Source organism: Aeromonas sp. S16(2024), assembly GCF_041403065.1.
Lineage (GTDB): Bacteria > Pseudomonadota > Gammaproteobacteria > Enterobacterales > Aeromonadaceae > Aeromonas.
The window spans coordinates 1-55,293 of sequence record NZ_JBGLQX010000013.1 but is presented as its reverse complement, the minus strand read 5'-3'; the positions used below and the strand labels follow the sequence as shown (position 1 = coordinate 55,293).

Annotated in this window: 55 protein-coding genes (1 of these 55 only partly in view); 22 read left to right on the top strand and 33 right to left on the bottom strand. The window is 64.0% G+C overall.

The annotated features are described in order from the left end of the window. The 3 genes in view from ACB030_RS11550 to ACB030_RS11540 are tightly spaced (each overlapping or abutting the next) and all read right to left on the bottom strand, a layout consistent with a single transcriptional unit that may run on beyond the window. Positions 1–325: the 5' portion of a DUF4865 family protein gene (locus tag ACB030_RS11550; protein ID WP_371159886.1), read on the bottom strand. 203 nt of this gene lie to the left of the window's left edge; 325 of the gene's 528 nt are visible here — the first part of the coding sequence; it begins with the start codon at positions 323–325; its stop codon lies off the left edge, out of view. After that, a complete protein-coding gene (locus ACB030_RS11545) occupies positions 322–714 on the bottom strand; it encodes a tautomerase family protein (RefSeq protein ID WP_025328303.1) in 393 nt (130 codons plus the stop codon). Before ACB030_RS11545 ends, ACB030_RS11550 begins: the two co-directional genes overlap by 4 nt. After that, positions 705–1,031 carry a carboxymuconolactone decarboxylase family protein gene (locus ACB030_RS11540; RefSeq protein WP_371159883.1) on the bottom strand — a complete coding sequence of 109 codons (327 nt, stop codon included), beginning with the start codon at positions 1,029–1,031 and terminating at the stop codon, positions 705–707. Before ACB030_RS11540 ends, ACB030_RS11545 begins: the two co-directional genes overlap by 10 nt. A gap of 96 nt (positions 1,032–1,127) precedes the next feature. On the opposite strand from ACB030_RS11540, the gene ACB030_RS11535 reads away from it, so the two are divergent. Both ACB030_RS11535 and ACB030_RS11530 read left to right on the top strand, forming a co-directional pair. Further along, entirely contained in the window at positions 1,128–1,823 is a 696-nt protein-coding gene (locus ACB030_RS11535; RefSeq protein ID WP_371159881.1) for a LysR substrate-binding domain-containing protein, read from the top strand. 18 nt (positions 1,824–1,841) lie between these two features. Beyond that, positions 1,842–2,018 (top strand): hypothetical protein, encoded by a 177-nt coding sequence (locus ACB030_RS11530; RefSeq protein ID WP_371159879.1) that lies wholly within the window; start codon positions 1,842–1,844, stop codon positions 2,016–2,018. A 116-nt stretch (positions 2,019–2,134) separates the two neighbouring features. Here ACB030_RS11530 and argH read toward each other — a convergent pair whose 3' ends face one another. The 5 genes from argH to argC all read right to left on the bottom strand — a co-directional run bounded on the left by argH (position 2,135) and on the right by argC (position 8,367). Next, positions 2,135–3,520 carry an argininosuccinate lyase gene (argH, locus tag ACB030_RS11525; RefSeq protein WP_371159878.1) on the bottom strand — a complete coding sequence of 462 codons (1,386 nt, stop codon included), beginning with the start codon at positions 3,518–3,520 and terminating at the stop codon, positions 2,135–2,137. 809 nt (positions 3,521–4,329) lie between these two features. Beyond that, complete coding sequence (locus ACB030_RS11520) at positions 4,330–5,565, bottom strand: argininosuccinate synthase (RefSeq protein WP_371159876.1); 1,236 nt, start codon at positions 5,563–5,565, stop codon at positions 4,330–4,332. A 54-nt stretch (positions 5,566–5,619) separates the two neighbouring features. Continuing rightward, positions 5,620–6,531: an ornithine carbamoyltransferase gene (locus ACB030_RS11515; protein WP_371159874.1), complete on the bottom strand. Its 912-nt coding sequence runs from the start codon at positions 6,529–6,531 to the stop codon at positions 5,620–5,622. A 25-nt stretch (positions 6,532–6,556) separates the two neighbouring features. Next, the gene (gene argB, locus ACB030_RS11510; RefSeq protein ID WP_005324857.1) at positions 6,557–7,336 is read right to left on the bottom strand and encodes an acetylglutamate kinase; all 780 of its coding nucleotides are present in this window, start codon (positions 7,334–7,336) and stop codon (positions 6,557–6,559) included. A gap of 23 nt (positions 7,337–7,359) precedes the next feature. Then, on the bottom strand, positions 7,360–8,367 hold the full coding sequence (argC, locus tag ACB030_RS11505; protein ID WP_371159871.1) for an N-acetyl-gamma-glutamyl-phosphate reductase: 1,008 nt from the start codon (positions 8,365–8,367) through the stop codon (positions 7,360–7,362). 278 nt (positions 8,368–8,645) lie between these two features. Between argC and argE the strand changes: the two genes are divergently transcribed. Together argE and ppc are read left to right on the top strand one after the other, a co-directional pair. Further along, positions 8,646–9,791, top strand: coding sequence for an acetylornithine deacetylase (argE, locus tag ACB030_RS11500; protein ID WP_371159869.1), 1,146 nt, complete (start codon positions 8,646–8,648; stop codon positions 9,789–9,791). Positions 9,792–10,006: 215 nt separating this feature from the next. Continuing rightward, positions 10,007–12,640 carry a phosphoenolpyruvate carboxylase gene (ppc, locus tag ACB030_RS11495; RefSeq protein WP_205642484.1) on the top strand — a complete coding sequence of 878 codons (2,634 nt, stop codon included), beginning with the start codon at positions 10,007–10,009 and terminating at the stop codon, positions 12,638–12,640. 71 nt (positions 12,641–12,711) lie between these two features. Here ppc and ACB030_RS11490 read toward each other — a convergent pair whose 3' ends face one another. Then, positions 12,712–14,193, bottom strand: a complete 1,482-nt coding sequence (locus ACB030_RS11490; protein ID WP_371159867.1) for a diguanylate cyclase — start codon at positions 14,191–14,193, stop codon at positions 12,712–12,714. Positions 14,194–14,391: 198 nt separating this feature from the next. On the opposite strand from ACB030_RS11490, the gene ybaK reads away from it, so the two are divergent. Next, positions 14,392–14,856, top strand: a complete 465-nt coding sequence (gene ybaK, locus ACB030_RS11485) for a Cys-tRNA(Pro) deacylase (RefSeq protein WP_371159865.1) — start codon at positions 14,392–14,394, stop codon at positions 14,854–14,856. Between the two features lie 105 nt (positions 14,857–14,961). On the opposite strand, the gene ACB030_RS11480 is transcribed toward ybaK, so the two are convergent. From ACB030_RS11480 to ACB030_RS11470, 3 genes are read right to left on the bottom strand one after another with little or no spacing between them, the layout of a single operon-like run. After that, a complete protein-coding gene (locus ACB030_RS11480) occupies positions 14,962–15,687 on the bottom strand; it encodes a GNAT family N-acetyltransferase (RefSeq protein ID WP_371159863.1) in 726 nt (241 codons plus the stop codon). Further along, positions 15,677–16,126 (bottom strand): rhodanese-like domain-containing protein, encoded by a 450-nt coding sequence (locus ACB030_RS11475; RefSeq protein WP_371159861.1) that lies wholly within the window; start codon positions 16,124–16,126, stop codon positions 15,677–15,679. The genes ACB030_RS11480 and ACB030_RS11475 overlap by 11 nt, the downstream gene beginning before the upstream one ends. 17 nt (positions 16,127–16,143) lie before the next feature. Continuing rightward, a complete protein-coding gene (locus ACB030_RS11470; protein ID WP_371159859.1) occupies positions 16,144–16,611 on the bottom strand; it encodes an OsmC family protein in 468 nt (155 codons plus the stop codon). 142 nt (positions 16,612–16,753) lie between these two features. On the opposite strand from ACB030_RS11470, the gene ACB030_RS11465 reads away from it, so the two are divergent. Further along, positions 16,754–18,181: a PLP-dependent aminotransferase family protein gene (locus ACB030_RS11465; RefSeq protein ID WP_371159857.1), complete on the top strand. Its 1,428-nt coding sequence runs from the start codon at positions 16,754–16,756 to the stop codon at positions 18,179–18,181. A gap of 176 nt (positions 18,182–18,357) precedes the next feature. Then, positions 18,358–19,269, top strand: coding sequence for a hypothetical protein (locus ACB030_RS11460; protein ID WP_371159855.1), 912 nt, complete (start codon positions 18,358–18,360; stop codon positions 19,267–19,269). A gap of 57 nt (positions 19,270–19,326) precedes the next feature. Here ACB030_RS11460 and ACB030_RS11455 read toward each other — a convergent pair whose 3' ends face one another. Then, positions 19,327–20,211 carry a LysR substrate-binding domain-containing protein gene (locus ACB030_RS11455; RefSeq protein ID WP_371159853.1) on the bottom strand — a complete coding sequence of 295 codons (885 nt, stop codon included), beginning with the start codon at positions 20,209–20,211 and terminating at the stop codon, positions 19,327–19,329. 125 nt (positions 20,212–20,336) lie between these two features. On the opposite strand from ACB030_RS11455, the gene ACB030_RS11450 reads away from it, so the two are divergent. Together ACB030_RS11450 and ACB030_RS11445 are read left to right on the top strand one after the other, a co-directional pair. Continuing rightward, complete coding sequence (locus tag ACB030_RS11450; protein ID WP_042648380.1) at positions 20,337–20,738, top strand: CidA/LrgA family protein; 402 nt, start codon at positions 20,337–20,339, stop codon at positions 20,736–20,738. Next, positions 20,731–21,420: an LrgB family protein gene (locus ACB030_RS11445; protein WP_139433957.1), complete on the top strand. Its 690-nt coding sequence runs from the start codon at positions 20,731–20,733 to the stop codon at positions 21,418–21,420. Before ACB030_RS11450 ends, ACB030_RS11445 begins: the two co-directional genes overlap by 8 nt. A gap of 67 nt (positions 21,421–21,487) precedes the next feature. Here the strand turns inward: ACB030_RS11445 and ACB030_RS11440 are convergent, their stop codons facing one another. Together ACB030_RS11440 and metB are read right to left on the bottom strand one after the other, a co-directional pair. Beyond that, on the bottom strand, positions 21,488–23,956 hold the full coding sequence (locus ACB030_RS11440; protein ID WP_371159850.1) for a bifunctional aspartate kinase/homoserine dehydrogenase II: 2,469 nt from the start codon (positions 23,954–23,956) through the stop codon (positions 21,488–21,490). Continuing rightward, positions 23,956–25,134 (bottom strand): cystathionine gamma-synthase, encoded by a 1,179-nt coding sequence (gene metB / locus ACB030_RS11435; RefSeq protein ID WP_371159848.1) that lies wholly within the window; start codon positions 25,132–25,134, stop codon positions 23,956–23,958. The genes ACB030_RS11440 and metB overlap by 1 nt, the downstream gene beginning before the upstream one ends. A 308-nt stretch (positions 25,135–25,442) precedes the next feature. Here metB and metJ point away from each other — a divergent pair, with 308 nt between their 5' ends. The 3 genes from metJ (at position 25,443) to ACB030_RS11420 (ending at position 26,971) form a co-directional block, all read left to right on the top strand. Next, positions 25,443–25,766: a met regulon transcriptional regulator MetJ gene (gene metJ, locus ACB030_RS11430; protein WP_005315809.1), complete on the top strand. Its 324-nt coding sequence runs from the start codon at positions 25,443–25,445 to the stop codon at positions 25,764–25,766. A 35-nt stretch (positions 25,767–25,801) separates the two neighbouring features. After that, the gene (locus tag ACB030_RS11425) at positions 25,802–26,548 is read left to right on the top strand and encodes a helix-turn-helix domain-containing protein (protein WP_371159980.1); all 747 of its coding nucleotides are present in this window, start codon (positions 25,802–25,804) and stop codon (positions 26,546–26,548) included. Between the two features lie 84 nt (positions 26,549–26,632). After that, positions 26,633–26,971 (top strand): tRNA-binding protein, encoded by a 339-nt coding sequence (locus ACB030_RS11420; protein ID WP_371159846.1) that lies wholly within the window; start codon positions 26,633–26,635, stop codon positions 26,969–26,971. 72 nt (positions 26,972–27,043) lie between these two features. Here the strand turns inward: ACB030_RS11420 and ACB030_RS11415 are convergent, their stop codons facing one another. The 3 genes from ACB030_RS11415 to nudE all read right to left on the bottom strand — a co-directional run bounded on the left by ACB030_RS11415 (position 27,044) and on the right by nudE (position 30,187). Then, a complete protein-coding gene (locus ACB030_RS11415; RefSeq protein WP_371159844.1) occupies positions 27,044–28,312 on the bottom strand; it encodes an aromatic amino acid transport family protein in 1,269 nt (422 codons plus the stop codon). A 412-nt stretch (positions 28,313–28,724) separates the two neighbouring features. Then, a complete protein-coding gene (cysQ, locus tag ACB030_RS11410) occupies positions 28,725–29,537 on the bottom strand; it encodes a 3'(2'),5'-bisphosphate nucleotidase CysQ (RefSeq protein ID WP_371159842.1) in 813 nt (270 codons plus the stop codon). Positions 29,538–29,578: 41 nt separating this feature from the next. Beyond that, entirely contained in the window at positions 29,579–30,187 is a 609-nt protein-coding gene (gene nudE / locus ACB030_RS11405; RefSeq protein WP_371159840.1) for an ADP compounds hydrolase NudE, read from the bottom strand. Positions 30,188–30,333: 146 nt separating this feature from the next. On the opposite strand from nudE, the gene yrfG reads away from it, so the two are divergent. Beyond that, on the top strand, positions 30,334–31,002 hold the full coding sequence (gene yrfG, locus ACB030_RS11400) for a GMP/IMP nucleotidase (protein ID WP_371159838.1): 669 nt from the start codon (positions 30,334–30,336) through the stop codon (positions 31,000–31,002). A gap of 38 nt (positions 31,003–31,040) precedes the next feature. Here yrfG and ACB030_RS11395 read toward each other — a convergent pair whose 3' ends face one another. Together ACB030_RS11395 and ACB030_RS11390 are read right to left on the bottom strand one after the other, a co-directional pair. Then, complete coding sequence (locus tag ACB030_RS11395; RefSeq protein ID WP_371159836.1) at positions 31,041–31,652, bottom strand: LysE family translocator; 612 nt, start codon at positions 31,650–31,652, stop codon at positions 31,041–31,043. Beyond that, positions 31,649–32,767: an NADH:flavin oxidoreductase gene (locus tag ACB030_RS11390; protein ID WP_371159834.1), complete on the bottom strand. Its 1,119-nt coding sequence runs from the start codon at positions 32,765–32,767 to the stop codon at positions 31,649–31,651. Before ACB030_RS11390 ends, ACB030_RS11395 begins: the two co-directional genes overlap by 4 nt. 116 nt (positions 32,768–32,883) lie before the next feature. Between ACB030_RS11390 and ACB030_RS11385 the strand changes: the two genes are divergently transcribed. Next, the gene (locus tag ACB030_RS11385) at positions 32,884–33,822 is read left to right on the top strand and encodes a LysR family transcriptional regulator (RefSeq protein ID WP_371159832.1); all 939 of its coding nucleotides are present in this window, start codon (positions 32,884–32,886) and stop codon (positions 33,820–33,822) included. A 16-nt stretch (positions 33,823–33,838) separates the two neighbouring features. Here the strand turns inward: ACB030_RS11385 and tyrS are convergent, their stop codons facing one another. Next, entirely contained in the window at positions 33,839–35,104 is a 1,266-nt protein-coding gene (gene tyrS, locus ACB030_RS11380) for a tyrosine--tRNA ligase (protein WP_371159830.1), read from the bottom strand. Between the two features lie 145 nt (positions 35,105–35,249). Between tyrS and ACB030_RS11375 the strand changes: the two genes are divergently transcribed. Next, positions 35,250–36,080, top strand: coding sequence for a LuxR C-terminal-related transcriptional regulator (locus ACB030_RS11375; protein WP_371159828.1), 831 nt, complete (start codon positions 35,250–35,252; stop codon positions 36,078–36,080). 48 nt (positions 36,081–36,128) lie between these two features. On the opposite strand, the gene exeN is transcribed toward ACB030_RS11375, so the two are convergent. The 12 genes from exeN to exeC all read right to left on the bottom strand — a co-directional run bounded on the left by exeN (position 36,129) and on the right by exeC (position 47,797). After that, positions 36,129–36,887, bottom strand: a complete 759-nt coding sequence (gene exeN, locus ACB030_RS11370; RefSeq protein WP_371159826.1) for a GspN family type II secretion system protein ExeN — start codon at positions 36,885–36,887, stop codon at positions 36,129–36,131. 97 nt (positions 36,888–36,984) lie between these two features. Beyond that, complete coding sequence (gene exeM, locus ACB030_RS11365; RefSeq protein WP_371159824.1) at positions 36,985–37,476, bottom strand: GspM family type II secretion system protein ExeM; 492 nt, start codon at positions 37,474–37,476, stop codon at positions 36,985–36,987. Continuing rightward, the gene (gene exeL / locus ACB030_RS11360) at positions 37,473–38,657 is read right to left on the bottom strand and encodes a GspL family type II secretion system protein ExeL (protein WP_371159822.1); all 1,185 of its coding nucleotides are present in this window, start codon (positions 38,655–38,657) and stop codon (positions 37,473–37,475) included. Before exeL ends, exeM begins: the two co-directional genes overlap by 4 nt. 116 nt (positions 38,658–38,773) lie before the next feature. Further along, positions 38,774–39,799 (bottom strand): GspK family T2SS minor pseudopilin variant ExeK, encoded by a 1,026-nt coding sequence (exeK, locus tag ACB030_RS11355; RefSeq protein ID WP_371159820.1) that lies wholly within the window; start codon positions 39,797–39,799, stop codon positions 38,774–38,776. Between the two features lie 89 nt (positions 39,800–39,888). Then, entirely contained in the window at positions 39,889–40,518 is a 630-nt protein-coding gene (exeJ, locus tag ACB030_RS11350; RefSeq protein ID WP_371159818.1) for a GspJ family T2SS minor pseudopilin variant ExeJ, read from the bottom strand. A 20-nt stretch (positions 40,519–40,538) separates the two neighbouring features. Continuing rightward, entirely contained in the window at positions 40,539–40,958 is a 420-nt protein-coding gene (gene gspI, locus ACB030_RS11345; protein WP_371159816.1) for a type II secretion system minor pseudopilin GspI, read from the bottom strand. Next, complete coding sequence (gene exeH / locus ACB030_RS11340) at positions 40,955–41,518, bottom strand: GspH family T2SS minor pseudopilin variant ExeH (protein WP_371159814.1); 564 nt, start codon at positions 41,516–41,518, stop codon at positions 40,955–40,957. The genes gspI and exeH overlap by 4 nt, the downstream gene beginning before the upstream one ends. Before the next feature lie 44 nt (positions 41,519–41,562). After that, positions 41,563–41,994 (bottom strand): GspG family T2SS major pseudopilin variant ExeG, encoded by a 432-nt coding sequence (gene exeG / locus ACB030_RS11335; RefSeq protein ID WP_106885747.1) that lies wholly within the window; start codon positions 41,992–41,994, stop codon positions 41,563–41,565. A gap of 133 nt (positions 41,995–42,127) precedes the next feature. Continuing rightward, positions 42,128–43,348 (bottom strand): GspF family T2SS innner membrane protein variant ExeF, encoded by a 1,221-nt coding sequence (exeF, locus tag ACB030_RS11330; protein ID WP_371159813.1) that lies wholly within the window; start codon positions 43,346–43,348, stop codon positions 42,128–42,130. Position 43,349: 1 nt separating this feature from the next. Continuing rightward, positions 43,350–44,855: a GspE family T2SS ATPase variant ExeE gene (gene exeE / locus ACB030_RS11325; protein ID WP_371159811.1), complete on the bottom strand. Its 1,506-nt coding sequence runs from the start codon at positions 44,853–44,855 to the stop codon at positions 43,350–43,352. Beyond that, positions 44,855–46,924 (bottom strand): GspD family T2SS secretin variant ExeD, encoded by a 2,070-nt coding sequence (gene exeD, locus ACB030_RS11320; RefSeq protein ID WP_371159809.1) that lies wholly within the window; start codon positions 46,922–46,924, stop codon positions 44,855–44,857. Before exeD ends, exeE begins: the two co-directional genes overlap by 1 nt. A 21-nt stretch (positions 46,925–46,945) precedes the next feature. Further along, positions 46,946–47,797, bottom strand: coding sequence for a GspC family type II secretion system variant ExeC (gene exeC / locus ACB030_RS11315; protein WP_371159807.1), 852 nt, complete (start codon positions 47,795–47,797; stop codon positions 46,946–46,948). 217 nt (positions 47,798–48,014) lie between these two features. On the opposite strand from exeC, the gene hslR reads away from it, so the two are divergent. The 7 genes from hslR (at position 48,015) to ACB030_RS11280 (ending at position 55,135) form a co-directional block, all read left to right on the top strand. Further along, positions 48,015–48,413 carry a ribosome-associated heat shock protein Hsp15 gene (gene hslR, locus ACB030_RS11310; RefSeq protein WP_371159805.1) on the top strand — a complete coding sequence of 133 codons (399 nt, stop codon included), beginning with the start codon at positions 48,015–48,017 and terminating at the stop codon, positions 48,411–48,413. 105 nt (positions 48,414–48,518) lie between these two features. Then, positions 48,519–49,403 (top strand): Hsp33 family molecular chaperone HslO, encoded by an 885-nt coding sequence (hslO, locus tag ACB030_RS11305; protein ID WP_371159803.1) that lies wholly within the window; start codon positions 48,519–48,521, stop codon positions 49,401–49,403. Positions 49,404–49,552: 149 nt separating this feature from the next. Further along, a complete protein-coding gene (pckA, locus tag ACB030_RS11300) occupies positions 49,553–51,178 on the top strand; it encodes a phosphoenolpyruvate carboxykinase (ATP) (RefSeq protein WP_205642508.1) in 1,626 nt (541 codons plus the stop codon). A gap of 193 nt (positions 51,179–51,371) precedes the next feature. Next, positions 51,372–52,037 (top strand): GntR family transcriptional regulator, encoded by a 666-nt coding sequence (locus ACB030_RS11295; protein ID WP_205642509.1) that lies wholly within the window; start codon positions 51,372–51,374, stop codon positions 52,035–52,037. Positions 52,038–52,070: 33 nt separating this feature from the next. After that, positions 52,071–53,873: an aminopeptidase P family protein gene (locus ACB030_RS11290; RefSeq protein ID WP_371159800.1), complete on the top strand. Its 1,803-nt coding sequence runs from the start codon at positions 52,071–52,073 to the stop codon at positions 53,871–53,873. Positions 53,874–54,080: 207 nt separating this feature from the next. Continuing rightward, positions 54,081–54,533 carry a GNAT family N-acetyltransferase gene (locus tag ACB030_RS11285; RefSeq protein ID WP_371159797.1) on the top strand — a complete coding sequence of 151 codons (453 nt, stop codon included), beginning with the start codon at positions 54,081–54,083 and terminating at the stop codon, positions 54,531–54,533. 131 nt (positions 54,534–54,664) lie between these two features. Next, positions 54,665–55,135, top strand: a complete 471-nt coding sequence (locus tag ACB030_RS11280) for a glycine zipper 2TM domain-containing protein (RefSeq protein ID WP_139433935.1) — start codon at positions 54,665–54,667, stop codon at positions 55,133–55,135. The last annotated feature ends 158 nt before the right edge of the window (positions 55,136–55,293 follow it).

Below are 55,293 nucleotides of genomic sequence, written 5' to 3'. Positions count from 1 at the left end.
TGGCCTGCTCGAGATCCTCCATCTGCGGGGCTGACAGCAGCAGCCAGGTCTCGATATGGGGCCAGCCGAAATGCCTGGTGAGCGCCGCGAAGCCCTCGCTGACAATGAAGCTGCGCATCGCCTCGGCGCTTTGCCACACATAGAAGGGGGCATAGCGATTCTCCCGGCATGGCAGCGCGGCCTCGTCATGGCGGCCATAGAGATAGGCCTTGAACAGCAAGCCGGGGAAGCCGTCGAGTCTGGCGCCATTGCTGGCGATCCGCTGCTCGATCAGCGCCATGTCGTAGTCCGCCGGCAGGGTGAATCTGTAGTGCATGGCGATCATAAGCTCACCTCCGGCCGAAACATCAGACCCCGTCCGAAGCTCCACTCCTCGCTGCCGTTTTGCTGGATCACCACCATAAGGTTGTCGGGATGGATGCCCAAATCCGCATGCAGGCGCTCGGCGAGCCGCTCATAGAGCCGCTGCTTGACCACTGTGCTGCGCGGCTTTCCCGCCAGGATCTGGAACAGGATGAAGTCGCCGTCCCGGCGGCCGGTCTGGTAGTGGGGGTGATAGACGAGGGCCCTGGCCGGCAAGGCCTCCAGGATCTGGAACTTGTCCTCCGGCGGCACATCAAACACCTCCACCAGGGTCTGGTGATAGAGCGCGGAGAGCTGTTGCAGGCGCGCGTCACTCATCCCCTCGCGCACTGTGATACGGGTCAGCGGCATGGGTTGGCCTCCTCGCGGGCGGGCAGCAGGCTCACTGCGGTGACAGCGGCGGGCAAGCCGGCGTAGAAGGCGAGATGGGTGAACAGCTCCTCCAGCTGATCCCGTGTCAGGCCGTTTTGCTGGGCGAACGTTATGTGCCACGGCAGTTGTTGCACCCGGCCCAGCGACGCCAGTATCGCCAGGGTGATCAGGCTGCGCTCGCGGGCTGACAGGGCGGGCCGCTGCCAGATATCGCCAAACAGCGTCTCTTCCGCCAGTTGGGACAGTCTCGGCGCCACCAGCGCCAGGTCGTCACGATCAAGAACAGGATGGGTCATGGCAATCTCCTTGGTTGGTGAAGCCACTCTCTCCCACTGCTACAATTTAGAAAATCGAAACATCAAAGACCAACAATCCCGATTATCAGGACAATTATGCAACCCCTTCCCCTGAACCTGGATCTCGATGCCCTGCGCAGCTATGTCGTCGGCATGGAGTGCGGCAACTTTGCACTGGCGGCGCAGCGGCTGTGTCGCTCCACCTCGGCGGTCAGCGCCCAGCTGAAAAAACTCGAGCAGCAATGCGGCACGGCGCTGGTCGCTCGCAGTGGGCGCCACCTGATCCCGACCCCCCAGGGCGAGCTGCTGCTGGGCTATGGGAAACGGCTGCTGGATCTCAATGACGAGACCGTGCGCGCCCTCAAGGGGGAGCTGCTGCAAGGGGAGATCCGGCTGGGGGTACAGGAGGACTTTGGCGAATCTTTGCTCCCCACAGTGCTGGGGCCCTTCTGTCGCCTGCATCCCGGGCTTCGCATGACGACCCGCATCGATCGCAATGGGCCGCTGACAAAGGGGATCAGGGAGGGCAGCCTCGACATGGCCCTGACCTGGCAGCCACAGGATGAAGGGATGGATGCCCGGCTCATCGACCTGGTGCCACTGCAATGGATAGCGCACCCGGACTGGGAGCTCACCCCTCTGCTGGCACGGGGGGAGCCTCTGCCCCTGGTGGTCTTCGATGCCCCCTGCCTGATGCGATCAAGGGCCACCCGGGCCCTCGACGAGGCCGGGATCCCCTGGCGCATCGCCTTCACCAGTCAGAGTCTAGGGGGGATCTGGGCGGCCTTGTAGGCAGGGCTCGGGCTCACGGTGCGCTCCACCATCGGCATGCCGGCCAGTCTGGTGACTCTCGGCGGCGTGCTGCCGTCAGTGGGCACATTGGGGGTCGCCCTGCTCAGCGCCAACCACCAATCCAGCGAGGCCGAGCGCCAGTTGCAGAGCCTGCTTACCGGCGCCGTGCATCAGGCCAGTGCCAGCAAGGGCTGAGGACTCTCGACCCTTGCTGACATAGGCGCAGGCCAGGTTGCACAATGGGGCACATAAAAAAACGGCAACCCCGAGGTTGCCGTTTTTCTTGTGATGGCGCTGGCGCGCCGCGCGGATCAGCCAGCCCGCTTGGCCAGCCAGGCTTCGGCGGCGGTGAGGGCCGCTTCTATCTGCTCCCGGGCGACACCGCCCTTGGCGACCCGCTTGGCCAGGGTCGCTTCCAGCTCCAGGTTCGGATAGACATCCTCCCCCACCACCGGGCTGAAACGCTGGAACTCAGGCAAAGAGAGATCTTCCAGCGGCTTCTTCACGCCGATGGCATAGACCACAGTCTCGCCGACGATATGGTGCGCCTCGCGGAACGGAATGCCCTTGGCCACCAGGTAATCCGCCAGTTCGGTGGCGTTGGCGTAACCGCCCTGGGCTGCCGCCTTGGTGCGCTCGCCATTCACCTTCAGATCGATCAGCACCAGGGCCGCCATGTCGAGGCAGTCGTGCCAGGTATCGAGGGCGTCGAACAGCCCTTCCTTGTCTTCCTGCATGTCCTTGTTGTAGGCCAGCGGCAGCGCCTTGAGGCTCATCAGCATGCCCATCTGGGCGCCGACGACCCGGCCGGTCTTGCCACGAATGAGCTCAAGGGCGTCCGGGTTTTTCTTCTGCGGCATCAGCGACGACCCTGAGGTGACCGCATCGGAGAGCTCGACGAAGCCCGCCTCACCGGTGTTGTAGAAGATAAGATCCTCCGCGAAGCGCGACAGGTGCGCCATGGAGAGGGACGCCACGTGCATCAGCTCCACCACGTGATCCCGATCCGACACCGAATCCAGGCTGTTGCGGGTGGCACCGCTAAAGCCCATGTCGAGCGCCAAGGCTTCGCGGTCGATGGCGTAGGCCGTACCCGCCAGCGCGCCGCAGCCGAGCGGACTGGTGTCGATGCGCTTGAGCGCATCCTGCAGACGGGAATAGTCCCGCTCCAGCATCTCCACATAGGCCAAGGCCCAGTGGGCGAAGGTGACCGGCTGGGCCCGCTGCAGGTGGGTGTAACCGGGCAGCACCGCGGCCTGATTGGCACGGGCGGAGGCGACCAGCCCGGCTTGCAGGGCACTGATGGATCCGAGCAGCAGCTCGCCCTGGGCCTTGCACCAGAGTTTGAGGTCGGTGGCGACCTGATCGTTGCGCGAGCGGCCGGTGTGCAGCTTCTTGCCCAGGGTGCCGACGGCATCGATGAGCTTGCCCTCGACCCAGGAGTGGATGTCTTCGGCATCTGAACTCAGGATCTGCTCGGGGTCCTGCTGCACCGAAGCGAGCAGCACCTCCATCGCCTGTTGCAGTTTGCCCTGCTCATCGGCGGTCAATACGCCCACCTTCACCAGCGCACGGGCCCAGGCCATGGAGCCCTGGATATCCTGCTCCGCCAGGCGGTAATCGAACCGCAGCGAATCGTTGAACTGCTTGAACCTGCTATCGGCTCCCTGACTGAAGCGTCCACCCCAAAGTGCCATACTGCTCTCCTTGAATGCGTTGTCGGCGGCGCCTTGCGCCGTCGAACTTGAAATCGTGCCCTGTTTTTCTGCATAACAGTGCGGTGGTGATCGATGCGGTTACAGTTACCGCCCCCTCATCCCCAACCCTTCTCCCGCGAGGGGCGAAGGGAGCAAAACAGTGATCTTAAATCGTGGTTAATCTGCCAACAAAAAATGAGCTGCCACCACACCTGACCTCGATCGGTTCCCTCTCCCTTTGGGAGCGGGCTAGGGTGAGGGCAATTCCCCCTCATCCCCAACCCTTCTCCCGCGAGGGGCGAAGGGAGCAAAACGGTGATCTTAAGTCGTGGTTAATCTGCCAACAAAAAATGAGCTGCCACCACACCTGACCTCGATCGGTTCCCTCTCCCTTTGGGAGAGGGCTAGGGTGAAGGCAATTCCCCCCTCATCCCCAACCCTTCTCCCGCGAGGGGTGAAGGGAGCAAAACGGTGATCTACGGGTAAATCGTGGTTAATCTGCCAACAAAAAATGAGCTGCCACCACACCTGACCTCGATCGGTTCCCTCTCCCTTTGGGAGAGGGCCAGGGTGAGGGCAATTCCCCCCTCATCCCCAACCCTTCTCCCGCAAGGGGAGAAGGGGGCAAAGCACACCCCTCATTGAAAGCCGTCCCTGTTATCTCACAGAAGCAGCCGAGGCGCTGCCGCTCTTGTCACAGCTCATCGGTTATCCTTCCCCCCGCTTACAGACGAGGAAATCAGGTCGCCGCTTATAAGTGAGGGGGCCAAGCCCCCTCACCGGTTTTCTGCGGCTTGAAACCTCGAGGGTTAGCCGTGGGTGTGGTCACCGCCGATGGCCTGATGCTGCTCCTTCATGGCGCGGATCCGGCTGGCCAGGGTGTAGAGACGGATGAAGCCTTCCGCGTGGCTCTGGTCATACACTTCGTCGGCGCCGAAGGTGGCGAAGTCTTCGGAGTAGAGGCTGTTCGGCGACTTCTTCTGCACTGCCGTGACCTGACCCTTGTACATCTTCAGCACCACTTCACCATCGAGATCCTCGGCGATGGCGTTGGCGGAGGCGACAATGGCCTTGCACAGCGGGGTGAACCAGCGACCGTCATAGACCAGGTGGGAGAACTCGGCACCCAGCTTCTCGCGCCAGGCGCGGGTCGGGCGATCCAGTACCAGTTCTTCCACGGCGCGCAGCGCGGCGACCATGACGGTGCCACCCGGGGTCTCGTAGCAGCCACGGGACTTCATGCCCACCATGCGGTTTTCGGTGATGTCGATACGACCCACGCCGTGCTTGCCGGCACGCTCGTTCAGGGTCATCAGGATCTGGAGCGGAGTCAGCGGTTGATCGTCAACGGCCACCACTTCGCCCTGAGCCACGGTCAGCTTGACGTATTCCGGCTCGTTCGGTGCCTGCTCGGCGGACACAGTCCACTGCCAGACCGCTTCGGACGGCTCGTTCCAGGTGCTTTCCAACTCGCCACCCTCGGTGGAGATATGCCAGGCGTTCGCATCGCGGCTGTAGATCTTCTTCAGGGTCGCCTTGCAGGGGATGTTGCGGGCTTCCAGATAGGCCAGCAGATCTTCCCGGGAGCGCATGTCCCACAGACGCCAGGGAGCGATGACCTTCAACTGGGGAGCCAGGGCGGCCACGGCGCCTTCGAAACGCACCTGGTCGTTGCCCTTGCCGGTACAGCCGTGGGAGATGGCGTCGGCCCCTTCCGCCAGGGCCGCTTCCACCATCGCCTTGGCGATGATGGGACGGGCCATGGAGGTGCCCAGCAGGTAGGTGCCTTCGTAGACGGCGCCTGTCTTCAGAGTCGGATAGACGTACTCTTTGACGAACTCTTCCCGCAGATCCTTGACGATGCACTTGGTGGCGCCGGAGGCGAGGGCTTTTTGCTCGATCCCTTCCAGATCGTCACGCTCCTGACCGACGTCGGCGACGAAGGCGATGATCTCTGCATCGTAGTTCTCTTTCAGCCAGGGAATGATGGCCGAGGTATCCAGTCCGCCCGAGTAAGCCAGTACGATCTTGTTGATTCCGCTCATTTACTTCTCTCCGTGATGATTCGATAAGGTTGTGATTCAGGGTCGGTCGCCGGCTTATTTATGACCCAACAGCGTCAGCAGCACGGCATTCTGGATATGCATCCGGTTTTCTGCCTCATCCATGATGAGGGAGGCTGGTCCGTCCATGACCTCCGAGGTGATCTCCAGCTCCCGATGCGCCGGCTGACAATGCAGCACGTGGGCGATGCCGGTGCGATCGAGCAGGGCCTGGTTGATCTGATAAGGCATGAAGATATCTTTTACCTGCTCCATTGGTGTGTTGTCACCCATGGAAACCCAGGTGTCGGTATAAACCACGTCAAAGCCTTCGATGGCGCCCACGTCATCGCTGATGTTGATGTGCGCACCAGATTGCGCAGCCAGCGCCTGGGCCTGCAGGAAGATCTGGGTATCCGGGCCATGGCCCTTGGGGCAGACCAGGGTCACATCGGTGCCCAGCGTCGCCCCCAAGAGCAGCAGGGAGTGGCTGACGTTGTTGCCATCGCCGAGGTAGGCCAGCTTCACCTTGGAGAGGTCGCTGTAATGCTCGGCAATGGTCATGAAGTCCGCCAGCCCCTGGCAGGGGTGGTAGAGGTTGCACAGGCTGTTCACCACCGGCACAGAGCCATGCTCCGCCAGCTCGACCAGGGTCTGGTGATCGAACACCCGGGCGACAATGGCGTCACACCAGCGCGACAGGTTGGCGGCGAAATCCTTCACCGACTCCCGCTTGCCGAGCGCGCCGTTCTGCTGATCCAGGTAGACGCTGTGACCGCCGAGCCGGGCGATGCCGATGTCGAAGGTGACCCGGGTGCGCAGGGAGGGCTTCTCGAACAAGGTGACCACGCTCTTGCCTGCCAGCGCCTGGCCGTACTTCTTGGGGTCCGCCTTGACCGCTTTGCCGAGGGCTATCAGCGCCTCGATCTGTGCCTTGCTCAAGTCGCTGTCTTTCAGAAGATGTTGCATCGGATGTTCCTTTTTCCGGCCAGGATTAGAGGGTGACTTGGGTGCCGACGGCGCCGCCCGCCAACAGCTTGAGCAGTTGGTCCGGGTAGCGCCAGCTGGCGACACAGACCGGTTTGCCCAGGGTCTCGGCGGCGTGCAGCGCTGCCTTCACCTTGACCGCCATGCCATCGCGAATAACCCCCTTCTCCATCAGGTCCAGCGCGCTCTGCTTGTCCAGTTGCGGCACCAGCTTGCCCTTGCCATCCAGAATGCCACTCACGTCGGAAAGCATCACCAGATCGGCGCCCAGCGCCTCGGCAATGGCGGTGGCCGCCTGATCCGCGTTGACGTTCATCAGCTGACCATCGGCGGTGATGCCGATGGAGCTCACTACCGGCAGGAAGCCCTGCCCCAGGATGCCGGCCACCAGCGCCGGGTTGCCCGGCTGGCAGTCACCCACGGCGCCGAGATCCGGGTCGAGCTGGGTCACCTGACAGAGGCCGCCGTCGGCGAGGCAGAGCCCCACGGCAGGGATGCCGGTGGCGATGGCCTTGGCCATCATCATCTTGTTCGCCGTACCCGCCAGGGCCCCGGCGATGAAGGGGATCTGCTCGAACGGGGTGACCCGCAGGCCGTTCTTCTTGGTGGAGGTCATCCCCAGCCCCTTGAGCAGGTCATCCACCAGGCAGCCACCACCGTGCACCAGCACCAGGGGACGGTGCTGATCGTCCAGGAAGGTTTTCAGGGTAGCGAACAGGGCGGTCAGGGCCTCGTCGTTCTCGATCAGGGCACCGCCCAACTTGATTACCAGCGTCTGCTTGTCCATCTTCTCGATCCTTCCTTAAAGCGTTAAATCAGGCCGGTGGCCGGTTCAAAACCAAACTTGATATTTATGCACTGCATCGCCTGGGAGGCGGCGCCCTTGAGCAGGTTGTCGATGGCGGACACCACCACCAGCATGTTGCCTTGCTGCTGCCAGGCGAGGTCGCAGTAAGGGGTGTTGGCCACGCCACGGATGGAGGGCATCTGGCCGGTGAGGCGCACCAAGGGCTTGCCTTCATAGGCCTTGAGATAGGCTTGATCCACCTGGGTCTGCGTCACCCCATCCGCCAGTTGCACATAGATGGTGGCCAGTATGCCGCGCACATAGTTGCCAAGGTGGGGCTGGAACAGCACCCCCTTGCCGAGGTGGTGGCTGATCTCCGGCTGATGCCTGTGGTTGAAGGTGCCGTAGGGGCTCAGGCTCACTTCGCAAAAACTGGTATTGATGGCCGCCTTGCGACCGGCCCCGGAGACGCCGGACACAGCGTTGATGATGGGCTGCCATCCCTCGGCAATCAGACCGGCCTGCTGCAGCGGCTTGAGGGCGCAGAGGGAGGCGGTCGGGTAGCAGCCGGGCACCGCAATCAGCTGGGCGGCGGCAATGGCTTCGGCATTCCACTCCGCCAGACCGTAGACGGCCTGTTCCAGCCACTGCTCACTCTCGTGGCTGAAGCCGTAGAAGGAGGCGTAGAACCCCTGATCCTTGACCCGGAAGGCACCGGAGAGATCGAACACCGGCAGCCCCTTGGCCAGGAACTTGGGGGCAAGCTCGGCGCTCACCTCGTGGGCGGTGGCCAGCAGCACCAGATCGGCCTGGGTCAGGATCCGGGTCATGCCGTCCTCGTCCAGCGGCAGCAGCGGCTGATCCAGCTCACCGACCCACTGGGGATGCAGGGAAGAGAAGCGCTTGTGGGCGTCCTGGCTGCCGGCGGAGACATAGAGGCCGAACAGCTTGAGCTCTGGATGGTTCTGGACCAGTGCGGCCAGTTCGGCCCCCGCGTAGCCACTGGCACCGACGATAACGGTGTTAAGCATTTTTGAGTATTCCAAGTCAGAGTTCGAAATTCACAGCATGGCGCTGCAGACAGTGCAAGGGGTGAGGAACCGCCCCTTCAATGCAACGAGTGCGGAGGGGCAATTCAGGCGGGGTTGTGTCGTCGGTTATAGATCAGGTGACAGAACATTAACTTTCCCTTACAACTAGAAGCCTTGTTGATGAGCCACGAATTCAGGCAAACTCACAGAATATTCATGCACTCACTTTGCATTTGTATTTTCTAACAGAAACGTTCCGGGGACGCAAGGAGCAGCTGATGGCCAATCTGGATTTTTTTGCACTTTATAAGAATATTATTGCGATTCCCTCTATTAGCAGCACAGATCCGCACTGGGATCAGAGCAACGAGGCGGTGATCCGGCTGCTGGCCGACTGGTTCGGCCAACTCGGCTTTCAGTGTGAAGTGACGGCGCTGCCGGAGCTGCCCGGCAAGTTCAATCTGGTGGCCACCATAGGCCAGGGAGAAGGCGGTCTGCTGCTGGCGGGCCACACCGATACTGTTCCCTTCGACGAGGGGGGCTGGAGCAAGGATCCCTTCAAGGTGACCGAGGAGGGCAACCGCTTATATGGGCTCGGCACCATCGACATGAAGGGCTTCTTCGCCTTTATCGTGGAGGCGCTGAAAGAGATCGACCTCACCACCCTCACCAAGCCGCTGCGCATCCTGGCCACCGCCGACGAGGAGACCACCATGGCGGGAGCCCGTGCCATCGCCGCGGCCGCCGAGATCAAGCCCGACTATGCGGTGATAGGTGAGCCCACCGGCCTGGTGCCTGTGGTGGCCCACAAGGGCCACATGTCGGAGGCCATCCGCATCACGGGCAAGAGCGGCCACAGCTCGGATCCCGCCAACGGAGTCAACGCCATGGAGATCATGCACCAGGCCATGGGCCAGGTGCTCAAGCTGCAGCGGGATCTCAAGGATCGCTATGCCGACCACAGATTCGCCGTGCCTCAGCCCACGTTGAATCTGGGCTACATCCAGGGGGGCGACAGCCCGAACCGCATCTGCGGCTGCTGCGAACTGCACATCGACATGCGCCCCACCCCCCAGGTGGGGCCGGACGAGCTGATGGGCATGCTCAAAGAAGCGCTCTCCCCCATCGAAGTTCACCAGCCGGGTTGCCTGCACCTGCAGCACCTGCACGAGCCCATTCCGGCCTATGCCTGCGAGGATGGCTCGGATCTGGTACGTGAGGCCGAGAAGGCGAGCGGCCGGGCGGCCGAGTCCGTGAACTATTGCACCGAGGCCCCCTTTATCCAGCAGTTGGGATGCCAGACAATAGTGATGGGCCCGGGCCATATCACCCAGGCCCATCAGCCGGACGAGTATCTGGATCTGTCGTTCGTCAAACCGACCACGGCGGTGCTGCAGCACCTGATCCGGCGTTTCTGCGTCTAGCTCGACGGGAATGTAAGTAAGTTACATGACATGCCGCCTCGGGACAGGTGAGGGAAATACATGTTCTGAATCGGCTTGTTATTTGACCTTGCGCAGACAATCTGGGTAGATTGTCCCCCTAAGATGACGGAGCATATGTTGTAATCGCACAACAATAAGTGAGGCTGCCTCTCCCCCCGGAAGGTCAAGGGGCACCAACAAAATAAGGATGTGGAATGAACGAAAAGTACGCCGCACTACGGGCCAACGTAGGCATGTTGGGCCAACTGCTGGGCAAGTCCATCAAGGATCATCAGGGTCAAGCCTTCCTCGACAAGATTGAGACCATTCGTCAACTGGCCAAGTCCTCCCGCAAAGGCAACGAGACGGACAGAGAGCGCCTGCTCGAGACCCTGCGTACCCTCTCCGATGACGAGCTGCTGCCGGTGGCCCGCGCCTTCAGCCAGTTCCTCAACCTGGCCAACGTGGCGGAGCAGTTCCACACCATCTCCCGCCGCTGCGAAGAGCAGGTCTGCACGCCGGATCCCCTGGAGCAGATGTTCGCCAAGCTGAAAGCCTCCAACCTCTCCCAGGAAGCCATCATCCAGGCGGTGCGCGAGCTGGATATCGATCTGGTGCTGACCGCTCACCCGACCGAGGTGACCCGTCGCACCCTGATCCACAAGCACGTCCAGCTCAACGACTGCCTGGAAGCGCTGGAACTCTCCGATCTGCTGCCCCGCGAGCGGGACAAGATCCTCAATCGCATCGAACAGCTGGTCAATCAGGCCTGGCACACCAACGAGATCCGCGAACAGCGCCCGACCCCGGTGGACGAGGCCAAGTGGGGCTTCGCCGTGGTGGAGAACAGCCTGTGGCCGGCCATTCCCGAATTCATGCGCAACCTGGACGAACGGCTGCAACACCACCTGGGTGTGCGCCTGCCGCTGGATGCAGCGCCGGTCAAGTTCACCTCCTGGATGGGCGGTGACCGTGACGGCAACCCCTTCGTCACCGCCAAGGTGACCGCAGAGGTGCTGGAACTGGGCCGCTGGATGGCGGTGAGCCTCTTCTACAAGGACATCAAGGAGCTCACCTCCGAGCTCTCCATGTCCGACTGCACCGAGGCCGTACGCGAGCGGGTGGGCGATCACCCCGAGCCCTACCGCGCCCTGGTGCGCGAGCTGCGTGAAGCGCTGCGCGAGACCCAGGAATACCTCACCGCCAAGGTGCAGGGTCAGGTGAGCGAGAGCCGCGACCTGATCACCACCACAGCCCAGTTGCGCGAGCCGCTGGAGCTCTGCTACCACTCGCTGCACGCCTGCGGCATGGGCAACATCGCAGATGGCATGCTGCTGGATGTGTTGCGCAAGCTGGCCTGTTTCGGCATCCATCTGGTCAAGCTGGACATACGTCAGGATGGCGAGCGCCACGGTCAGGTCTTCTCCGAGCTGACCCGTTATCTGGGCATGGGCGACTACGCAGAGTGGAGCGAAGACGACAAGCAGGCCTTCCTGCTCAACGAGCTCAACTCCCGCCGCCCGCTGATCCCGACCGACTGGGAGCCGAGCGACGAGACCCGCGAGACCATAGACACCTGCCGGGTGATCGCCCAGCACGACCCGGATGCGTTCGGCATCTACATCATCTCCATGGCGGGCGCCCCGTCCGACGTGCTGGCGGTACAGCTGCTGCTGAAAGAAGCCGGTTGCAAGTTCCGCATGCCGGTCGCCCCCCTGTTCGAAACCCAGGAAGACCTGATGGCGGGCACCGCCGTGATGGAGCGCCTGTTGTCGGTGGACTGGTATCGCGGTTACATCCAGGGTCGCCAGTACGTGATGATCGGCTACTCGGATTCCGCCAAGGATGCGGGCATGATGGCCGCCGGCTGGGCCCAGTACGCCGCCATGGAATCTCTGGTGGCGCTGGCCGAAGCCAGCAATCTGCGCCTGACCCTGTTCCATGGCCGTGGCGGCACCGTCGGCCGTGGCGGCGCCCCCGCCCATCAGGCGATCCTGTCCCAACCGCCGGGATCCCTGCGCGGTGGGCTGCGAGTGACCGAACAGGGGGAGATGATCCGCTTCAAGTTCGGTCTGCCGAAAGTCGCCATTCACAGCCTGAACCTCTACACCAGCGCCGTGCTGGAAGGGAACCTGCTGCCGCCCCCCAAGCCCAAAGAGAGCTGGCGCGCCGTGATGGAGCAACTGGCCACCGTCTCCTGCGATCACTACCGCAGCATAGTGCGCGGTCACCCGGACTTCGTGCCCTACTTCCGCGCCGCCACCCCTGAAATGGAACTTGGCAAGCTGCCGCTCGGCTCACGCCCGGCCAAGCGCAAGCCCAACGGTGGCGTCGAGAGTCTGCGCGCCATCCCCTGGATCTTCGCCTGGACCCAGAACCGGCTGATGTTGCCGGCCTGGCTCGGTGCCCACAAGGGGCTGGAGCATGCCATCACGGACGGTCAGAAGAGCGTGCTGGAAGAGATGAGCCGCCAGTGGCCCTTCTTCCGCACCCGCCTCGAGATGCTGGAGATGGTGTTCCTCAAGGCCGACCTCTGGCTGGCGGAGTACTACGACACCCGTCTGGTGCCGCAAGAGCTGTGGAACCTGGGCAAGCAGTTGCGCCAGGAGCTTGCTGACTCCATCCAGATCGTGCTGCAGTTGCGCCCGCAGGGAGACCTGCTCGACGACCAGCCCTGGATCAAGGAGTCCATCAAGCTGCGCAACCCCTACACGGATCCCCTCAACGTGCTGCAGGTCGAGCTGCTCGGTCGCTCGCGCAAGAACCCTGAGACCCTGCACCCCGAGCTGGATCAGGCACTGATGGTCACCATCGCCGGTATTGCGGCAGGCATGCGCAACACGGGTTGATGGCAGGGCTATCCAGCTGACATAAAAGGGCGCCAATATGGCGCCCTTTCTATTTCGGCTATCCAGCCACCCTAGGCAATACGGTTGCGTCCCTGCCGCTTGGCCTCGTAGAGGCGCTGATCCACGCACAGCAGCCAGTCATCCATGCAGCGATACTCCGTCTGATAGGGGGTGAGGCCCACGCTGATGGTGACGGCTATCCCCTGGCGCTGATGCAGGAAGGGGTGGCGCTCTATCTGCTGGCGGGTGCGGTCCATGATGGTGCGGGCCTCCTCCTGAGTGGTGCCGCGCAGCAGCATGATGAACTCCTCGCCGCCGAACCTCGCCACCAGATCCTGGCTGCGCACTGCCTGCATCAGCAGACGGGCCAGCTCCTCGAGCACCGCATCCCCGGCAAGGTGGCCATGCTCATCGTTGATCTGCTTGAAGAAGTCGATGTCGATGAGGACCAGACAACAGGCTTCCCCCTCGGCTGGATGGCGCTGGAGGTGATCGAGCAGGACATTGGCCTGACTGAAGAAGCTGCTGCGGTTGGGCAGCCTGGTGAGAAAGTCGTGTTCGGCGTTGAAGCGCAGCACCCGCTCCATGCGGCTGCGCTCGTCCTCCAGATTGCGGGCGTGGATCAGGGTGCCCAGAGCCGTGGTGAGCGGCTCCAGCAAGCTCACCAGGGTTTCGTCGAAGCCGCCCGGGCGGTTGGCCAGGGCTATCATGCCGATGGCCTCCCCCTTGTGGCGTATGGGGATGCCGAGAAAACTGTCCAGATGGGGATGACCCCGGGGAGAGACGCCGCGACTCGCCGGATGACTCGGCAGATCGTTGCAGCACACCAGGGTGTTGTGGGTGACCACGTGGCCGAACAAGTTGTCCAGCTTGTTGAAGATGAGCCCCCCTCTGTTCTGGCGTTGCTGCTCGTACCAGGCGTGGGTAGCCTGGTCCCAGGAGATGTTGGAGATGGAGGGGATGTAGAGGCTGGGGTGCCCGTCTTCGTACTGAACGATGCCGATGAAGCCATAGGCGCTCTGGCTCACGCTCAGCAGCCGCTCGAAGACGGTGTCGCAGGCGGAGCCGAGATTGCGATCGAGCAGAAAGCTCTGATGGGCGGCCACCACTATGTCGAACAACTGGCTCTGCTGCTCGACGCGCTGCTTCGCCATCACCTCCGAGGTGATGTCGTGGGCCAGCTTGACCACCCCGATCAGTATTCCCTCCTCGTCGGTGATGGGCATATAGGTGGCGTGGATCCAGACACAGCCTCCCCCACCCATGATGCGGCGAAACGACCCCGAGTGGATCTCGCCGCTGAGTACCCCCTGCCAGAAGCGATCGTGCTCCCCCTGCTGCTCGGGGGGAAGCAATAGCAGGTGGGGCTGACCGATCAACTCCTCGGGGGCATAGCCGAGGATGTCACAAAACAGTGAATTGACCGACACCATGCGGCCATCGGGATCAAACTCGACTATGCCATAGGCACGGTCCAGGGCAGTCAGCCGGGCAAGGGCGTCATAACGCCCAAGGGGGCCCATGTCGATGAAGCTGTTTGCTGGGGTATTCATGGCCACGATTCCTTTCGATCGCCAACATCTGATCACAGCCAGTATAGGCGTGAAGGGGGACGGTCCCAGAGCATAGGTGTGAAGAGGCCATTTCGCTATTGGGGCCCGCTCGAGATGCGCGCCATCGAGGACGGCCACTTGCCATGCCCGCCGCCCAAGCGCAGACTGTCTGGCCTTGTTTCGGCCCGAGGAGACCCCATGACACCCGCCATCAACCTGCTGAAGAAGCTCAAGATCCCCCACAAGCTCTACCCCTACGAGTGCGAGGCCCACGACGATTTCGGCAAGCATGCCGCGACCCAGCTCGGCCTGCCCCAGGCTCAGGTGTTCAAGACCCTGCTGGCCCACCACGACAAGCAGGCGGTGGTCGCCATAGTGCCTTCGTCGGGCATGTGCAGCCTCAAGCAGCTCGCCAAGGCCACCGGCCTCAAGAAGGTGGAGATGATGAAGCCGGCCGACGCCGAGAAGCTGACCGGCTACAAGGTGGGAGGCATCAGTCCGCTGGCCCAGAAGAAGCTGCTGCCGACCGTGCTGGACGACTCCGCCATGGCCTTTGACGAGATACTGGTGAGTGGCGGCAAGCGCGGCCTCTCGGTCGGGGTAGCCCCAGAGGACATGGTGCGCCTGATGAACTGGATAGCCGCGCCCATCGGTGAACACTAAGGGACGAGCACCATGAATAAGCCCCGTTAAACAACATCCCGCACGGAAGAGGCCCCGCAATCGGGGCCTCTCTCGTTTTGCCAGTCAGACCAAGGGGCCACAGGCTTATGGCGCGACCCGGCAGGCGGCGGTGAGCTCGGAGAGGCGCAGCCGCTGGCGCCCCTGTTCGTCGAAGTTGGCATCCGCCAACCAGCGCTCGAAACAGCCCTGCAGGGCGGGCCACTCGCCATCTATCACCGAGAACCAGGCGGTATCCCGGCTGTGACCCTTGTCGACCCGGGCCTGGCGGAAGGTCCCCTCATAGCAAAAACCGAGCCGCAGCGCCGCCTGCCAGGAGGGCCGGTTCAAAGCATTGCATTTCCACTCGTAGCGGCGATACCCCAGGGCGAAGGCATTGGCCATCATCAGCGCCATGGCCGCCGTCGCCAGCCGCGACTGCTGCAGGGCCGGCGAGAAGTGCAGCCAGCCCACCTCCACGCTGCCCGCGGCGGGGTCGATGCGCAGGTAGCTGGCGAGCCCCAGCGCCCGGCCGCTCACCGCATCGACAATGGCATAGAACTGGGGATCGACCCTGGCGACGACTCCTCGCAGCCAGGCCTGCATGGCCGCCTCATCCTCGAAGGGGCCGCTGGTGAGGTAGGTCCACATGGCCCCGCTGTCGGCACTGAAGGCCTGCCACAGGCTGCCGCCGTGGCGCTCGGGATCGAGCGGCTCCAGGCGACAGCCCCAGCCGCTCAGCACCCGGTGAGGGGGAAACTCGGCGCCACGCCAGTCGGGCAGAGACTCGCCCAGGGGCTGGTCATGATCGTTGAGGATGGGTTCAGCAGGCACAGGCGATCCCCCCTTCCAGCAGCACCCCAGGTTCGCTGCCGGTGGCGACGGCGAAGCCGTCCTGGCGCCACCAGTGCAGGCCGCCGATCAGCTCCTTGACCCGAAAGCCCAGCGCCGCCAGCTTGTACGCACCCTGGGTCGAGCCGTTGCAGCCGATGCCATCGCAGTAGCAGACATAGACCCTGTCCCGCGACAGCCCCTGGGTGGTCGCCGGGCTCATGGTGTGATGGGGGAAGGAGATGGCGCCCGGGATATGGCCCTCGGCGTAGTGCGCGGGGGAGCGGGTGTCGATGACCACTATGCTGCCCCCTTCACCCGCCTCCCCGGCCAGCAGATCGGCGGCGAGATCCGCCGGATCGGTGCGAAACTTCAACTGGGCCTCGAAGAAGGCGCTGGCCTCCAGTGGGCTCGCAACCCCGGTACTCAATACATGACTCATCCTGAACCTCCTTGTGATTACAGCGCTATCTCTGTGGTGACGACTGTGTTGACCGAGTTCGCGATAAAGCACTCCTCGTGGGCCTGGTGGTGCAGCCGCTCCAGCGCGGCGAGATCGGGCCGGTGCTCGCCGCCAAACCGCACCCTGGGACGCAGGGTGACCCGGGTGATGGACTGGCGACCTTGCTCGTTTCTCTCCATGACGCCGACGGCCTCATCCCGGTAGCTCTCCACCAGATAACCCGCCCTGGCGACCAGCCAGAGGAAGGTCAGCATGTGACAGCTGGAGAGGGATGCGACGAAGGCCTCCTCGGGATCCACGTGCTCGGCCACCGACCAGGGCAAGGGCACCACATGGGGGGAGGAGGAGGCGGGCACCCTGACTCCGCCGTCAAACGCCCACTCATGGGCCCGGCTGTAGCGCTGATCGACAAAGGGCTCGCTGGCCCCTCGCTGCCAGCTGATGGTGGCACTGTATTCCGACATGCAGACTCCTTCTGTAGCCAATGTGTGTTGCCAATGAGATTGCTTCACTTCCTTGCCCACCAATGTAGCGACAAAATGGCCTTGCCACGCCGACCAATTTTGCCAATATGGGCAGACCAATCTCACCGCACGAGCCAGCATAATGACAGTTCTGCCAACCCTCTTTGCCGACCAGCAGCAAAACGATCTTCCCCTGCACGAACAGCTGGTGCGCACCCTGCGTGAAGCCATACTGGCGGGTCATCTGCCGCTGCACGGCAGGCTGCCGGCCAGCCGCATGCTGGCCCGGGATCTCGGCATCTCCCGCAGCACTGTGGAGCTGGCCTATGGCCGGCTGGAGGCGGAGGGGTATCTGGTGCGCAAGGTGGGGGCCGGCAGCTTCGTCGCCCTGGCGGCGGTGCGCCCCGCACCGCGCCCGTCCCAGTCGGCGGCGGGGCTCTCACGCCGTGGTCAGGAGATGGCGCAAGGGGGGGCCTGTCACGAGGTGCCCGAGGTGGGCAACTCCTTTGCCTCCAGCCAGCCGGATCCCCGCCTCTTTCCCCAGGCGCTCTGGGGTCGCCTGATGCAGCACCAGTGGCGCCAGGGGGCCAGCGACTGGATGAATTACGGGGATCCGCAAGGGCTCGGGGAGCTGCGCAGTGCCATCAGCAGCTACCTGGTACAGTCGCGGGGCGTGGTGTGCGAGCCGGAGCAGATCTTGATCCTCACCAGCTCCCAGCAGGGCATATTGCTGGCGACCCAGCTGCTCATCGATGCCGGTGACACCGTCTGGGTGGAGGATCCCGGTTATCCCGGGGCCCGCACCGCCATGGAGAGCGCCGGCGCCCGCATCCACCCGGTGCCGGTGGACGCCGAGGGGCTCAATCCTGCCGGTGAACACCCCAGCCCCAGGCTCATCTACTGCACCCCGGCCCACCAGTACCCCCTCGGGGTCCCCATGAGCCTGCCGCGCCGCATGGCGCTGCTGGCGGAGGCCGAGCGGCGCGGGGCCTGGATCCTGGAGGACGACTACGACGGGGAGTACCAGTACGATCAGCGGCCGCTCCCCGCCCTGCAGGGGCTGGATGGCCAGGGGCGCGTCCTCTATGTGGGCACCTTCAGCAAGGTGTTGTTTGGTTCCTTGCGCCTCGCCTACCTGGTCTTGCCACGCCCCCTGATGGAGGCCTTCAGCCGGGCCCGCGCCGCCGTCGACGGCCACAGCAACCAGTTGCAGCAGGCGGTCACCGCGGACTTCATCCGCGCCGGCCACTTCGCCACCCACCTGCGCCAGAGCCGTCTCGTCTACCAGAGCCGGCGGGATCTGCTGCTGGCCGAGCTGGCCGAGCACTGCCCAAGACTCACCCCCATCCACAGCGGCGCCGGGCTGCAGTGCGCCGTGCTGCTCCCCACCGGGGGCGAGGCCCGCTGGACTGAGGCGGCCAACGCCCGGGGGTTGGGGCTGCGCCCCCTGCGCCAGTATCACCTCGCCCCTCCCACCCGGGAGGGTTGGCTGCTCGGCTTCGGCTGCCTCGACAACCAGACCCTGCGCCAGCTGTGCCGCCAGCTGGGCGCCCTGATGGAATCGGTCTGAGGTTAGGCCAGCAGAGCCCGGGTCCCATCATCACACTCTGCTGCCTGTTGAGGTCGCAGATAAATGCCGTCTGAGGCCAGCCCCAGAGGTCAGAGGAGCCGGGGGCCAATAGCGTTGTGTCGCCGCTGGGGCACCGAACTATAATGGGCACAATCCCGTTGTAGAACCCGGCCAAGATGTATCGACTCCTGCTCCTGCTCCTCACGCTCTCCCTCTCCTCCTCCCCGATGGCGGCCACCCGATTTACCCTGCTCAGCCCGGAAAACGAACAGGATGCCCGCATGGACTACTACCGGGAGGCGATGCGATTGGCGCTGGAGAAGACCCGCCAGCAATATGGCGAATACGAGCTGCGTGACTCCCTCAAGATGAACAAGGCGCGGATGCGGCTCGAGGTGCAAAAAGCGGGCAAGAATGCCCTCTTCATCGTCGACAACTGGCCCCAGAAGACACCTCACCCCGAGGTCAGCCTGATCCCCTTCCCCATCGATCTCGGCATTCTCGGTTACCGGGTCTGCTTCGTCGGCGCCGACCGTGCTGAGGCGCTGGCCGGGGTCCGCACCCTGGCCCAGCTTCAGGCGTTCAGTCAGGGGAGTGGCAAGGGGTGGCAGGATGCCGACATCCTGCGCCACAACGGCTTCCAGGTGCAGGAGGTGGACAACTACGAGTCGCTGTTTCGCATGGTGGCCCGTGGCAGGGTCGATCTCTTCTGTCGCGGCGCCAACGAGATACTGGCGGAGTGGGAGACTCACCACCCCAGGCTGCCGACCCTCGCCGTCGATCGCCATGTGGCCCTCTTCTACCCGCTGATCCACGCCTTCTACAGTCATGCCACCTACCACAAGGAGCGCGAGCGCATCCAGCTCGGCCTGCGGCTGGCCTGGCAGGACGGCTCCCTCAAGCAGCTCTGGCGCCAGCATTTCCAACCTTCCCTGGCGTTCACCCAACTGGCCTCGCGCCAGCTGTTCAGGCTGAACAATCCCCAGCTGCCCGGCGAGGGGAGCGACTACAGATCCTATCTCTATGATCCGGCCCGGGATGCCTTCGGCATGCCTCCCCACGACAAGGAGGGCAAGATCGGCAAGTAGCGCCTAGCCCCGTGCCCCCTGCTCGCGACACAGGGGGACAAGGTCGGCAAGTAGCGCCTAGCCCCGCGCCCCCTGCTCGCGACACAGGGCGAGCCAGGCCTCGGCAGTGCGGGAGAGGTAGCGCCGACTCGGCCAGATCACCCCGAGCCGCCAGCTCAGCTCCGGCAGCAAGGGCCTCAGCACCAGACCGTCCGGGGTCAGCCGCCGGCAGATGGGCTCGGGCAGGAAGGCGACCCCCATGCCGCTGCGCACCATGGCGGTGAGAAAGTCCCACTGGCTGCTGCGCGCCGCCACCTGGGGGGTGAAGCCCGCCTGCTGGCAGGCCTGCTCCAGCCGCTCGCTCAGGGTGAAGGCCTGGGTGTAGAGCAGGAAAGGCTCCTCCTGCAGATCCTCCAGCCGGATCTCGGCACACGCCCGCCAGCGGGGCAGGTCCGGCAGCACCACCTGAATGGGATAGCAGTCCAGCTCCAGGGCGCTCAGCACCCCCTCTTCCCTGGTCGGCAGCATGGTGATGGCGAGATCCAGCTCCCCCTCCAGCACCGCCTGCTCGATGCGGCGCCCGCCGTACTCCACTATGGAGAGCTCCACCTTGGGGTAGCGGCTGCGGTAGGCGCGGATGAGATCCGCATAGACGTGACCCACCATGGGCGGTATGCCCAGCGCCAGGCGCCCGTGCTGCAGGCTCTGAAGATCCGCGAGCTCCGCCTCCAGCTGCTGCATCTGGGCCAGGATCAGTTGGCCACGGGCAAACAGCACCTGGCCGCTGTCGGTCAGGGTGAAGCTGTGCCCCTCCCGATTGAGCAGGGGCTGGCCCAGCTCCTCCTCCATGCTGCGGATCATCTTGCTGATGGTGGGCTGGGTGACGAACAGCTTCTCGGAGGCGCGGGTGAAGCTCTTCTCCCGCACCAGTTCGACAAAGTAACGCAGGGCTCGGATATCCATGGGACGCTCGTCTGGGGTGATCGCCAAATAATGCCAATTTGGCATATTTTTCATAATTTAAATTCATTTTTTGCAGGTTTGGCCCCCGCTTATACTGTGACCAGGTTCACAGAAAGACGCCCATCATGAAAGCCTTCTGCCTTCGCTGGTTGCAAACCCCCTTCCAAATCGCCCTGCTGGCAGCCATCTGGCTGCTGGCCGACACCGCGGTACGCACCTTCCACCTGCCCCTGCCCGCCAACCTCACCGGCATGCTGTTGCTGCTGGTCTGCATCCTGCTCGGGGTGGTCAAGGCCCAGTGGTTCAGCGCCGGGGCCCGCTGGCTGCTGGCGGAGATGTTGCTGTTCTTCGTGCCCGCCGTGGTGGCAGTGGTCAACTATCAGGATCTGCTGCTGCAGGAGGGGTGGCGCATCATGGTGGTGCTGGTGACAAGCACTGTGCTGGTACTCGGCACCACGGCCCTGGTGGTGGACAGGGTCTATCGCCTGGAGCTGAAGCTGGCCCGCCGGAGTCGCCGCCATGTCTGACACCCTGCTCGGCCTGCTCTGCTTCGCCCTCACCCTGCTGTTCTACTACGCCAGCAAGTGGCTCTATGGCAAGAAACGCATCCTGCCCCTGATGCCGCTGCTGCTGGCCCCCGCCCTGCTGGTGGCCGTGGTGGTGCTGTTCCACATCCCCTATCAGGACTACATGGCCGAATCCCACTGGCTGCTCTGGCTGCTGGGCCCGGCCACCGTCGCCTTCGCGGTGCCCGTCTACGAGAACCGCGCGCTGATGCGCCGCCACTGGCTCTCCCTGTCGGTGGGGGTGATCGCCTCTGTGGTGATGGCGGTGGGCAGCACAGTGCTGCTGGCCCGCTGGCTCAACCTCTCCGAACTGTTGCAGCGCAGCATGGCCATGAGATCCATCACCACTCCCTTCGCGGTGGAGGCGACCCGCTCCGTGGGCGGCAACGCCGATCTCACCGCCCTGTTCGTGGTGCTGACCGGGGTGATCGGCATGGCGGTGGGGGAGAGTGTGCTGACGGTGCTCGCCATCCGCAGCCGCCTCGGCAAGGGGGCGGGCTTCGGCGCCTCCGCCCATGGCGCCGGCACCGCCAGGGCGTACCAGATGGGCAACGAGGAGGGGGTGGTCTCCAGCATGGTGATGATGATAGCCGGCATGGCCACAGTGCTGCTCGCCCCCCTGCTGGGCAGGCTGTTCTGGTAAGGCATTGTGACCACCAACGAGAAGAGGCGCCCTTGGGCGCCTCTTCTCTGTGTCATCCACCAGGCTCTTAGAGGCTGGCGCAGATCTGCCACAGATCATACTGAATGGCGGCGGCGGTCACCTCGCGCCCCGCCCCCGGCCCCTGAATGACCAGGGGGTTGGTGCGATAGCTGTCGCTCTCGATGGCGAACACGTTGTCGCAGGGCAAGAGGTTGGCGAACGGGTGGTGGGGCTCCAGGGTCTCAAGACCGACCCGCGCCTTGCCATCGTGCTCGAAGCGGGCGACGTAGCGCAGCACCTTGCCGACCCGGCGGGCCCCCTCGAAGGCGGTCTGGATGGGATCATCCAGCTCCTTGAGCCTGTCCATGAACTGATCCGTGCTCACCTTGCGCAGGGAGACGGGCACCAGGTTCTCCAGCTCGATGTCGGCGGAGTCGAGCTCGAACCCCGCCTCCCGCGCCAGGATCAGCAGCTTGCGGCGCACGTCCTGACCGGAGAGATCCTCGCGGGGATCCGGCTCGGTCAGACCGTGCTGCCAGGCCTCGTCCACCAGCTCGGAGAAGGGGCGGCTGCCGTCATACTGCTGGAACAGCCAGGAGAGGGTGCCGGAGAAGATGCCGGAAACTCCCTGGATGCGATCCCCACTCTGGCGCAGCATCTGGATGCTGGACTGGATGGGCAACCCGGCACCCACGGTGGCGTTGTAGCGCCACTGCACCTGATGATCGCGGCAGGTCTGCTTGATGCGCTGGTAGAACTCGCTGTCGGCGGCGCCGGCAAACTTGTTGGCCGCGATGATGTGGCAGCCGAGCTGGGCGAAGTCCGGGTAGTAGCGGCTCACCGTCTCGCTGGCGGTCAGGTCCAGGGCGATCAGCGCATCGAAGCCATGCTGCTCCAGCTGGGACAAGAGCTCCGGCCAGATCAGCGGCTTGGGATTGAAGTTGTCGCGCACCTTGAGGGGATCCAGCCCCTCCTCGTCCAGCAGGCCCCCTTCCGAGCTGAACACCCCGTAGAGGGTGAGCGCCAGATTGAGCTCGTGCTCGAGCCGCGCCTTCTCGCGGGCGTAGAGCGCCAGCCAGTGACCGCCTATGTTGCCCTTGCCGAACACCACCAGACCGACCCGGGTCGGACGGCTGAACAGGGCGCTGTGCAGGGCGATGAGCAGGGGCTCCAGCACCACCTGGCGCAGCACGGCCACCAGACTCAGGCCGTCTCTGGCCACCTGCACGAACTCCAGGGGCTGATCCGCCAGCAGCTGATAGAAGCGGTGACACTGCTCGGCGTTGTCGGTCACCCCTGCCCCCACCAGGGCCACCAGGCTGAACCCCTCCTTCTGGATGAGGCCAGTGAAGCTGCCCTGCAGCTGGAAGTCCCGCAGTACCTCGAAGGCCCCTTGTGCCACCTCCAGGGTGTAGGCCAGGCGCAGCACCCGCCGATCCGGCTGGCGCTGTAGGGTGAGCGGATTGAGGCGATGGCGGGCCAGATGGGCTTCGATAGCCGCTACCGTCTGATCAAAATGGGTCTGCGGCAGCACCTTGAGCTCGATGAGGGCAATCTGATCCACCGAGGAGACGATGCGGGCCCCACCGGAGCGCGGTGCCCGGCGCAGTATGTGGGTACACCCCTCGTCCGGGTTGTAGCTGCAGCGCAGGGTGAGGCGCTGGCGGCTGTCGGCCACGGGTTGCAGGGTACGGGAATGGAGCACGGAGGAGCCGAGGCGGGCCAGCTCGTTGGCTTCGGCCAGACTCAGGCGCTCCAGCAGGCGCGCCTCCTTCACCCGGCGCGGATCGGCGCTGTAGACACCGGCCACGTCGCTCCAGATGGTGGTGGACTCCCCGTCCGCCAGGGCGGCCAAGAGGCTGGCGCTGTAGTCGGAGCCGTTGCGGCCGAGCAGCAAGGAGCGCCCCTCCATGTCGGCGGCGATGAAGCCGGTCACCACTATGCGGCCGGGGTGCTCGGCCAGGCGGGCCTTGAGCAGCTCGCTGGAGATGGCGGTATTGACCTTGACCAGGGCGCCATCCTCGGCGCGCAGGAAGCTGCGGGCGTCGAGCCAGATGGCCTTGTCGCCGCGGCTGCTGAGCAGGGCGGCCAGCAGGCGCGCCGACCACACCTCGCCAAAGGCCAGCAGGCCGTTGCGCTCGAAGCGATCAAACTGCCCTTCCAGGGTCTTGGCGATCTGCTGCATGTCGTCGGTCAGCTGCTGGCTCAAGTCGAGCAGCAACTCCCCCTCCAGCAGGCCGTCGATCAGGCTCTGCTGGTAGGCGTGCAGGGCAGTGATGGCTTCCCCTGCGGCCTCGTCACCCGCCTCGGCCAGCTCCACCAGCTGGATCAGCCGGTTGGTGGTCTTGCCGGCGGCGGAGACCACCACCAGCTCCCTGCCACCGCCCTGCTGCTCGGCCTGTTGTTCGAGAATGCTGGCGACCCGGCGATAGCAGACAGGATCCGCCAGGCTGCTGCCGCCAAACTTGTGCACATGACGCCGCTTCAAGGCTCTCTCTGCCGCCACCGCACTCTCTCCTTGCTGTTGCTGTTCCATTACTTCACCTGTTCTGCCTGTTGTGCCAACTGCGCCTGTTCAAAGCCTTGAGCCAGATCGGCCACCAGGTCTTCACCGTGTTCTATGCCCACCGAGAGGCGCAGCAACTGGGCGCTGATGCCCGCCGCCTGCTGCGCCGCCGGGGTCATGGCCCTGTGGGTCATGCTGGCCGGATGGGCCACCAGACTCTCCACCCCGCCGAGGGATTCCGCCACCGAGAAGAGGCGCAGCGCCGCGAGGAAGGCGCGCAGCCCCGTCTCGTTGCAATCGAGTTCAAAACTTAGCATGGCGCCGAAGCCGGACTGTTGACGGCGCGCAATCTCGTGGCCCGGGTGGCTCGGCAGGCTGGGATGATAGATTTTTTTGACCAGCGGCTGCTGCTGCAGGAAGGCGAGAATGCGATCCGTATTCTCCTGATGGGCACGCAGGCGCGGCGCCAGGGTGCGCAGGCCACGCAGGGTGAGGTAGGAGTCGAAGGCGCCGGAGGTGAGCCCCAGACAGTTGGCCCACCACACCAGGGACTCGGCCAGCTCGGTTTCCTTGGCGATCGCGACCCCGCCCACCACGTCGGAATGGCCGTTGATGTACTTGGTGGTGGAGTGAACCACCACATCCGCGCCGAGGGCCAGCGGCTGTTGCAGCAGCGGGGAGAGGAAGGTGTTGTCCACCACCACCCTGGCACCCACCTCATGGGAGGCGGCGGCGATGGCGGCCACGTCCACTACCCGCAGCAGGGGGTTGGAAGGGGTCTCTACCCACACCAGGGCCGGTTGCTGCGCCAGGGCCTCGGCGAGCGCCGCTTCGTCCCCCTGATCGACGAACTGCACCCGGTAGTGGCCCTTGGCCGCCAGGTACTCGAACAGGCGCCAGGTGCCGCCGTAGCAGTCGTGGGGGGCGATCAGCAGATCCCCCGCCTTGAGCAGGGCCGTGGTGACCAGATGGACGGCTCCCATGCCGGTGCCGGTCACCACGGCGCCGGCGCCCCCTTCCAGGGCCGCCAGCGCGTCCGCCAGATTGGTGCGGGTCGGGTTGCCGGAGCGGGCATAATCGTATTGACGGGGCTCGCCAAAGTCGGCAAAGGTGTAGTTGCTGGAGAGGTAGATGGGGGGCACCACGGCACCGTGCTGTGTGTCTGTCTCAATCCCGGTGCGTACCGCCAGGGTGGCCTTATGACTCATGATGCTCTCCTTGGCGCTGTGACTGTGCAGTTGATCTGTCTCTATGTCCGATACAACGTACCGCCAGGGTGGCCTTGTGGGTCATGTCACTCTCCTTGATGTGTTGCCGGAGCCGATCCGCCTCGTAGGTCGTCCTGCCCCGCTCTCATTTGCGCTGGCCGGAGTGCCGGCCCATGGTGCATCACACTACGCCACCTTAAAAAAGCCGTCAACACTTCTAGACGTCTAAATGGCTTTGCTGTTGGATTGCCATTGAATACCTTAAGGGTTAAAATCCGCGCTCACGGCCAAACGAGAACAGGTGGAACATGGGTACAGAGTGGAACGGCGACTACGTCAGCCCCTATGCGGAGCACGGCAAGAAGAGCGAACAGGTCAAGAAGATTACCGTCTCGATCCCGCTCAAGGTGCTGAAGGTGTTGACCGATGAGCGCACCCGTCGCCAGGTGAACAACCTGCGTCATGCGACCAACAGCGAGCTGCTCTGTGAGGCCTTCCTGCACGCATTCACCGGTCAACCGCTGCCCTGTGACGACGATCTGCGCAAGGATCATCCGGACAGCGTCCCCGCCGAGGTGCGCGCCATCATGGAGGCGCTGGGCAAAGAGATCGAAGATTTCGACGCCGAGTAATCCGGTGGCCCATGGCACATAATCCCCCCTCTTCGATGACGCGGCCCGGTGCCGCGTCATCCCTATCCGCCCCCAGCTCGTTCAGCCTGCGCCGCTACCAGAGCGACATCAGCAGCCACAGCCACGACTTCGCCCAGCTGGTGATCCCCCTGGACGGCCCCCTCGAGATCGAGGTGCAGGGCCAGGGACGTCGCCTCGCCCCTGGCTTTGCCTGCGTCATAGCCCCGGGTGAACGTCACGACTACGCCGCCGACCCGGCGCTCTCCTTCCTGGTGCAGGAGAGCCACTGGCTGCCCGAGGCCCTTGGCGAGCGCCCCTTCATCCTCCTGGACGAGCCCCAGCGCCACTACCTCGCCTTCCTGCATCAGATGGTGCGCCAGGGTCGTCATGTGGTCGGCATGGAACAGATCTGGCTGAACCTGCTGGCCCAGGGTCAGGGCATGGGCCCCACTCTGGCCCCCCGCATGACAAGAGTGCAGCGCCACATCGAGGCCCACCTCGCCGAGCCCCTTGGCAACGAGCGGCTCGCCTCTGTTGCCTGCCTCGGCCAGAGCCAGTTCAAGCACGCCTTTCGCCAGCAGTTCGGCATGAGCGCCTCCCACTACATCCGCGGGCGGCGCATGGCGCTGGCACGCACCCTGCTCTCCCATACCCAACTGCCCATAGGCGAGGTGGCCAGCCGCTGCGGCTATCGGGATCAGGGAGCCTTCGCCGAGCGCTTCCTGGCCGAGACCGGGTTGACCCCGTCGCGCTGGCGCCAGCAAAACGGCCCGCAGCCATAACAGTCCGGCCCCTTGCCGAAGACAGGGGCTGCCATTTCGAGGCATGCTGGGGTCAATGCAAGGTGTGTGAAAGGAGGAGCCAAGATGCAGACCATAAGCTGGCAGCAGTTCGAGATGGTGGAGCTGAGAGTGGGCACCCTGGTGCGGGTCGAGCCCTTCCCCGAGGCGCGCAAGCCCGCCTACAAGGTGTGGGCGGATTTCGGCCCCGAACTCGGGGTGCGCAAGAGCAGCGCCCAGATAACGGATCTCTATCAGCCGGAGGAGCTGGTGGGGCGCCAGATAGTCGCCGTGGTGAACTTCCCGGCCAAGCAGATAGGCCCCATCCAGTCGGAGTTTCTGCTGACCGGCTTCTACCGGGCCGATGGCGCCGTGGTGATGGCCATCCCGGAGCAGGCGGTGGAGAACGGCGCCAAGCTGGGCTGAGGCCCAGACCCCATGAAATGAGAAGAGGCGACCCTTGGGTCGCCTCTTCTCTTTTTAGCCACCGCGCCGCTGTTACTTCAGCAGGCTGAAGACCAGGGCCGAGACCGAGAGCGATCCGGTCAGCAGGATAAAGCCGTTCACCCAGCCCTGACGGAAGCGGGCCAGCGCCTCCACCTTGTAGATGGCCACCACCGGCATGATGAAGAGGATCATGGCGATGACAGGGCCGGAGAGGGTCTCCATCAGACCCAGGATCCCCGGGTTGATCACGGCAGCCCCCCAGATGGCGAAGAACATCAGGGCGATGCCGAGCTTGTCCGCCTTGGCCAGCGACAGCCCTGTGGGCTTGGCGATCAGGCTTTTCAGGCTTTCCCGGGCCCCGAGGAAGTGGCCGAGGAAGGAGGAGCTGATGGCGATGAAGGCGATGAGCGGCCCTAGCGTCACTATCACAGGGTTGTCTGTGATGTTGGCAAGATAGGAGAGCACCGAGACGTTCTGGGCCTTGGCCTCGGCCAGCTGGGTGGGCGAGAGGCTCAGTGCGCAGGAGAAGACAAAGAAGAGCACGAAGCCCACCAGCATCACTGTGGTGTTGCGCAGGATCAGGCCGCTCTTTGCTTCAGCCTGCTCGCCATATTCCCGGCGCTGCACGTTGGCAAAGCCGGAGATGGCGGCGGCGTGGCTGAAGGCGAACACTGTGACCGGCAGCGCCAGCCAGACGGTGTTGAGGAAGCTGGCCCCCTCGAACGCGGTCACCTCCGGCCAGTGCCACTGGGGAATGAGGTAGCAGGAGAGCGCCGCCAGAATGGCCGCCAAGGGGTAGACCATGAAGGCGAAGGCCCGCAGCATCGCCTTCTCCCCCGCCATCATCACGGCGATCATGGCGAACACCAGCAGGCCGGAGAGCATCACCCGGTTCGGGGCATCCATGCCGAGCTGGTTGATCATGAAGCTCTCCACCGTATTGGTGAGCCCGACCCCGTAGATGAGCAGAATAGGGAAGATGGAGAGGAAGTAGAGCGCCGAGATGAGGCGACCGGCCATCTTGCCGAAGTGCTCCTCGGCCACCTCGGTGAAGTCGGCGTGGGGGCGCGAAGAGGAGAGCACGAAGCGCGCCAACCCGCGGTGGGCCAGGAAGGTCATGGGACCGGCCAGTACCGCGACTATGACCAGGGGCCAGATGCCCCCCAGACCCAGGTTGATGGGGAGGAACAGGATGCCCGCGCCAACGGCGGTGCCAAACAGGCTGATGACCCAGTGGGTATCGTGACGACGCCAGCCGGTGCTGACAGTGGTGGAGTGGGAACCGGATAACTCCCGGGTGACCTCTGCAGATGAACTCATTGATAAACCACTTATATATAGTATTAAAATCTAAAAATATTGTGCTCCTTTAGCATTTAATTCTCAAAATTCGGCATTGGCAGATCTCACTGGCAAAGCTCGGGTCAGCCAGTGAGATTGGGCGGAATTTCCAGTCCGCCCTGTTCGGTTAAACCTTTAAACAGCAAATTACGCAAAATATAAAACCAAAATATAACCACTGGTCGATTTTTTATTTCGACCAATGCGAGGTTTTCAGAATTACCTGAAAATAGATGCCAGCACTTTGGGTTTGGCTGTGATGATCCACTACAGCAATCCATTTAAGTAGCGAATACACCTGAATATGCCGCGCCAAGCCAGCGGATCACACCAAGCAATCAGGCGGCCACGAGGCCGCCTGATTGGATGAGCTGGCTACATTTTAACCGGTTCAGTGAGTCAGGATCTTGCCCCAGGCGAGATCCGGGTCCCCCATCACGATGAAGTCAGGGTTCTCCAGCGACTCCGTTTCGTTGTAGCTGAGCGGCTGCAGCGCCAGGCTGAGGATGCGCCCCCCCGCCGCCTCGACGATGCACTGGGCGGCGGCGGTATCCCACTCGCCGGTGGGGCCGAGCCGCACATAGCAGTCTGCCGCCCCTTCCGCCACCAGGCAGGACTTGAGGGAGCTGGAGCCGAGCGGGATCAGCTCGTAGTTGATGGCCGGGTTGAGGCGGCGGGTCAGGTTCTCCAGCTTCTGGCGGCGGCTGATGGCCACCACCAGGGAGTCGGGCTGGTCGTGCTCGTGGTGCATGGCGCTGATGGGGTACACCTCGCCGTTCACCTCCTTGAAGGCGCCGTGGCCTCGCACCGCCCAGTAGAGCACGTCGGATTCGGGGGCATAGATGACCCCGAGCACCGGGACATTGTCCCGCACCAGGGCGATCAGGGTGGCGAAGTCACCGCTGCCGGCGATGAACTCGCCGGTGCCGTCCAGGGGGTCCACCAGCCAGTATTGCCGCCAGTTGGCTCGCTGGCTGAAGGGCACATCGGCCGCCTCTTCGGTCAGCACGGGCACATGGGGGGTGAGCGCCGACAGCGCCTGCTTGAGGTAGGCATCGGCAGCAAGATCGGCACTGGTGACCGGGGTCGCATCCTCCTTCAGCTGACGCTCGAACTGACCGCCGTGATAGATTTCGTGAAGGATACGTCCCGCTTCGCGGGCTATCTCCTTGACCCCAGGTATCCAGGCCAACAACTCCTGCATCTTGTTATCCTCTGTTTTTATTACCTTTACCCACGCTTGGGCTAGCTTTCCTGCTCCGCCAGCCATTTGCTGGCCAGCAGCAGGGCACTGATGCTGCGCGACTCGGTGAAGTCGGGTCGCGCCAGCAATTCGTCAATGCGATTGAGGGGCCAGGGGATCACCTCGAGGGGCTCGGGCTCGTCGCCCACCCGCTGCTCGGGGTAGAGATCCCGCGCCAGCAGTATGTCCATCCGACTGGAAAAATAGCCGGGGGCCAGGGAGACCTGCTTGAGGGGAACGAGGTCACGGGCCCCGAAGCCCGCCTCCTCCATCAGCTCCCGGTTGCCCGCCTCGAAGGCATCTTCGCCCGGATCGATCAGCCCCTTGGGGAAGCCCAGCTCGTAGGAGTGAGTGCCCGCCGCGTATTCGCGCACCAGCAGCAAGGTGTGGGCATCGAACAGGGGCACCACCATGACGGCGCCCCGGTTGCCACCGCGCATCCGCTCGTAGACCCGCTCCTCCCCGTTGCTGAATTTCAGATGCAGGGATTCCACCTTGAACAGCCGACTCTCGGCCACCAGCTCGGCCTTGAGGATCTCCGGCTTGCGCTTGTCATGGGCCATGGCCTCGACGCGGACGTGTTCGGGTTTGCACTTGTGGGGGTCACTCATCGGGGCTGACTGCTCGTTAAAAAAGAGTGCTTCAAGAGTAAACGACTCCCCGAGGGAACACCACGGGGCAAGGGCCGGAAAGGTGCCTGAAAAATCCGTTATAATGCCCCCCGTTTTCCCCACCCAGTCCGACACAAAGAGGCCCCATGCCCACCCCACTGCCCTGGCACCAGATAGACACAGTTCTGCTCGACATGGATGGCACCCTGATCGACCTTCATTTTGACAGCCACCTCTGGCAGCAGCTGGTGCCCGAGCGCTACGCCGCGCGCCTCGGCCTGCCGCTGGCCGACGCCAAGGCGCAGATCGATGCCCGCTATCAGGCCGTCAGCGGCACCCTCGACTGGTACTGCGTCGATTACTGGAGCCGGACGCTCGGGCTCGACATCCGCGCCCTCAAGCAGGAGATCCTGGAGAAGATCCAGTGGCGGCCCCATGTCATTCCCTTCCTGGCCGCCCTGCGGGCGGCGGGCAAGCAGCTGGTGCTCTTTACCAACGCCCACCCCGCCAGCCTGTCGGTGAAGGATGCCCGACTCGGCCTCGCCGGGCATCTGGATCTGATGGTGAGCACCCATGAGCTCGGCTGGTCGAAGGAGAGCCAGCACTGCTGGCAGGCGCTGGCAGAACGACTGGCATTCGATCCGGCCCGCACCCTGTTCGTCGATGACAGCGAGCGGATCCTGGTCGCCTCCGCCGACTACGGCATAGCCCACCAGCTCGGCATCCACCAGCCGGACAGCGCCATGCCGCCCCTGCAGTTCCAGCGCTTCCCGGCTCTCAAGGACTACGCCGAGTTGCTGCCCCTCATGGCCTGAAGGGAGGCGGTCGTGCACGGCCGCTTCCCCCTCTTCGTTCACCCCAGCAGCCAATAGAGGGCGATACCCATCATCAACAGGGCCGAGATGCGCCCGAGCAGATTGCCCCTTCCCTGCCCCTGCAACAGGCGGTGCGCACTCTGTCCGCCGTAGGCGTAGAGCAGCAGATTGACACTCTCGATGAGCACTATCACGGCGACGAAGGCCAGGGTCTGCACGTTAGTGTCGAGGGCCGGGCTGATGAAGGGGGGCAGTAGGGTCATCATGAAGAGCCAGGACTTGGGGTTGGAGATGGCCACGGTGAAGCCCCGCAGCAGCAGGCCGGCTCGCCCCCTGTCCACCTCGGGGGCGGGCCCGTCGCTGGGGCCAGGGCGCAGACCCATGACCCCCAGCCAAAGCAGATAGAGGGCGCCGCCATATTTGAAGCCCTGCAGCAGGGCCGGGTGTTCCACCAGTACCCGGGTGTAGCCCAGCAAGGCGGTCAGCGCGACCAGACCCACCCCGAGCAGCTCCCCGGCGATGACCCAGAGGGTTCGCCTCAGCCCCAAACTGGCGCCGACGCTCATGGCCAGCATCATGCACAGGCCGGGGGAGACGGAGATGAGGAAGAAGGCCAGGACGAACATCCAGAGCATGGCCCAGTCACTCATAGCACCCCCTCACACTCGGCACGGACCACCAGGCCCGGCAGGCTGCCGAGGTAATCCAGGGCGCGATCGGTGAAGCCAAGATCCGTCAGTAGAGCTGCCCCAAAGGGAGGCTGGCGCAGCGGCTGGGCCCGGCTCACCCTCTGCATCCAGTCCGGGTTGCCGATGGCCGCCGCCCCCACCGCCACCAGGTCCACGCCGCCGGCCAGGGCCAACCGGGCGGACTCGGCGTCCCGGATCCGGCCCGCCACCATGAGCGGCACCCGCCCCCCGACCCCGGCTCGCACCGCCGCCAGCAGGGAGCCACCGTCGGGATCCTCGTTCGCCATTTTGAAGCTGTCCCCCATGGAGAAGTGCAGGTAGTCGATCTCCTCCTCCGCCAGCAACTCGGCCAGCGCCAGCTGGTTGGCGAGCCGGATCCCCTCGATATGGGCATAGCTCTCCGGTGAGAGCCGCACCCCGATGAGAAAGCGCTTCGGCAGCCTGGCCCGGATCCCCCGCACTATGGCGATCAGGAGCCGTGCCCGCCCGGCCAGATTGCCCCCCCAGCCATCTTCCCGTTGGTTCAGCAGGGGATTGAGGAAGTTGCAGAGCAGGAAGTTGTGGGCGGCATGGAGCTCGATCCCGTGCAGGCCGGCCCCATGGGCACGCTCGGCGGCCCCCACGAAGGAATCGATGAGCCGGAGGATATCCGCCTCCGTCAGTGCCTCGACCCCAAGCGGATAGCGGATACCCGGGGCCATGGCGCTGGGGCCGACCGGGGCAGTGCCGTTCAGATCGGGCTGGGCACGGACCCCACCGTGGTGAAGCTGGAGCAGCGCCAGGGCGCCGTTTTCCTGGGCGCTCTGCGCCAGCTTTGCAAAGGCCGACTGCTGGGCATCCGTCATCAGGGCCGGTTGCCCAGGCCAGCAGCGCCCCCCAGGCTGCACCTGAGTCGCGGCACCGATGAGCAGGCCAAAGCCTCCCTCGGCGCAGCGGGCCAGCCAGTCGAGCTCGGCCCGGCTGGGATCCCCATTGTCGGCGCTCATGTTGTGGGTCAGCGGGGCCAGTACGGCCCGATTCTTGAGCCGCTGCCCGGCCCGCACAAAGTGGAACTCATCATTCAACATCGGGATCATGGTCTTTCTCCTGGCATCTGTGCCTCGTTGACGCCACTATAATCCCAGCCCATAAAGACATAATCAGGCCGAAAAGAAAGACACTCATTCCCAACAGGATGCAATTGAGGAATCCCATGGATAACCACAAACTCGACACCCTCTATCTGATGCGGCTGCTGCTCGCCATCGCCCGCTTCGGCTCCTTCGCCGCGGCCGCCAGCCACCTCGGCATCACTCCGAGCAAGGCCTCCAAGGATCTGCGCCATCTGGAGCAGAGCCTGGGGGCCGTGCTGCTCAGCCGCACCACCCGCCGGGTACAGCTGACCGATGCGGGCAAGCTGGCCTGCCAGCAGGCCGACCAGATGGTGGCCCTGCACGAGGAGTTGCTCGACGGCCTGCAACGGCGTCGCCATAGCCTCTGCGGCGAGCTCAGGATCACGGCGCCGGATCTCTGGGGGGAGGTGGTGCTGACCCCAGTGTTGCTGCGCTTTCGCGCCAGCCACCCCGAGGTGCGGATCATCGCCGACTTCTCCAACCACGTCGCCGACCTGGTGCGAGACAACCTGCACGTCGCCTTTCGCAGCACAGTGCTGCGCAGCGAGCCCTATCTGGCGCGCCCCATAGTCCAGGACGATCTGGTGCTCTGCGCGAGCGAGGCCTACCTGGCCACACATCCGCCCCTGGTGCAGCCCCAGGATCTGCAACATCACAGCCTCATCACCCGCAGCCAAGACTACGGTCGCCGCGAGCACTGGACCCTGCTCCACCAGGGCAAGGAGATCCTCCTGGAGGTGGCCGGGGAGCTCGCCTTCAGCAACAAGAAGTCGGTCCAGATGGCGATGGCTCAGGGGCTCGGCATCGCCCGCCTGCCCCGCTATCTGGTAGCCGATGAGCTGGCTTCGGGTTCGGTGTGCGAGGTGCTGCCCGCCTACCGGCCCAAGGGGGCGCACTTCTACGCCCTCTACACCCAGAGGCGCGCCGACTCGGCCCTCATCACCCACTTCCTCGACTACGTGATCCGCGAACTGGGTGGGCCAGCGACATCAACAGATCCATTATCAACACCTAGTTGATGGAAAACTTGGCCCTCTAGGAGCGCAGCACCAGATGGTACTGCTTCTTGCCCCTGCGCAGCAGCAGGTAGCGGCCAAAGCGCCAGTCCCCCTCCACCAGCTCGCCCCCCTCCGCCAGCTGGCCGTTGAGGCTGATGGCACCGGCGGCCAGCAGCTCGCGGGCAATCCGCCTGGAGCCGGCTAGCCCGGTCGACACCAGCAGGGTCACCAGATCCGCTTCCTTCTCGAGACGGCAGCTCGGCATGCCATCCTGGGCCAGCTGGGCGAGATCGCTCTCGCCGAGGCGGGCCACGTCGCCGCAAAACAGCAGCTCGCCGATGCGCCGCGCCGCCGCCAGTGCCCCCTTGCCGTGCACCAGTTCGGTCAGCTCGTCCGCCAGCACCTGCTGGGCCTGCTTGCGCCCCTGCCGACCGGCGTCTTCCGCCTCCAGCGCATCAATCTCGGCCAGCGGCATAAAGCTGTAGTAGCGCAGGAAGCGGTAGACATCCTCGTCCGCGGTGCCGAGCCAGAACTGATGGAAGGCGTAGGGCGAGGTGAGCGCCGGATCCAGCCAGATGGCGCCTCCTTCCGTCTTGCCGAACTTGGTGCCATCCGCCTTGGTGATGAGGGGCAGCGTCATGCCATAAACCTGGGCCTGATGCAGCCGGCGGGTGAGATCCATGCCGCTAGTGATGTTGCCCCACTGATCGTTGCCACCGATCTGCAGGGTGCAACCGAGACGCTGGTTGAGCACGGCGAAGTCCTGGGATTGCAGCAGGGCGTAGGAGAATTCGGTGAACGAGATGCCCTGATCCGGGCGGGCCAGCCGCTGGCGCACCGATTCGCGGGCCAGCATGGCGTTGACCGAGAAGTGCTTGCCGATATCCCGCAGAAAATCGAGGGCGGACATCTGCCCCATCCAGTCGGCGTTGTTGACCAGCACAGGTGCCGCCAGCCCCTCGCTCGCGGGCAGCAGCGCCCGGATCTGGGCCGACAGGCTGGCCACCCAGCCCTGCACGGTTTCGGCGCTGTTGAGGCTGCGCTCGGTCGCCTTGAAGCTGGGATCGCCGATGAGGCCGGTGGCGCCCCCCACCAGAGCCACAGGGGTGTGGCCGGCCAGCTGGAAGCGGCGCAGCATCAAGAGCGGCACCAGATGGCCTATGTGCAGGCTGCCGGCGGTGGGATCGAAGCCGCAGTAGAGGGTACGCGGCGTGGCGAGATGGTCGGCCAGCGCCGCCGGGTCGGACATCTGGGCCACCAGGCCACGCTCGGCAAGATCATCAAGCAAATGGGGGTCGATCATGGGGTCTCCAACAGCAGGGGAAAGTCGCCATACTCGCCCCTATGACTCGGGGCGGATATGTCCCCCAGGGGACAGTTTTGCCACTCTTGTGCTAGCATCCGGCCATAGTGGGAAGCCTTCTTCTCGCCATCCGGAGCCCGTCGCCATGAGCCAGCCCCTCGCCACAGACTCGCTGACCCAGAGCCTGACCGCCGTCGTCGATGCCCTGCACAGCCCGGCCTTTGCGGCGGCCCTGGTGCGCCTCATCCAGCAGCAGGTGGCATTCGACTGCGCCCTGCTGCTCGGGGTGGGGCAGCGCCCGGTCTACCTCCATGACAATCTGAGCCACCAGCGGGCCCTGCTGTTTGATCGCTACCTCACCAGCCACTTCAGCCAGGACCCCTTTATGCAGGCGCTTCAGGACGGCCTCCCCGCCGGGGTCTGGACCCTGGCGCAGGTGTCGAAGGGGCGGCTGGATCCCGAATACCGCCACCACTTCTATCAGGCCACCGGCTGGCAGGAGGAGGTGGGGCTGATCCTGCCGGTGCGCGGCGGTCTCACTCTGATGCTGTTTCTGGGCCGCCTCGACAAGCGCCAGAGCCTTCGCCCGGAGGAGCGGGGCAAGCTGGAGGCGCTGTTTCCGCTAGTGCATTCGCTGTGTCGTCAGCACTGGCGGGAGGGGGCAGCGCTGCTGGCTCAAAGCCCGGCCAGGCCCGATGGCAGCGACCTCAAGGCGACGGTGGAGCAGGCGATGACCAGCGTGGGCGGGGACAGGCTCACCCGCCGGGAGCGGCAGGTGGCGAGCCTGCTGCTGCAGGGGCTGGATACCGAGGCAATCGCGGTCGAGCTGGGGATCGGCAGCGGCACAGTGAAGAATCACCGCAAGCACCTCTACGGCAAGCTGCGGCTCGGCTCCCGGGCCGAGCTGTTCAGCCTCTTTCTCAACCACCTCATCATCACGCCCCCGAGCGGCGCACCAGAGACGCCCGCCCCATAACGACCACACCCCGCCGAAGCGGGGTGTGGTATGCAAAGGACAGCGCCCTCAGATCCGGCCCTGATAGCGCAGCGGGAAGCGGCCCTGACCGTCGGGTTGACCGAGGAAGGGCAGCCCCTGCTTCATCTGATCCGGCAGCTCGGGCCCAGGCTTGAGGGTGCCCTGGAACAGATACTGGCGATTGGCCTGCAACTCCAGCTTGCCCTGCACCTGCACCGCCTCGGAGCCCTGCTTGAGCTCGGCCACCAGACGGGAGTCGAGACAGGTCAGCTTGAGCTCGGGATCCCCCAGCAGCAGCTTGCCCGCCGGGGTGTCGGCCTCGGCGCCGTACCAGTTGAGGTTGCCATAAAGCTCCTCACACCAGGGCTGGCCCTGGGCGAACTGATCGACCTTGAGTTGCAACTGGCCCGCCGTCGTCAGAGGGAAGGGCAGGCGTGTGGGCACCCGCGCCAGCACCCAGGGCGCGGGGGCGTTGAGGGTGATGTCACGACCGAAGGCGGCGCCATTCCAGCCGATCACCCCCTGACCGTTGAGGCCGGCGCGATCGCCGAAACGCACCGACACCTCGGGCGCCAGCCGCAACAGCGACCAGCCGTCGAGCTCCCAGCGCAGCTGGGTCAGGGACTCGCTGGCATATTGCAGCCGGGCAATCTGGCCGCTCCAGAGGGTGCCGCTCACCCCCTCCAGCTGCACCAGGTTGGGGGGCAGCGGCAGATGGCGCACCACCAGGGTGGCTGGCAACTTCACCAGCAGGAAACCGAGATAGGCCACCAGAAACAGGGCGGCGATCAGGACTTTTTGTTTCATAGAACAGGACTCGACTGCAAGGATCCGGCCCGGGCCAAGCCAGGAGCCAACATTGAGCGCCATGCCAAAAACCGAACGGCGCCCATTACGCTTGGTGTCATTGGGGGCGGCTCAACTGCAAACGCCTGACCTTGACCAGGCCGGGAGCCAGCCCCTCCCGGGCCACCTCTATGATCTGCACCTGGACGCCGTACTGCTCGGAGAGGGTCGCGAGCCAGAGCAGCAGATCCTCGAACGGGACTGTGTCTATCCACACCTGCAGCTCCTGCCCCTGGGGTTGCAGCCTGGCTATCTTGATCTTCTGGTTGAAGGCGGTGCGGTTCACTACCCCGTCCAGGGTGCCGCTGGTGTCTACCTGGCGGCCTTGGCCCCCCTGCATCGCCAGCACCTCCTGCCCCTTCTCTTTCAACCAGGCGAGCGTCTGCTGCTGGTTGGCCACCTGCCGCTGCCGCTCGTCGATGCGATTGGCGACGGGCTGCCAGATGACCCAGTAGCAGAGCCCGATCAGCAGGGCACAACCGCCCACCGCCACCAGCCGCTGCTCGCGGGGACTGATGCCACGCCACCAGATTTGCAGTTTGTCCATCATGATGATTTCCCCTTCAGCACCAGCGCCCCTTCCACCTTGCCCTCATGGCTTCGCACCTCACCCTGCTGCACCTCGAAGCGCTTGCCCGCCAGCTCGCGAAAACGCTCGATCTCGGTGAAACCGGGGGCCGTGACCTGCAACCTGAGCTCGCCCCTGGCCGCGTCGAAACGCATCACTTCGGGCTTGAGACCGGGTACCTCGGCAAACACAGGCGCCAGCTCGGTCAGCAGCAGCAGAACCCCACCCTGCGGAGCCTGCCCCAGGGACTTGAGATGCTGGGCCATCTGGCTGCGGACGTTGACGATGCGGGTCTCCCCCGGGAAGATCCGGGTATAGACCTGCCGGATCTCGGCCTTGAGGGCCTTGTCCTGTTCCGTCAGTTGATAGAGCTGTACCCCGCGCTGGGCCAGGGCCACCAGCAGCAGTATCCCCGCCAGCACCGCCACCTTGCGCCACTGCAGCCAGTAACGGCCGTATTCGGTCTGGGGTCGATAGGCCCCCTGCAGCAGGTTCGCCTGGCAAGCGATCGCCCCTTTCGCCAGCAGCAGCATGGGCAGCTCGGGATCCGCCGCCTGCCAGTTGGCGGCCGCGATGGCGGGAGCCGGGGTATGGCTATGGATGGTGACGGGTTCGGGCTGGGCCGCCAGCAGCATGGCCAGCAGCGGCTCGTCGGCGACTATCCCCTGGACTGGGCCCTGGCGGATCAGCCACTCGGCGCCGAGTTGCAGGGCTGACCACCCTTCGGCTGCGGGCGGCAGGGCCAGCACGTCCGGCAGCAGTTGCAGGGTCTTGAGCCCCGCCTGCTGCAGCCAAGTCAGCCACTCCTGCATCTTCCCCTTGTCCACCGCCATCAGATCCACGTCCTGTCCCTGATGACCCAGCACCACCAGATGCAGCTCGTCCACGTCGGAGGCGATCTGCTCCTCGAGCAGATAGGGCAGCGCCGCCGCGGCCTGACGGCTGTACTTGCCCGGCAGGCTGACCCGCCGGAAGATGAGATCGCTGCCGGGCACCAGGGTCACCACGGGGCGGCCACCGGCACGCTCCTGCAGCTCACCCAGGGCATGGGCCGAGGCCAGGGTGCCGGAGGCGATGATCTCCTGCTCCTGCGTCGACCACACCAGCCAGTGCACCGGCTGCTGCGCATTGGTCCCCAGACGGATGACCAGACTCTCGCTCACAAATTATTCTCCTGCCATGCCCGCCAGCATCCTCGTCGATGGGCGGGGCCGCAGCCGTCGGCTGCAGTCCAGATAAGGGGCGGGACAGAGGGGGCCAGAGGCCTGCCATCTCCCTGTTATTCGGCACCGTCGTTCAGACGGCGCAGCATCACCAGCTTGTTGTCCTTGCCGCGCTGGAAGACGGTCTCCAGCCGGGCTCGCACATCACCCACCTCGGCCAGCAGACGGGCCTCGAAGAAGCTGCTCTTGATGTCCAGCGCGGCGTCCAGCCCCGTGATGCTACCCGGTTGTACCGACAGCTCATCCGTCATCTCCTTCTTCTCCTTCCACCCCTTCTTGGGGCGGTTGGTCAGCACCCGCTTGGCGTCGTCCAGCCCTATCTTGCCCTGATAGAGCCCCACCAGCAGGGCCGCCTGCTCCGGCTTGATGGTGTTGATGTTCACCACCAGCTTGTCGTTTGGCAGGGTGCACACATAGGGGGCGAGCCGGGCGTAGAGCTGGCTGCTCACCCCGCGCACGGCCCGCAATTCGTCCGTTCCCAGCAGCCACTGGTTCGCCACCAGATAGGGGGGATTGAGCCCCTCGTAATAGGCATCCTCGGCCCCGTTGCTCGAGACCAGCTGGGTATTCTTGTCGGTCCAGTCGCGGATGGCGTCGGTGAGCTGCACCGCCTCGTACTCATCCATCTCCAGCGCCTCGAGCAGCGCCCGGAACGCCTTGAACTGATAGGGCTGCCCATCGAGATCATCGCCGCTCTCCCCCTCTTTCAGGGCCAGGCTCAGGCTGTTGAGGTTGAAGCAGGATTGCAGATCCCGCACCCGCCCGGACAGGGTGCCGTCGTCCACCGGGAAGACGGCATCCTGCCGTGCCCAGTTCTGGCCCAGGTTGACCACATCGGGGTCATCCTTGAAGTCCTGGTTGAGCACCTTGATCACCAGCGCCTCCGCCGACATGGCATACCACCAGGCCTGCTTGCCAGCAGTGAGGTTGCTGGTCCGGCGCAGCTCCAGCTGCAACCGGCCGCTCATGTTGCTGGCGATGATCACCATCACCGACAGAATCAGCAGCACCACCAGCAGGGCCATGCCCCCTTGCCGGCCGGGTGTGGTACGGAATGGGCCCCGGCGGCGCTTAATTGCCATTTTCAGCCCTCTGACCACCGGCTCCTATCAGGAACTGGCGACGACTAAGGGTACCGTTATCCGTTGTGACGATTAGAGGGAAACTCTGATCAGTTTTCATTTGTCGCCCTCTGGCCGCCGGCACCGATCAGGAACTGACGGCGTATGGTGCCGTAATCCACCAGCTCCAGCTCCACCGCCAGCCCATAGGGCAGCAGGTCGCGTTGGGTCCACTCCTCCTTCCACGCGCCCTTGTCGTAGAAATAGAGCCGCAGGGCCGTCACCCCGGTCAGCACCGGCTGAATGCGCGGCTCGGTGCCGATCGCGGGATCCGGGTAGAGGTAGCTCAGCCGCTCCAGGGTCTGCTCCTTGAGTCGCCAGCCCACCCGCTGCAAGCCGGAGCGCGGCAGCATGCCGTCCGGATTGAGCCAGCCGCCACGGATAAAGGCCATCCCCCAGTCATCGCTCTGCTGGCCGAAGCGGGAGGCCGCCAGCAGCACCTTGTTGTTCTCGCCGTCGATGCGGCCGCTGCGCGGCACCATCTGGGTGATGTCCCGCTCCAGCAGGCTGAAGGCGAGCTGCAGCTCGGAGAGGCGAAGCTCCTTGCGCTTGGCTACCTCGTCGCTGGTGAGCACCCCCTGCAGCACCTGATAGGCCCCCATGCTGAGGCTGGCGAAGATGGCGATGGCTACCAGCATCTCAAGCAGGGTAAAGCCGGCCTGGCGCCGACTCCGGGTCATGTATACACGTTGCTGCAGATTCATCGGCTGATATAGGTCCGCATCATGGCCACCGGGCTCTCTGCCTTGGGCGCGGTGCGCACCTCCACGTCCAGGGCCTTGAAGTTGTTGTCGCTGGTGGCGACGCCACGATAGCGCCAGTACCAGGTCTGTCCGGCCAGCTCCTCGTCCCCTTCCACCCAGCTGTCTCCCGGCCACTTGCCCTCGAGCTTCTGCTGCACCAGCCGGTTTTCCACCACCCAGGTCGCCAGGGTCTTCTGCTCCAGGTAGTTGAGGCCGGAGAGGTGCTCGCTGGCGGTCTTCATCACGGCAAGGCCGGCGATGGCGAACACCGCCAGCGCCACCATGACCTCCAGCAGCGTCATGCCGCGCGCCCTGGCGGGCCCGCCCGCCGGGGTGACGCTACGAACTCCCTCGCCGCCTGCGCTGGTGTCCGTCACTCTTCTTCCTCTTCGTCTTCTTGCAGGAAGAGGCGACCGAACTCGTCCCCCTTCAGGGTGCGCAGGTAGCTCAGATCCTCGTCCTGCTGGCTCAGGGTCAGCACGAAGGGGGTGAGCTCCCCCCCCGGAAAGATGAAGATCTGGGGCGTGCGCTCCTTCTCGTCGCGGCCCTGCTCGCTCTTCTCGTCCGAATCTGTGCGCCAGCTGAACCCCTCCAGCTCGACGGCCAGAGTGACCCCTTCCGGCAGTTGCACCGGCCCCAGCAGCTTGTCGCCGGTCAGCGCCTGCCACTTGCGATCCTTGGGATTGCGGGACATAAACTGCCAGCCGCTCTGCTCGACTCTCAATCCCAGCAGCCGGCCATCCATCACCGAATACTCCTGCGCCTGTTGCAGGGTCGCCATGAGGCGACGCGCCTGCTTGTCCAGCTCCCTGTCCCCCCGGGCGCCCCCCATGCTGAGGACGACGGCGGTGGCCACCAGCCCCATCAACATGGCGACCAGCAAGACTTCCAGCAGAGTAAAGCCAGCCTGACGACGAGCAGATGGCGCAGCCCTCATTCAGGCCGCTCCAGCAAGGCGGAACAAACGGGGCGGCAAATCACTTACTGGAAGTCCTTCAAATTCCAGTTGCCGATGTCGTCATCCGTCCCGGCTTCGCCGTCCAGCCCCATGCTGAAGATGTCGAGCTTGCCGAACTGGCCCGGGCTCAGCAGCTGGTACTGGTTGCCCCAGGGATCCTGCGGCAGGCGCTTGATGTAGCCCCCTTCCCGGTAGCTGCGCGGCTCGGGTGATGCGGTCGGCTTGTTGACCAGGGCATCCAGCCCCTGCTCTGTGGTCGGGTAGCGGTTGTTGTCCAGCTTGTACATGTCGAGGGCATTTTCCAGCGCCACTATGTCGGAGACCGCTTTCTGCTGATCCGCCTTCTCCTTGTTGCCCATCAGGTTGGGCACCACCAGGCTGGCCAGGATCCCCAGGATCACGATGACCACCATGACTTCCAGCAGGGTGAAACCCGATTGACGACGCTTTTGCATGACTGACTCCCTAACGAAATGAGATGGCATGAGCCATCGACGATTGATTGTTGACCCGCGATCGTCCGATTACGCCTGCCGGCTAATCAAACCTACGGGTTCGAATAACGAAGCCTATCCAGACACCCGAACCTTATAAATTCACCATATTGTTGAGCTCGAGGATCGGCTGCAGGATCGACATCACGATAAACAACACCACCCCGGCCATGGAGACCACCAGCATGGGCTCGAACACCCCGAGGGCGATGTTCACCTGGGTTTCGAACTCCCTGTCCTGGTTGTCCGCCGCCCGCTCCAGCATGCTGTCGAGCTCGCCGCTCTGCTCGCCGGAGGCGATCATGTGCAGCATCATGGGCGGGAAAATCTTGGTTTCATCCAGCGCCTTGCGCAGGCTGGTCCCCTCCCGCACCCGCTCGGTGGCCTCGCCGATGCGGTGGCGGGCAAAGTCGTTGGAGAGCACCTCCCCCGAGATCTTCATTCCCTCCAGCAGCGGCACCGCGCTGGCGTTGAGGATGCTTAAGGTGCGGGCGAAGCGGGCGGTGTTGAGGCCGCGACTGACCCTGCCGATGACAGGCAGGCGCAGAACCACCTGATGCCAGTGGCGGCGCCGTCCGGCATCCGTGAGCCACCAGCGCCAGACAAAGCCCCCCAGAAACAGCAGCACTAGGAACCAGAGGCCGTAGTGCTGCATCAGCTCGCTGGTACCGATGAGGAAGCGGGTGGTGGCGGGCAGTTGCTGGCCCATGTGTTCGAACTGGGCCACCACCTTGGGCACCACTGCGGTGAGCAGTATGGAGATGACGCCCACCGCCACCAGGGTGAGGACTATGGGGTAGATCATCGCCTGCAGCAGCTTGGTGCGCATGTGCTGGCGCTGCTCGGTGTAGTCGGCGAGGCGGTTGAGCACCTTCTCCAGGTGACCGGACTTCTCACCGGCCGCCACCATGGAGCGAAACAGCTGATCGAACACATGGGGGAAGGCCCCCAGCGAATCGGCCAACGAGTAACCTTCTACGACTTTGCTGCGCACCGTGGCCACCAGGCTGCGCAGGTGGGCCTTCTCGCACTGCTCGGCCACCGCCTTGAGGGCCTCTTCGATAGTCAGCCCTGCGCCCACCAGGGTCGCCAGCTGACGGGTGATGAGGGCCAGCTCCGAGGTGGAGGCGCCACGGCGAAACAGCACGAAGCGGTTGGCCTCCCGCTTCGCCTTCTCGGTGGTCTCGTTTACCTCGAGGGGGGTCAGCCCCTGCTCGCGCAGCAGCTGGCGCACCTGACGGGCGGAGTCCCCCTCCATCACCCCGGACTTCTGTCTGCCCCTGGGGTCGAGGGCCTTGTATTCGAACGCAGCCATCCTAGTCTTCCCGGGTCACGCGCAGCACCTCTTCGAGGCTGGTCTGCCCCTGGAGCACCTTGTCGATGCCGTCGCGGCGTATGCTGGGGGTATGGCCCCGGATCAGGCGCTCGATGGCCAGCTCGCCGCTGGCGCTGTGGATCGCCTCGCGCACCGCCTCGTCGATCACCACCAGCTCGTGGATGCCGGTCCGGCCGCGATAGCCGGTGTGGTTGCACTGCTCGCAGCCCACCGGGCGCCACATCTGCTGATCCGGCGGAAGATCCAGCCCCATGGCGATCCGCTCCTGCTCCGAGATGGGGTGCGGGGCACGGCAATCGGGGCAGAGGGTGCGCACCAGCCGCTGGGCCAGCACCGCCAGCAGGGACGAGGAGAGCAGGAAGGGCTCTATCCCCATGTCCCGCATCCGGGTGATGGCGCCGATGGCGGTGTTGGTGTGCAGGGTCGACATCACCAGGTGACCGGTGAGGGACGCCTGCACCGCGATCTGGGCGGTCTCGAGGTCACGAATTTCCCCCACCATCACCACGTCCGGATCCTGACGCAGTATGGCGCGCAGGCCCCGGGCGAAGGTCATGTCCACCTTGGTGTTGACCTGGGTCTGGCCCACCCCTTCCAGGTCATATTCGATGGGGTCTTCCACCGTGAGGATGTTGCGATCCCGAGAGTTGATCTCGGAGAGCGCCGCATAGAGGGTGGTGGACTTGCCCGAACCGGTCGGGCCCGTCACCAGTATGATGCCGTGGGGCTTGCGGATAAGCTCGCTGATGATGTTGCGATTGGCCAGCGTCATGCCGAGCTGCTTGAGCTCGAGGCGCACGTTGTTCTTGTCGAGCAGTCGCAGCACCACCCGCTCGCCGTAGCTGGACGGCATGGTGGAGACCCGCACGTCGACGGCGCGGCCGCCGATGCGCAGTGAGATGCGGCCATCCTGGGGCACCCGCTTCTCGGCGATGTCCATGCGGGACATGACCTTGATGCGCGACACCAGCAAAGAGGCGAGCTTGCGATGGGGGCGCAGTATCTCTCGCAGCACCCCATCGATGCGGAAGCGGATGACCAGGGCCCGCTCGAAGGTCTCGATATGGATGTCGGACGCCTCCTCCTTGATCGCCTCGCTCAGCATGGCGTTGATGAGGCGGATGATGGGGGCGTCGTCGTCGGCGTCCAGCAGATCCTCGCTCTGGGGCAGCTCTTCGGCCAGGGCGAAGAAGTCCATCTCGTTGCCGAGATCCTCCATCAGCTGGCGCGCCTCGGAGGAGTCGCGCTGGTAGTGGGCCATCAACAGCGTCTCGAACTCGTCATGACCAAGCTGCTCCACCGCGAAGGCGCACCCCGCCACCCGGCGCACTTCCAGCAAAGTCTGCGGCGCGACCCCCTGACGACAGAGCAGCACGGGGGCGCCCTGACGCTCGGTCAGGATGGCCCCGAAGTTGCGGGCGAAGGCAAACGGCAGTTCCGGCAAGGGGGCCGGCAGCTCGCTGCCATCGAGCTGGTAGGCGGCCATCAGGGCTTGCTCTGCACGAAGGGTTGCCCCTGCACCTGCACCTGCACCTGGGTTTTGGCCCCGGTGGCGGTGGATTGCTGCTGGGCCTTCATCCGCTCGATCTGCTGCTGCACCTCGGGGGAGAGCATCACATCCTGACCGTAGGCCGGCAGCACCTGACGGGTCGGCGAGGTGGCATAGCCCTCCTCGGCCGCCAGGTTCAACTGTTCGGCACGGAACAGGGTGTACTTGTTGCTGGAGACCCCGGAATAGACGTTGGCATCACGCAATATGGTCGGCCGGATAAAGACCATCAGGTTGCGCTTGGCTGTGGTGTTGGAGGTGGAGCGGAACAGGTAGCCCAGCACAGGGATATCCCCCAATATTGGCACCTTGGAGATCTGCTCCTTGGTCTGCTCGTCCATCAGGCCGCCCAGCACTACGGTCTCGCCACTCTTGACCAGCACGGCGTTCTTGACGGTACGGGTATCGAAGGTGGGGCCCAGGTTGGCGGTACCCGTCGCCTGGGTCTGGGCCACGCTGGAGACCTCCTGCTCTATGTTGAGCAGCACCGAATCCCCTTCGTTGATCTGGGGCGTCACCACCAGCTTGGTGCCCACCGTCTTGCGCTCTATGGTGTTGAACACCTGGTCGCTGGTGGTGGAGCTCTGGGAGCCGCTCTGCACCGGCACTTCCTGGCCGACGTTGAAGGAGGCTTCCTTGTTGTCCATGGTGACTATGCTCGGGGTCGAGAGGATGTCGTTCTTGGTGTTGGTGGAGAGCGCCGTCACCAGCATGGCCCAGTCCCCCTTGTAGAAACCGGCCGCCATGCCACTGAAATCACCGAGCAGGTTCTCAAGCCCGTCGGTGTTGCCGTTGTCCTTGTAATCCTTGCCCGCGATGATGGCCGGCCCTATGGGCAGACCGGTATTGGCGAACTGGGTGCCGCCGCCATTGGCGTTGCCCCACTGCACCCCGAGGTTGAGGCCGTCGCCATCCTGGATCTCGACGATGATCGCCTCCACCAGCACCTGGGCGCGGCGGATGTCGAGCTTGGCGATGACCTGCTCCAGCTCGGCCATGACGTCCGGCTGGGCGGTGATCACCAGGGCATTGGTGGTCTCGTCGGCGGAGATGGCGAGCTGGCCGCCGCCTATGCTGGCGCCACCGCCGGTGGCTGTGGTGGCCGCGCCGCCCTTCTTGTCGGCCGCTATGCTGGAGCTGACCCCCTTGAGCACATCCACCAGATCCTTGGCCTTGCCATATTTGAGGTAGAAGACCCGGGTGTTGCCCTGGCTCTGCAGGTCCCGGTCGAGCTGGCGCACCATCTGGATGATGCGGGCACGGGCCTTGGGCTCACCGCTGATCACCACGGAGTTGGTGCGCTCGTCGGCCACCACCTTGGGAGAGAGCAGCAGGGAGGCGTTGGCCCCCTGGTTGTTGCCATCCTTGTTGAGGTTGGTCACCAGCCGCACCATCTCGCCGGCGGAGGCGAATTTCAGCTTGATGACGTCCATCTCCTGATCGCCTGCGCGATCCACCCGGCGCACCACCTCCACCAGGCGATTCACCACGGCGGCGCGGCCTGTGATGAGCAGCACGTTGGAGGGCTCGTAATGGACCACGTTGCCGCCACCGGCGTTGTCGTTGAGCTGGCGCAGCAGGGGAGCGAGTTCACGGACCGAGACGTTGCGCACCGGCACCACCCGGGTCACCATCTCGTCACCCACGCCGGGGTTGCTGTCATCCACCACGGGGATGGCCGAGGTCTTGGCATCCTTGGAGCGCACCACCTTGAGCACGTTGTTGTTCATGGGCACCACGGCGAAGCCATAGACGTCGAGCACGCTCAGGAAGAACTGGTAGTACTGATCCTCATTGAGCAGATCGTAACTGCGGACGTTGATCTTGCCGCGCACCGAGGGCTCTATGATGATGGTCTTGTTCAGGTTCTTGCCGACCGTGTTGATGAACTCTTCGATGTCGGCATTCTTGAAACTGGCGGCATACTCGGTGGCCCAGGCAGAGCCAGCCATCATCAAGGCTGCCGCCACAGTGGCCAGACGCCAGCCCTTCCCTTTATTTATCATTCTTGGTGCTACTCCAATTCATTATTCTGACAAGCCGACATAGACGTCGTAGAGCTGTCCTTGCCGCTCGACGGTGACGGTCATTTCCGTGGCGCCCGCCACTTGCTGCATCGCCTGCATGGCCTGTGCGTTGTCCCGCAGATCCAGACCATTGATGCTGACCGCCAGATCGTTGGCGACCAGTCCGAGTTGATTGAACAGTTCGGGATTGCTGCCCGGGTTGAGGCGATAGCCGACCATGCGACCATCCACCCGGACCGGAGAAATATTGAGATAATCGGTGATCTTGCCAGGATTGCTCATCAACTCGCTGCGAACGGAGGAGAGCTCGGCCCCCTGCCGCGTCACCTTGGGCAGCGGCTTGCCGTACTCTTCTCCATCCAGCATCAGGGTCTCGTCACGGCCGTCCCGGGTTATGATGACCCTGTCGGCAAACACCTGACGGATCCTGGCCTGGGTGCCGTCGATGTAATCCCCTATGCCATAGGAGTTCTGCAGGCCGTTGTGGGCGATGATGGCGATGGATTTGCTGGGTTCTGTACTGGCCAGCACCCCGTTGAGCTGGGCGCTGAGCTGGGTCTTGGGGGCATCGATCAGGGCCGCCTCGGCCACCTTGTCGGCCTGCGGCTGCTGCGCCTTGCCAAACAGGGAGAGACGGCTGAGGTTGCCGAGATCGAGGCGGGCAGGTCCGGCGCCCTGGCCCGGAGTGACCGCAGGCTGCCAGGGCGCGGGTCGGGGGGACTGGGTGAGATCGAACAGACGCCAGGTGAGCACGGCGCACTGCTGGGCCAGCAACAGCAGCAGCAGCCAGAACAGAGGCTGGCTGAAACGGGAGAGTGGCACTGACTTGCAACGAGCCAGAAGGGAGCTCAACAAGTCATCCCTGAACGGTAGCGTCATGTTTATCAAAATATTCTGGCATCCAAATCGGTTGGCTATTGTGTACGGCAATGGACCCAGAGACAACCGACCGGATGGGATCAAGCTGTGAAAATTCAGATTCCGTCACACCCCGCTTCCCCCTGTTTCTATCCCGGGCCCTGCCTCTGGTATAATCAGGCTCCCCTTTCAGCCATCCCGGAGCCGATCCATGTCGAATCAAGCACAAAGCAGCACTCAGGTCCGCCTCGACAAGTGGCTGTGGGCGGCACGCTTCTACAAGACCCGCAGCCTGGCGCGGGATCAGATCGACGGCGGCAAGGTGCACTACAACGGCCAGCGCAGCAAACCGGGCAAGGCCGTCGAGGTCGGTGCCCTCGTCCGTTTCTGGCAGGGCCAGGATGAACGGGAGGTGCGGGTGCTCGAGGTCAACGAGCAGCGCAAGGCCGCCCCCCTGGCCCAGCGGCTCTATGAAGAGACCGAGGAAAGCCTGAAAAAACGGGCCCAGAACAGCGAGGCGAGACGCTTCAACAGCCAGTTCGCCCCAAGCCCGGAGCGCCGCCCCGACAAGCAGGAGCGACGCCAGCTAATCAAGGTCAAGCAATACTGACTCGCCCTTGTGGCCCCTTTATGACGACAGGTGCGGAAATTAGTTCCTAACCACCTGTTTAACATTGTTTTTATCTTTTCCCCCAGAAAACCCTAGGAAAGCATGATGAGTAACCAAGATCTCCTGTATCGCTATCTGTTCGAAGAGTACGAAGTCCGGGGGGAGCTGGTCCAGCTGGATAGTACCTATCGTCACATCGTCGATGCCCAGAACTACCCGGTACAGGTACAGAAACTGCTGGGTGAACTGCTGGTTGCCACCAGCCTGCTGACCGCCACCCTCAAGTTCGAAGGCTCCATCACTGTGCAGCTGCAAGGGGACGGCCCGGTGCGACTGGCGGTGATCAACGGCGATCACAACCAGCAACTGCGCGGCGTGGCACGCTATGAAGGCGAGCTGCCGACCGACGACAAGCTGCAGAGCCTGATCGGCAACGGCCAGCTGGTGATCACCATCACCCCTGAAGAGGGCGAACGCTATCAGGGCATCATAGCTCTCGAAGCCGACACCCTGGCGGCCTGCCTCGAGCAGTACTTCGCCCAGTCCGAGCAACTCGCCACCCGGCTCTGGATCCGCACCGGCCACCACCAGGGCCAGCCCCGCGCCGCAGGCATATTGCTGCAGGAGCTGCCAGCCCGGAGCGAGGATCACGGCGCCGACTTCGACCACCTGATCCAGCTCACCAGCACCATCAAGGATGAAGAGCTGTTCGGTCTGGAGGCCGAAGAGATCCTCTACCGCCTCTACCATCAGGACAAGGTACGGGTGTTCGATCCCCAGGCGATCGAGTTCCGCTGCACCTGCTCCCGCGCTCGCTGCGAAGGGGCTCTGCTGCAGATAGAGAAGGAGGAAGCGGTGGCCATGGTGCAGGAGCTCGGCAAGATCGACATGCACTGCGATTACTGTGGCGCTCACTACCAATTTGATGGAGTAGACATCGAAACCCTGTTCAGCGGGGCTCCCGGTAATGATGCAAACCAGTTACACTAAATAAAGGCGGGCAAAACCCGCCTTTAACTTAAATAACAAAAAAATACCCTATTTTATAAAGTTTGATGGCGATCGCTAAAAACTACCACCTAGGTAGTAGTATGGACGCCAGATAGAACCCTACACACCTCTGAACCCAGGAGAACATAATGACTATCGTGGTAGAACCCGCCCTGGCACAACAACTGAAACTGGACCAATACGGGATCAAAAACAGCCAGGAAATCGTGCGCAACCCCTCCTATGAGCAGCTTTTCGCTGAAGAGACTCGCCCAGACCTGGAAGGATTCGAACGTGGCGTCGTTACCGAACTCGGCGCCGTCAATGTCAACACCGGCATCTTCACCGGTCGTTCCCCAAAAGATAAATATATCGTCAAGGACGGCACCACCCAGGATACCGTGTGGTGGTCTGACCAGGGCAAGAACGACAACAAGGCTATTACCCCGGAAGTGTGGTCACATCTGAAAGAGCTGGTCACCAAACAACTCTCCGGCAAGCGCCTGTTTGTGGTCGACGGTTTCTGCGGTGCCAACCCGGATACCCGCCTGGCGGTGCGCATCATCACAGAGGTGGCCTGGCAGGCGCACTTCGTGAAGAACATGTTCATCCGCCCGAGCGAGGAAGAGCTGAAAACCTTCAAGCCGGACTTCGTGGTGATGAACGGTGCCAAGTGCACCAACCCGAACTGGAAGGAGCAGGGTCTCAACTCCGAGAACTTCGTCGCCTTCAACATGACAGAGAAGATGCAGCTCATCGGCGGCACCTGGTACGGTGGCGAGATGAAGAAGGGCATGTTCTCCATGATGAACTACTTCCTGCCCCTGCGCGGCATCGCCTCCATGCACTGCTCCGCCAACGTGGGCAAGGATGGGGACGTGGCCATCTTCTTCGGCCTCTCCGGTACCGGCAAGACCACCCTCTCCACCGATCCCAAGCGTCAGCTGATCGGCGATGACGAGCACGGCTGGGACGATCACGGCGTGTTCAACTTCGAGGGGGGCTGCTACGCCAAGACCATCAAGCTCTCCAAGGAGGCCGAGCCGGACATCTACAACGCCATCCGTCGCGACGCCCTGCTGGAGAACGTGACGGTCGCAGCCGACGGCACCATCGACTTCGATGATGGATCCAAGACCGAGAACACCCGGGTCTCCTACCCCATCTATCACATCGAGAACATCGTCAAGCCGGTCTCCAAGGCGGGTCATGCCAACAAGGTGATCTTCCTGACCGCCGACGCCTTCGGGGTGCTGCCCCCGGTCGCCAAGCTGACCAAGGAGCAGACCAAGTACCACTTCCTGTCTGGCTTCACCGCCAAGCTGGCCGGTACCGAGCGCGGCATCACCGAGCCGACGCCGACCTTCTCCTCCTGCTTTGGCGCAGCCTTCCTCTCCCTGCACCCGACCAAGTACGGTCAGGAGCTGGTGAAGCGGATGGAAGCCTCAGGGGCCGAAGCCTATCTGGTCAATACCGGCTGGAACGGCACCGGCAAGCGCATCTCCATCAAGGACACCCGCGCCATCATAGATGCCATCCTGGATGGCTCCATCGAGCAGGCGCCGACCAAGGTGTTGCCTATCTTCAACCTGGAAGTGCCGACCGAGCTGCACGATGTGAACCCGGCGATCCTCGACCCGCGCGACACCTATGCCGACCAGGCCGAGTGGGACGCCAAGGCGGTTGACCTGGCCCAGCGCTTCATCAAGAACTTCGAGCGCTTCACCGACAACGACGAAGGCAAACGCCTGGTTGCGGCAGGCCCACAGCTGTAACAGGCTCGCTTCGTATCAGTGACATCATGCCGGTCAGCCACGCTGACCGGCATTTTTGTTTTTATGGCAGCCCCGAACGCTGCCAGCCGCCCAGCCACAGGCCCCTAAACCTTGCCTTGCCACTCCTGACGGGGTAGATTCAGCCAAACTTTATACAATATACAATTTTGTAACGCCCAATCGTGACCCGACCATGACCCCACCCTACAAGACCCGAACCCAGATGGTGATGGAAAACCTCCGTGGCCGGATATTGCGTGGGGAGTTTGCCGCTGGCGCCCCCCTGCGTCAGGACGCCATCGCCAAGGAGCTGGCGGTGAGCCGCATCCCGGTGCGCGAAGCCCTGATGCAGCTGGAGGCCCAGGGGCTGGTGAAGTTCGAGGCCCACCGCGGCGCCGTGGTCACCATGCTGGACGCTTCGGCCATCGAGGAGCTCTTTTATTTGCGGGCACTGCTGGAAGCCGATACCCTGTTCCACGCCGTCGACCTGATGACGGAGGAGACCTTCGCCAAGGCGCAAGCCATCCTGGCCCAGTTTGATCTGGCGCTGGAGTCCGGTACCCAGATCGAGCACTGGGCCGAGTTGAACCACAGTTTTCACGCCACCCTCTATCAGGCCGCCAATCGCCCCCAGGCACTGGATCTCATCGCCCAGATCAATCTGAGCTGCGATCGCTACGTGCGCTTCGAACTGCTGTTCGCCCAGGGTGGCGTAGACAAGGCCGAGCGCGAGCACGCTCACCTGCTGGAGCTGTGCCGCGCCCGCCGCAAGCACGAGGCTGTGGTCCTGCTCAAGCAACATATCGAGGCGGCAGGCCAGTCGATCCGACAGATCCTGGCAAGCGGCCACCATCAGTGAACACTCACATCATCACAATCTGGCAATAACGACATGAATCATTTCGAGATTATTGAAACCCGCGTCGCCCAGGTCAGGGCCACTCTGGCCACGTTGGAACTGGACGCCTTCATCGTTCCCCACGACGACGAGCACCTCGGCGAGTACATTCCCGCCTATGCCGAACGTCTGGACTGGATCACGGGTTTCAACGGCTCCGCCGGCCTCGCCATCATACTGGCGCAGCGGGCGGCCCTGTTCGTCGACGGTCGTTATACGGTGCAGGCCCGCATGCAGGCACCGGCCGAGCTGTTTGAGTTTCTTCACCTGAACGAAGATCCCCACGTCCAGTGGCTGGCAGAGCAACTGCCGTCCGGCGCCCGGGTCGGCTTCGACGCCCGCCTTCACAGCCTCGCCTGGTACCAGAGCGCCAAGCCGATCCTGGCCGAGCGCGGCATAACGCTGGTTCGGGTCGAAGAGAACCCCATCGATCAGCACTGGAGCGATCGCCCCGCCCCGACCAAGACCCCTGTCATCCTCTACAGCGAGGAGCTGGCGGGCCAGTCCAGCCAGGCCAAGCGCGAGCTGCTGGCAGCGGATCTGCGCAAGCGCGGCCTGGATGCGGTGCTGCTGACCCAGGCCGAGCCCATCAACTGGCTGCTCAATCTGCGTGGCCGCGACGTGGAGCGGCTGCCGGTGGTGCTGGGCTTTGGGGTGCTTTACGCCAATACCAGCATGGATTTCTTCGTCGACACCGACAAGATCGACTGCATCGCCTTCAGCCGCCACGTGGGGCAGGATGTCTCCGTCTACCCCATCGACAAGCTGGGTGACGTGCTGCAGCGGATCGGCGAGGATCAGCAGAAGGTGCTGGCCGACCCCAACACCGCCAACGCCTGGGCCCAGCTCACCATGGAAGAAGCCGGTGCCATCCTGGTGGCAGGGCAGGATCCCACCATGCTGCCCAAGGCGTGCAAGAACGCCGTGGAGCTGGCTGGCATGCAGCGCGCCCATCTGCGCGACGGCGTTGCCGTCACCCGCTTCCTGGCCTGGCTGGATCGGCTGATCGCCTCCGGCGAGTTTGAAGGGGTGGACGAAGGCACACTGGCGGACCAGCTGGAAGCCTTCCGCCACGAGCAGGAGCACTACGTCGAGCCGAGCTTCGACACCATCTCGGCGCTGGGCCCCAATGCCGCCATGTGCCACTACCGTCACACCAACGGCACCCCGCGCCCCTTCGGTCAGGACAGCATCTACCTGGTGGATTCCGGCGCCCAGTATCTGGACGGCACCACCGACATCACCCGCACCCTCAAGGTGGGCGAGGTGACCGACGAGCACAAGGCCATGTTTACCCGGGTGCTGCAGGGTCACATCGCCCTGGATCAGGCCCGCTTCCCCCGCGGCACCGCCGGCATCCAGCTCGACGTGCTGGCCCGCATGCCCCTGTGGCAAGCCGGTTACAACTATGACCACGGCACCGGCCACGGGGTCGGCCACTTCCTTAGCGTGCACGAAGGCCCGCAGCGCATCGCTCCCAAGGGCAGCCTGGTGGCCCTGCAACCGGGCATGGTGCTCTCCAACGAACCGGGTTACTACCGGGAAGATGCCTTTGGTATCCGCTGCGAGAACCTGGTGGTGGTGACCGAGCTGGAGCAGGTGGGCGAGCTGGCGATGCTGGGCTTCGAACGGCTGACCTATGTACCGTTCGATACCCGCCTCATCGATCGCAGCCTGCTGAGCCAGGCCGAGTTCCGCTGGATCAACGACTACCATGCCGAGGTCTACCGCCGCCTGAGCCCGCTGCTGGAGGGCGAGGATCTCGCCTGGCTGGAGCAGGCGACCCGCCTCATCTGATTGCAGACAATCGAGGTTGTCGATGAAACAGGGCCTGCGGGCCCTGTTTTTTTGCCCCTGAACGGACTCTCTCCCCTGCCGGGAACCGCGATCTGTTCATCCCCCTGTGCGGCCTCTGAACCAGACCCGCTTGCATCAGCCTGACGGGCCCACTACCCTGTGCCCTCTTTTGACTGCCCCCCGGCAGCCGCTACCACAGGAGCCCAGATGCAGCCGTCCCCCATTTTGCGCATTGCCACCCACGCCGACATGCACGCCATCTGGCAGATCGACGCCGACGTCTTCGGGGAGGATGTCTACCCCCCCTTCTTCTTCCGTCAGGCCATGGATCTGTGGCCCGCCTTGCTGGTCGTGGCGGAGCTGGAGGGCAGGCTGCTGGGTTATGCCCTTGGGGGCCTGGGTCAGGATCGATCGCAGGGCTGGCTGCTCTCTCTGGCGGTGCGGCCCGAGGCCCGCGGCTTTGGCCTGGCCGAGCGCATGATGCTGCGAGTGGAGCAGGCACTGGCGGAGCGGCAGGTGGCACGAGTCAGGCTGACCGTGGATCCGGCCAATCCGGCCCAGCGCCTCTACTTGCGCCTAGGTTACGCCCTGCTGGCCGAGGAGCCTGGCTATTTCGGCCCCGGGGAGGATCGCCTGCTGCTGGAAAAGACCCTGAGCTGACCCGTTTCGTGGGCTGACCATCGTTCAGGTCACATAATTGGTTACACTTTGCGGGTTTAATGCACAATCCGGTTGGCGTAGAGTGGAATGCATCAAATCGATTAACCCGATGCCCGCCCAGGAGGCCCATCATGTTGAAACGTATCGCTCTCGTTACCCTGCTGGCCGCCACCACCGCCATCACCGGCTGTGCCAACAGCGATGTCTACTCCGGCGATGTCTACACCAAGGATCGCGCCAAGCAGGTCCAGACCGTCAGCTACGGCACCATCATCTCCACCCGCCCGGTGAAGATCCAGGCCGATGAAAACTCCCTGATCGGCACCATAGGCGGCGCCGTGGTCGGTGGCCTGCTCGGCAGCACCATAGGGGGCGGTCGCGGCAGCGACATCGCCGCCGCCGGGGGGGCCATCGCGGGGGCCGCCGCCGGCAAGGCCGCTGGTGACAAGCTCAACCAGGTGGATGGGGTCGAGCTCGAGATCAAGAAAGAGAACGGCGAATCCATCGTCGTGGTGCAAAAGGCCAGCCCCACCTTCGTGCCCGGCGCCCGGGTCCGCATGACCCAGGGCAATGGCAGCATCAACGTGGCCGTGGTGAACTGAGCGCGACGGACGTTTTCCATCAGCAAACAAAAAGGTGAGCCTGGGCTTAATGCCGATCAGTTAAGGATCCATTGACCGATCCTCCTGATGTGTAAAAATCCGAAACCTGTTGATTGGTTTCGGATTTTTTATGCGTATCTCACAGGCTCTCGACTTCC

Bases quoted from the DNA above. Each gene is read 5' to 3' on its own strand.
- ACB030_RS11545 (WP_025328303.1), bottom strand. From the start codon at position 714: ATGCCGCTGACCCGTATCACAGTGCGCGAGGGGATGAGTGACGCGCGC.
- ACB030_RS11385 (WP_371159832.1), top strand. From the start codon at position 32,884: ATGGATAACCACAAACTCGACACCCTCTATCTGATGCGGCTGCTGCTC.
- ACB030_RS11395 (WP_371159836.1), bottom strand. From the start codon at position 31,652: ATGAGTGACTGGGCCATGCTCTGGATGTTCGTCCTGGCCTTCTTCCTC.
- ACB030_RS11390 (WP_371159834.1), bottom strand. From the start codon at position 32,767: ATGATCCCGATGTTGAATGATGAGTTCCACTTTGTGCGGGCCGGGCAG.
- ACB030_RS11515 (WP_371159874.1), bottom strand. From the start codon at position 6,531: ATGCAACATCTTCTGAAAGACAGCGACTTGAGCAAGGCACAGATCGAG.
- exeE (WP_371159811.1), bottom strand. From the start codon at position 44,855: ATGGCCGCCTACCAGCTCGATGGCAGCGAGCTGCCGGCCCCCTTGCCG.
- ACB030_RS11465 (WP_371159857.1), top strand. From the start codon at position 16,754: ATGACAGTTCTGCCAACCCTCTTTGCCGACCAGCAGCAAAACGATCTT.
- exeG (WP_106885747.1), bottom strand. From the start codon at position 41,994: ATGCAAAAGCGTCGTCAATCGGGTTTCACCCTGCTGGAAGTCATGGTG.
- ACB030_RS11415 (WP_371159844.1), bottom strand. From the start codon at position 28,312: ATGAGTTCATCTGCAGAGGTCACCCGGGAGTTATCCGGTTCCCACTCC.
- ppc (WP_205642484.1), top strand. From the start codon at position 10,007: ATGAACGAAAAGTACGCCGCACTACGGGCCAACGTAGGCATGTTGGGC.
- exeN (WP_371159826.1), bottom strand. From the start codon at position 36,887: ATGAAACAAAAAGTCCTGATCGCCGCCCTGTTTCTGGTGGCCTATCTC.
- argE (WP_371159869.1), top strand. From the start codon at position 8,646: ATGGCCAATCTGGATTTTTTTGCACTTTATAAGAATATTATTGCGATT.
- exeH (WP_371159814.1), bottom strand. From the start codon at position 41,518: ATGAGGGCTGCGCCATCTGCTCGTCGTCAGGCTGGCTTTACTCTGCTG.
- pckA (WP_205642508.1), top strand. From the start codon at position 49,553: ATGACTATCGTGGTAGAACCCGCCCTGGCACAACAACTGAAACTGGAC.
- hslO (WP_371159803.1), top strand. From the start codon at position 48,519: ATGAGTAACCAAGATCTCCTGTATCGCTATCTGTTCGAAGAGTACGAA.
- ACB030_RS11440 (WP_371159850.1), bottom strand. From the start codon at position 23,956: ATGGAACAGCAACAGCAAGGAGAGAGTGCGGTGGCGGCAGAGAGAGCC.
- exeD (WP_371159809.1), bottom strand. From the start codon at position 46,924: ATGATAAATAAAGGGAAGGGCTGGCGTCTGGCCACTGTGGCGGCAGCC.
- ACB030_RS11445 (WP_139433957.1), top strand. From the start codon at position 20,731: ATGTCTGACACCCTGCTCGGCCTGCTCTGCTTCGCCCTCACCCTGCTG.
- tyrS (WP_371159830.1), bottom strand. From the start codon at position 35,104: ATGATCGACCCCCATTTGCTTGATGATCTTGCCGAGCGTGGCCTGGTG.
- ACB030_RS11470 (WP_371159859.1), bottom strand. From the start codon at position 16,611: ATGTCGGAATACAGTGCCACCATCAGCTGGCAGCGAGGGGCCAGCGAG.
- argB (WP_005324857.1), bottom strand. From the start codon at position 7,336: ATGGACAAGCAGACGCTGGTAATCAAGTTGGGCGGTGCCCTGATCGAG.
- ACB030_RS11475 (WP_371159861.1), bottom strand. From the start codon at position 16,126: ATGAGTCATGTATTGAGTACCGGGGTTGCGAGCCCACTGGAGGCCAGC.
- argC (WP_371159871.1), bottom strand. From the start codon at position 8,367: ATGCTTAACACCGTTATCGTCGGTGCCAGTGGCTACGCGGGGGCCGAA.
- yrfG (WP_371159838.1), top strand. From the start codon at position 30,334: ATGCCCACCCCACTGCCCTGGCACCAGATAGACACAGTTCTGCTCGAC.
- metB (WP_371159848.1), bottom strand. From the start codon at position 25,134: ATGAGTCATAAGGCCACCCTGGCGGTACGCACCGGGATTGAGACAGAC.
- exeF (WP_371159813.1), bottom strand. From the start codon at position 43,348: ATGGCTGCGTTCGAATACAAGGCCCTCGACCCCAGGGGCAGACAGAAG.
- ACB030_RS11375 (WP_371159828.1), top strand. From the start codon at position 35,250: ATGAGCCAGCCCCTCGCCACAGACTCGCTGACCCAGAGCCTGACCGCC.
- ACB030_RS11280 (WP_139433935.1), top strand. From the start codon at position 54,665: ATGTTGAAACGTATCGCTCTCGTTACCCTGCTGGCCGCCACCACCGCC.
- argH (WP_371159878.1), bottom strand. From the start codon at position 3,520: ATGGCACTTTGGGGTGGACGCTTCAGTCAGGGAGCCGATAGCAGGTTC.
- ACB030_RS11460 (WP_371159855.1), top strand. From the start codon at position 18,358: ATGTATCGACTCCTGCTCCTGCTCCTCACGCTCTCCCTCTCCTCCTCC.
- cysQ (WP_371159842.1), bottom strand. From the start codon at position 29,537: ATGCAGGAGTTGTTGGCCTGGATACCTGGGGTCAAGGAGATAGCCCGC.
- ACB030_RS11425 (WP_371159980.1), top strand. From the start codon at position 25,802: ATGACGCGGCCCGGTGCCGCGTCATCCCTATCCGCCCCCAGCTCGTTC.
- ACB030_RS11520 (WP_371159876.1), bottom strand. From the start codon at position 5,565: ATGAGCGGAATCAACAAGATCGTACTGGCTTACTCGGGCGGACTGGAT.
- exeK (WP_371159820.1), bottom strand. From the start codon at position 39,799: ATGGCAATTAAGCGCCGCCGGGGCCCATTCCGTACCACACCCGGCCGG.
- hslR (WP_371159805.1), top strand. From the start codon at position 48,015: ATGTCGAATCAAGCACAAAGCAGCACTCAGGTCCGCCTCGACAAGTGG.
- exeJ (WP_371159818.1), bottom strand. From the start codon at position 40,518: ATGACCCGGAGTCGGCGCCAGGCCGGCTTTACCCTGCTTGAGATGCTG.
- ACB030_RS11455 (WP_371159853.1), bottom strand. From the start codon at position 20,211: ATGGATATCCGAGCCCTGCGTTACTTTGTCGAACTGGTGCGGGAGAAG.
- ACB030_RS11535 (WP_371159881.1), top strand. From the start codon at position 1,128: ATGCAACCCCTTCCCCTGAACCTGGATCTCGATGCCCTGCGCAGCTAT.
- ACB030_RS11540 (WP_371159883.1), bottom strand. From the start codon at position 1,031: ATGACCCATCCTGTTCTTGATCGTGACGACCTGGCGCTGGTGGCGCCG.
- metJ (WP_005315809.1), top strand. From the start codon at position 25,443: ATGGGTACAGAGTGGAACGGCGACTACGTCAGCCCCTATGCGGAGCAC.
- ACB030_RS11295 (WP_205642509.1), top strand. From the start codon at position 51,372: ATGACCCCACCCTACAAGACCCGAACCCAGATGGTGATGGAAAACCTC.
- ybaK (WP_371159865.1), top strand. From the start codon at position 14,392: ATGACACCCGCCATCAACCTGCTGAAGAAGCTCAAGATCCCCCACAAG.
- ACB030_RS11450 (WP_042648380.1), top strand. From the start codon at position 20,337: ATGAAAGCCTTCTGCCTTCGCTGGTTGCAAACCCCCTTCCAAATCGCC.
- nudE (WP_371159840.1), bottom strand. From the start codon at position 30,187: ATGAGTGACCCCCACAAGTGCAAACCCGAACACGTCCGCGTCGAGGCC.
- exeM (WP_371159824.1), bottom strand. From the start codon at position 37,476: ATGATGGACAAACTGCAAATCTGGTGGCGTGGCATCAGTCCCCGCGAG.
- ACB030_RS11420 (WP_371159846.1), top strand. From the start codon at position 26,633: ATGCAGACCATAAGCTGGCAGCAGTTCGAGATGGTGGAGCTGAGAGTG.
- ACB030_RS11285 (WP_371159797.1), top strand. From the start codon at position 54,081: ATGCAGCCGTCCCCCATTTTGCGCATTGCCACCCACGCCGACATGCAC.
- ACB030_RS11290 (WP_371159800.1), top strand. From the start codon at position 52,071: ATGAATCATTTCGAGATTATTGAAACCCGCGTCGCCCAGGTCAGGGCC.
- ACB030_RS11490 (WP_371159867.1), bottom strand. From the start codon at position 14,193: ATGAATACCCCAGCAAACAGCTTCATCGACATGGGCCCCCTTGGGCGT.